A 53,619-nucleotide genomic window follows, 5' to 3' on the forward strand; every position below is an offset into this window, starting at 1 on the left:
GGGTGTGCCCTCGGAGCGGGGGAAGAACTCGTACCAGGCGCCGTACAGGGCCCGCTCGCGTTCCACCAGCAGGGGCAGCGGGTCGCTGCTGGTGACCAGGTCCCGCAGCGGATGCCGGGCCAGCACCGCGTCCACCTCCGGCGTCAACGCCGCCGCCAGACGGGTGGCACAGGGCAGGGAGTCGTCGCGCAGCGCCGCGGCCGCGGCGAGGACCACGGCCTGTCCGTCGTCGCGGGGAACACCGGCGGCCGCGCGCCGGTACAGATCGGCGCCCTCCTCCAGCACCAGCCCCGTGTCGATGCCCGCCGGCACCTTGATACGGGCGGTCCTGCGCCAGGTCGCCACCGGGTCGCCCCACGCCTCGACGCGATAGGTCCACCGGCCCGGGCCGTCCGGGACGACCTCCGCGCCCCACCGGTCGCTGCCCGGCGCCAGCTCCCGCATCGGCGTGAACGGCCCCGGACGCCCCTCCGGATCCTTCAGCACCACATTGGCGGCCACCGCGTCGTGCCCCTCACGGAACAGCGTGGCCGTCACCTCGAACGTCTCGCCCACCACGGCCTTGGCCGGCCGCCTGCCGCAGTCGACGGACGGCCGGACGTCCCGTACCGGGATACGACCGATGGTCCGGGTCGTCTTCATGGGTCTGTGCACCTCCGCCGTGCTCGAAGCCCGGGCGGTCGCCCGGGCGTGGTACCGAAGAGCGGCGGGAAGGTCATTGCCTTCCCGCCGGGGAGCGCCGCTCGACGGCCGGCGGACCGCGTCGCACCGCGGCCGTCGTACGGGGCGTGTCGTTCTGTTCCTGCAGATAGGTGACGAGGGTGGTGCGCAGATACCGATCGGCGGCGTCCGCCGCCTCCCGCGCGCAGCGCTTGCCCATCAGCACACAGAGGGTGTAGCCGGCGTCCTCGAACGTGGCCCGCACCGTGTGATCGGTCGGAGCCGCCAGCATCACGCGTTCCCAGGCCCGGTAGCGACGCAATTGCCGGGCGACTTCGGCTTTGGCGGGTAGCAGCATGGCGCCGTGCACCTTTCCGGGGCTCGATTCGAGGCGCGTTGTCCCGGCGGTCGGGCGGCGGCCGTGCGCACAGCTGCACGGACCCGTAACGGCGATCGAGGTCTTCACACATGGTGCATGGACGGTGACGCAACGTCTTGTTGGCTTTTCAACCGATGTGGCCGGCCTCCGTCGGCCCCCGGATGCCCGGACGCCGCCCCCTGGGTCGCGGAAGTGCGCTCGTGTTGCACGAACGGACCAACCCCCTCACGCTGAGGGTGACTCAGAAGCGATACCCGCTCACGTTCCGTGTTCGGGGCTCGCCCCGAGGGGGCGAGGAGGGACGAGAGCTTCGCGTGAGGAGCCAACGACCATGAAGACCGCAGTGCCCTGCTACTACCACCTCGACGTGGAAGTCAGCCCCGAGCGGGTGGGACAGGTCGGCCGCATACTGGCCGCTCACCTCCGGTTCTGGGATCTGGAGAATCTGGTGGAGCCCGTCTGCGGCGGCGCCGAGATGCTGCTGCGCGCCATCGACGAGCACGCCACCGACAAGAACGCGTCGATCGAGATGTGGTGGAACGGCCAGCACCTCATCACCGCCATCGGGGAGAACGACCGCGCCCTGCGCCCCGACCGGCAGATGCGCGGCTGTCTCGAACACCTCGCGGCGAGCAGCGACGGCTGGGGCTGCTGCGCCACCGAGAACGGCAGCAAGGTCATCTGGTTCTCGCAGCGCGCCCGCGCCGGCGAACGCGTCCCGCTGGTGCCGGCCGCCCCCGACCCGCGAGAGAGCGAGGGCCTGGACCTTCCCCGCGAGCTGAGCGTCGCCACGCTCACCGGCCGGGTCCGAACACCGGGCGGCCTCCTGGAGGAGGCCCGGTGACCCGGCGTCAGAACCGGAAAGGGGCGCCCGCCTGGAGCGGGCGCCCCTACCCGCTGGGTGCGACCTACGACGGCGAGGGCACCAACTTCGCCCTGTTCAGCGAGGTGGCCGAACGCGTCGACCTGGTCCTGGCCGACGACGACGGCCGGCACACCACCGTACGGCTCACCGAGGTCGACGGCTTCGTCTGGCACGGCTACCTCCCCGGCGTCCGCCCCGGACAGCGCTACGGCTACCGGGTGCACGGGCCCTGGGCCCCCACGGCCGGCGATCGCTGCAACCCGGCGAAACTGCTCCTCGACCCCTACGCCACCGCGGTCGACGGCCAGATCGACAACCACCCCTCGCTGTACGAGCGCAGCCCGCACGGCCCCGACCCCGCCGACAGCGCCGGACACACCATGCTCGGCGTGGTCACCGACCCCGCCTTCGACTGGGGCGACGACACCCCGCCCTGCCGCCCCTACTCCGACACCGTGATCTACGAGGCCCACGTCAAGGGCCTCACCCGCACCCACCCCGACGTCCCCGAGGAACTGAGGGGCACCTACGCCGGGCTGGCCCACCCCTCGGTGATCGCGCACCTGACCTCGCTGGGCGTCACCGCCGTGGAACTGATGCCGGTCCACCAGTTCGTCCAGGACGGCGTGCTGCAGAGCCGCGGCCTCGCCAACTACTGGGGCTACAACACCATCGGCTTCTTCGCCCCGCACAACGCCTACGCCGCCCACGGCAGCCGCGGCCGGCAGGTCACCGAGTTCAAGGAGATGGTGAGGACCCTCCACGCGGCCGGGCTCGAGGTGATCCTCGACGTCGTCTACAACCACACCGCCGAGGGCAACGAGAAGGGCCCCACCCTCTCCTTCCGGGGTATCGACAACGCCTCGTACTACCGCCTCGTGGACGGCGACTGGTCGCATTACTACGACACCACCGGCACCGGCAACAGCCTGCTGATGCGCCACCCCTACGTACTCCAGCTGATCATGGACTCGCTGCGGTACTGGGTCACCGAGATGCATGTCGACGGCTTCCGCTTCGACCTCGCGGCCACCCTGGCCCGGCAGTTCCACGAGGTCGACCGGCTGTCGGCGTTCTTCGACCTCATCCAGCAGGACCCGGTGATCAGCCGGGTCAAACTGATCGCCGAACCCTGGGACGTGGGCGAGGGCGGCTACCAGGTGGGCAACTTCCCCCCGCTGTGGTCGGAGTGGAACGGCCTCTACCGGGACGCCGTACGGGACTTCTGGCGCGGCGAGGAACACACCCTCGGCGAGTTCGCCTCCCGGCTCACCGGCTCCTCCGACCTGTACGCGCACAGCCGGCGCCGCCCCCGCGCCAGCGTCAACTTCGTCACCGCGCACGACGGTTTCACCCTGCGCGACCTCGTCTCCTACAACGACAAGCACAACGAGGCCAACGGCGAGGGCAACCGGGACGGCGAGAGCGCCAACCGGTCGTGGAACTGCGGCGCGGAGGGCACCACCCGCGACCCCGCCGTACTGGAACTGCGCGCCCGCCAGCAGCGCAACTTCCTCGCCACGCTGCTGCTGTCCCAGGGCATCCCGATGCTCTCCCACGGCGACGAACTGGGCCGCACCCAGCGCGGCAACAACAACGCCTACTGCCAGGACAACGAGACCGGCTGGGTCGACTGGCGCCTCACCGGCGAACAGCGCGACCTGCTCGACTTCACCCGCCGGCTCATCTCGCTGCGCCTCGGCCACCCCGTGCTGCGCCGCCGCCGCTTCTTCCACGGCGAGACCGTGCGCCGCGCCGGCCAGCCCCTGTCCGACCTGGTGTGGCTGCTGCCCGACGCCCGGGAGATGACCGGCGACGACTGGCGGCGCTCCGACGCCCACGCGGTCGGTGTGTTCCTCAACGGCGACGCCATCGCCGAACCCGGCCCGCGCGGCCGGCGCCTGGTCGACGACTCCTTCCTGCTGCTGTTCAACAGCCACTGGGAGCCCACCGCGTTCCGTCTGCCGCCCGTCTCCTACGGCGAGCGCTGGACCGCCCTGATCGACACCGCCGACCCCGAGGGCACCCCCGACGAGGCCGAGCACAAGGCCGGCACCACCCTCACCGTGGGCCCCCGGAGCCTGGTCCTGCTCTCCCGCCCGCCCCGCACGGAGTGACCGGCGTCAGCGTTCCCGGCGTGACGTCACGGTGAACTGGGCGCCCTCGTTGTCGCGGAGCACGGCCTCGTCGGCGCCCAGGGACAGCACACTGCCGCCGTGCCGCTCGGCGGCCCGGGCACAGGCGGCGACGTCCGTCACCGCGAAGTGCACCTGCCAGTGCGGCCGTACGGTCGGGTCGGGAGCCGACTCCGCCGCCCCCGACTCGATCCGCGCCACCACCTCCCCGTCGCTGCGCAGCACCACTTCCTCGCCCTCGTAGTGCACCTCCACACAGCCCGGCTTGTCGGACGCCCAGTCGAAGACCCCGCCGTAGAAGATCGCGGCGTCGAAGGCGTCCCGGGTGTGCAGCCGGATGAACGCCAGCTGTGCGCGGCGCCAGGTGGGCCAGTCGGAGAACAGCTCGCCCTCCCAGACCCCGAACGTCGCCCCGTCCCGGTCGGCCAGCAGCGCGCCCCGCCCGGGAGGCAGCGAGATCGGGCCGACCGCCGAGGTGCCGCCGCGCTCCTGCACCCGCGCCGCCGCCTCGTCCGCGCTGCGCACCGCGAAGTACGGCGTCCACGCCACCGAGGTCTGCCACATGCCGGCGACCGCGGCGATCCCGGCCACCGGCCGGCCCTCCGCGAGGGCGACCCGGAACCGGTCGCCCAGGCGCACCGGACGCCACTCCCAGCCCAGTACCGCCCCGTAGAACTCCTCGGTCGTCTCCACATCGCGGCTCGTCAGGCTCACCCAGCAGGGCGCACCGAACACGGAGTGCGTCGAGAAGACCTCCGTCGCACCGGCGGGGGAGGGCATGTCGTGGTTCATGGCAGTCGCGTCCTGAATCTCGTCGGCGTGGCAGCCGCCCGGCTGACCCCAGTGTCCGCCGGGTACCCCTCCGGGCGCCTGCCGAGCACCCCGGCGGGGGCACCGGAACGGTGTCCCGGCGGGGGCCGGGCCACCCCGGTGGCGCACAGGGGTCCCAGTGGCGACGATGGAGGGGTCGGACACTGGCTGAAGGCACTCAAGCACTGTGCGAAGGCACCGTGAGAGCGGCACACCGGACCCGGAGGTGACCATGCCCACGGACGGGGGCGCGGACCGCATCCTCCAGCTGGAGGAGGAGGTCCAGCAGCTGAAGGACGCGGTCGTCTCGCACGCGGTGGTGGACCAGGCGATCGGCATGGTCGTCGCGCTCGGCCGGGTCTCGCCCGACCAGGGCTGGACGGTGCTCAGGGAGGTCTCCCAGCGGACGAACATCAAACTCCGCAACGTGGCCGATCTGATCCTCGTCTGGGGCCGCACCGGCCTCCTGCCGGCGGACGTCCGCACGGTCCTGGAGGAGGTCCTCGACCGCCTCGGCCCCACCCAGATCCCGGGCACACCCCCCGACGACTAGCCCGTCTCCGCCAGCAGTTCCTCGCGCAGTTGCGCGAAACAGCTGCTGAGCAGGCGGGACACGTGCATCTGCGAGATGCCGAGCTGGTCGGCGATGGCGCTCTGTGTCATCCCCTTGAAGAACCGCAGATAGAGGATGAGCCGCTCCCGCTCCGGCAGCGCCTCCAGACAGGGCCGTACCGCCACCCGGTCGACGACGGTGTCGTAGGCCGGGTCCGGGCCGCCGATCGCGTCCCCGAGGGCGTAGCCGTCGGTGCCCGGCATCTCCGCCTCCAGCGACAGCGCGGAGAAGCACTCGAGCGCCTCCGTCCCGGTGCGCACCTCGTCCTCGGTCAGCCGGGCGTACGCGGCGATCTCGGCGGCCGTCGGCGCCCGGCCGGGGGTGGTCTGCGCCAGCTCCTTCGCCGCGTGCCGCACCCGGTTGCGCAGGTCCTGGACCCGGCGCGGCACATGCAGCGTCCACATGTGGTCGCGGAAGTGGCGTTTGATCTCACCGGTGACGGTCGGCACGGCGTACGCCTCGAAGGCGCTGCCGCGCGCCGGGTCGTAGTGGTCGACGGCCTTGACCAGGCCGAGGGCCGCCACCTGGTACAGATCCTCCAGGGCTTCGCCGCGGCCCCGGAACCGGACGGCGATGCGCTCGGCCATGGGCAGCCACGCCGTCACCAGTTCGTCGCGCAGCATCCTGCGTTCGGGCCCGTCGGGCAGCAGGGTCAGGCGCACGAAGTCCCCCGCCGTGTCGGGGGCGTCGTCATGGGTGTGCTGCTTCCTGGGGCTGACGGTACGCATCACGCGCACCTCCCTGAGCGGGGTGCCGGATGGACGGACCCCGTGGGAAACGGTGACCCGGACCACGACAGGCCCGCGGCCGGCGAACCGGTCCCCACGGACGTGCCTCCTGTCCGAAGCACTGAGAATTCCATTCCCCGTGTTCCGCCCGTCCAAAACGTTTACCGAAATTCCTCTGCGGAATTTCTGGAGTGTCCACGGTATGAAATCGAGGGAATTCATTGCGTGAAATTCACGCACTTCGCGTGGTGGCGCCGTGCCGCCCCGCACCCGCCGCTGCGGACGATCACCCGCGGCCCGCCGGTGATCACGGCGCCGGACGTGATGTGCGGCACGCCGCCCCGGGCCGCCGGACGGCCGGCCGGGGAATTCCTCCAGCGCAGCGCTTGATCACTGATCAGAGGGCGCGAACCGCCTGACCACAGCGCATTCTGCCCATTTGACAGTGCGCCGAGGCCACAGATAGGAAGCAGCGGACAGAAGTCGAGAGGGTGCGCTGTGTACGAGCCGAACGTGGTCGGGGACTGGCAGGAGTACGAGGAGCATGCCGGTCTGCGGGTCCGCGTCCACCGTCTGGAGGCCGGCGACCCGCCGCGCGGACGGGACGACGCCGCCGAGGGGCTGACGTACTTCCGTGTCCGCGTCACCGTCGAGAACCGCGGCGACCGGCCCTTCTGCATTCATCTCGAGGACGGCCAGATCGACGTACGCACCGGCCCCGACGGTGAAAGCGCCTTCGTCGACTGGCGCAACTCGCAGTTCATCGAGGGCTTCGACGTCTATCCGCTGCGCCGCGTCACCGCCGTCCTCTACGCGGCCGGCCCGGAGGCGGCGCTGAGCCACGTCGACGTCCAGGTGCAGTTGCGCGCCGACGAGGAATGGGCCGGCCGCCGGCTCTGGACGGGCGGCCTCGGCGTCCGCGAAGCACCCGCGGGCGCCCCGGCCGGCGCCTGCCGCGACACCCTCGCCCACCAGGTGACCGCGTTCCTGCAGGAGCAGGCGGAGGAAGGCACCGCCTGACGCGCCGCGGGTGTCAGTGGGGGATGCCGTCGATGAGGTCGCGGGCGCCCTGGCGGAGCAGGGACACGGCGACCGAGGTGCCGAGCGTGGCCGGGTCCAGGCGGCCCGCCCACTCGTGGGCGTTCAGACGGGTCTTGCCGTCGGGCGTGAAGACGCACGCCCGCAGGGACAGTTCACCGCCGCGGTCCACCCGCGCGCAGCCGGCGATCGGGCTGTTGCAGTGCCCCTGCAGCACATGCAGGAACATGCGCTCCGCGGTGGCCTCGCGGTGGGTGTCCGGGTGGCCGAGGGCGCTCACCGCGTCGATGAGGCCGTCGTCGCCCTCGCGGCACTGCAGCGCGAGGATGCCCGCGCCGATGGGCGGCATCATCGCGTCCACGGACAGCACCTCGCTGATCACGTCGGCGCGGCCGATCCGCTCCAGTCCGGACACCGCCAGCATCAGGGCGTCCGCCTCCCCGGCCGCGAGCTTCTCCAGCCGCCGGTTGGCGTTGCCGCGGAACGGCACGCACCTCAAGTGCGGGTGAGTGGCGGCCAACTGGGCGACCCGGCGGACCGACGAGGTACCGATCCGGGTGCCGGGCGGGAGCTCGTCCAGGGTGAGCCCCTCCGGGTGCACCAGGGCGTCGCGGACGTCGTCCCGCTTCAGGAACGCGGCGAACACCGTCCCCGCCGGGAGCGGCCGGTCGGCGGGCACGTCCTTGACGCAGTGCACGGCGACATCCGCCGCACCGGCGAGCAGCGCGGCGTCCACCTCCTTGGTGAACGCGCCCTTGCCCTCCACCTGCGACAGCTCGCCGAGCCACTTGTCCCCGGTGGTCTTCACCGGTACGACCTCGGTGCGCACGCCGGGACGGGCGGCGGCCAGTTCGGCCCGGACGCGCTCCACCTGGGCGAGTGCCATGGGCGAGTCGCGGGAGACGATACGGATCAGTTCGGGGACCGGCATGGCCGACACGATAGACCCTCCAGGGGGCCGGCCGACGCCGGGACACCGAACGGCGCCCCGGCGTCAACCGGCCGTGTACGGTCAGGCGTTCGGGTCGAACGGGATGCCTGCGGGCTTGGCCGAGGCGAGGTGGGAGGCGAAGCTCCCGTCCTTCAGGCCGAAGTGGGCGCTGCCGAAGTCGTACGCGCCGAGCTTCTCGCGCAGTCCCGCCGGATAGCCGTTCCAGCCGACCAGCGGCGGATACTGCCAGGTGCCCCGGTGATTCTCCGGCGGCTCGTCGCCCGGGCCCGCGAGACGGAAGCAGTGCGTGCTGATGCCGTCCTTGTGGTAGACGACCTTCGCGTGCGTGCCGTCGAAGCGGACCGCCGAGCGGGCGTGCACCGTGAACGAGCCGTGGTTGGACGTCGAGACGTACTGGACGGCGTCGTTCTGCACCCACACCACGACGTGCTCCCAGTCGTGGCGGTGGCCGCCGAGGCTGATGCCCGGCAGGGCCTGGTCCTTCTCGAAGTACAGGCCGTACAGGATGGCGCACCAGCCGTTGTTGCACTTCGAGCGGGAGTAGGCGTTCGTGGTGTCCAGGTCCGAGGCGTCACGGCAGTTGCCGTTGAGGGCTCCGGTCGGGTTGAGGCCGGGGTTGACGGTGCCGTCCGGGCCGATCGCGGCCGTCGAGTAGCAGCCGTCGGTGTCGTAGTCGAAGGCCGGCTGGAACGTCCGGTCCAGGGCGTCCGCGTTGACCGGCAGGGCCGGCGGGGGTGCGGCGAAGGCGGTGGCGGGGAAGGCGATGACGAACGCGGCCGCGGCGGCCAGGCCGGTCAGCCATCTCCTGCGGTGGGTTCGGGACGTGCTCGACGACACTGCGTCCTCCTCTTGATCCGGGCGCAGCCCAACAGATGTGGGGGGCTGGGGAGTTCAGCATCCCGGCCGGACGTATACATGCCAAGAGGGTGCAGGCGTATCACCGGTGAAGCGCGCCCCAACACTCGCGGTGCCGGGCGGGCGGATCACACCAGGTCGTCGGGAATGTCGGCCGCCGACTGCTCGGGCGCCAGGTCCGGCCGCAGCCGCAGCCAGGACGGCTGGCGCAGCAGACCCTCCCGGGTGCGGGTGCTGTAGCGGACCTCGCCGACCAGCCGGGGCACCACCCAGTGCGCGCCCGGCGCGGCCGGCGCCGGGTCGAAGGGGCAGACGTCGGTGGCCGCCGCCCGCAACAGCGCGGCCAGCTCCGTGCGTTCGGCCTCGCTCCAGCCGGTGCCGACACCGCCGACGTACCGCAGCCGGCCCGCCGCCCGCTGTCCCACCAGGACGGCACCCGGCAGCCCCGTCAGCCGCCCCCTGCCGGGCAGCCAGCCGCCGACCAGGACGTCCTCACTGCGCATATTGCGGATCTTGATCCAGGAGCGGGAGCGCGCCCCCGGCTCGTACACCGAGTCCAGCCGCTTGCAGACCAGCCCCTCCAGCCCGTGCTCCCGCGTGGCCCGCAGCGCCTCGGGGCCGTGGCCGACGAGCGCGGCCGGGGTGGACCAGGCGGGGCCGTCGAGGGCGAGTCCCCGCAGTGCCTCGCGGCGGGCGGTGTAGGGCAGGCGCAGGAGGGACCGGCCGTCGAGATGCATCACGTCGAACAGCACCAGGTGGACGGGGACGGCGGCCGCGCGGCGGGCCGCCCTGGCGGGCGCGTGCGCCAGGCCCATGCGGGACTGGAGCAACTGGAAGCTCGCCCGGCCCTGTTCGTCGAGGGCGAGGATCTCGCCGTCCAGGATCGCGGGGCGGGTGCCGAGGGCGGTGGCCAGTGGTGTGAGTTCCGGGTACGCGCCGGTGATCTCCTGTCCCGAGCGGGCCCGGAGTACGGCGGTGCCGTCGCCGGGGAGGTAGACCACCGCCCGCTGGCCGTCCTGTTTGGTCTCGTAGGCCCAGCGGGCGTCCGCCGCCGGGGGTGGCAGGGGGCCGGGCGTGGCGAGCATGGGCGGGATCAGGGGGAGGGTCACGGGGGAGGTGTGGACGGGCCCGGGGGTCGCCACGCGGGCGCGTGCCCGGATTCGCCCGAACGGGTCCGGGGAGGGGTGGGCGATTGATTGAGTTACGCAATGAGATGGTAAAGTGCCCTGCATGTCCGCATCCCCGCTCCCCGACGTCCCCCCCTCCGCGGAAGTGGCCGAGATCGAACGCGCGCTCCACCGCATCACGTATCTGAGCAGGAGCGCCCGGCAGCACGAGCGGCTGATGGCCCTGGCGGGTGTGCCACTGGACCGGGCCGCCGTCGCGCTGCTGCGGCAGATGGCCGACACCGAGCCGATGCGGCCGGGGGAGCTGGCGGCTCGGCTGGGGGTCGAGGCGTCGCATGTCACGCGTACGGTGCAGCAGTTGCAGAAGTCGGGGCATGTGAGCCGGGTTCCGGACCCGGACGACCGGCGGGCTCAGCGGATCGAGCTGACGGATGCGGGGCGGGAGGCCATCCGGCGGGTCCGGGAGACGGGGATCCGGGGGATGCAGGTGGCGTTGGCGGACTGGTCGGCGGAGGACCTGCGGCAGCTGGCGGCGCTGTTCCACCGCATGGTCGACGACTTTCTCGCCCACGCGGCCGACGACGAGACGGAGCCCGCGGGAACCGCGTGAGCCGTTCCGCTGTATCGCAGCGTGCGAGACATGCCACCCTCCCGGCCCACCCGTGCCGCTGGGTCGCATCGTGCGGGGACGCGGGAGTGGGGTGGGGCTACTGTGCGGTAATGTCGCGCGGCAGGCTATTCGGAGGAGGAACCGTGTCACGGTCCGAACGTTCGCCCCTGGTGCTTGCCGGGTTGTTGGCCGTCGCGGGGAGCGCGCATTTCGCCGTGCCCCGGCAGTTCGATCACATCGTGCCGCGCTCCCTGCCCGGGTCGCCCCGCGCCTGGACCTATGCGAGCGGTGCCGTCGAACTCGCGCTCGCCGCCGGGCTCACGCTGCCCCGGACCCGCAGGGCCGCCGCGCTCGCCTCGGCTGCCTTCTTCGTCGGCGTGTTCCCCGCCAACGTGAAGATGGCCGCCGACTGGCGCCACCGCCCCGCCCCGCAGAAGGCCGCCGCCCTCGGCCGGCTGCCGCTGCAGATACCGCTGGTGCTGTGGGCGCGCGGCATCGCCAAGGGCGCGGAGGGCCGGTCGTGAGCGGGCGCGTGGAGAAGGGCGACACGGTCGAGGACTTCGCCCTCCCGGACGAGACCGGCACCGTGCGCCGGCTGTCGGAGCTGCTCACCGAGGGCACCGTGGTGCTGTTCTTCTACCCGGCCGCCCTGACCGCCGGCTGCACCGCGCAGGCCTGCCACTTCCGCGACCTCGCCGCCGAGTTCGCCGCCGTCGGCGCCCGGCCGGTCGGCATCAGCGGCGACGCCGTCGAACGGCAGGCGGAGTTCGCCGGCCGGCACACCCTCGGCATGCCCCTGCTGTCCGACCCCGACGGCACGGTCCGCGAGCGGTTCGGGGTGAAGCGCGGGATCACCCTGGCGCCGACGAAACGGGCCACGTTCGTCATCGGCCAGGACCGCACCGTCCTGGAGGTCGTCCGCAGCGAGCTGAGGATGAACGCCCACGCCGACCGGGCGCTGGCGGCGCTGCGCGCGTAGGACACCCGGGCGGACCGGCGTGCTTGATACAAGCCCGTAATGGGACGATATTGGATAAATGGATGAGGCCTCCGTCGCGGTCATCGTCGATGCTCGCGGCATCGTGACGGGGTGGAGCAGTGGCGCCCGGCTGTTGACCGGTTACCCGGCCGAGGAGGCCGTAGGCCGGGCCGTACGGTCGTTCCTTGCCGAAGAGACGCCGTCCGGTGCCGTGCCCGTGCCGTCCGGGCCCGTCATGCTGAGTCACCGCGACGGCCACCACGTGCCGGCCCGGCTGACGGTCCGTATCCTGCTGGGCGCCGGGGGCACCCCGACCGGACACCTGATCACCGCCGAGTCGCCCGACGAGGCGCGGATCTCGCTGGCCGCGCGGGCGTTCGAGCAGGCATCCCTGGCGATCTCGGTCGTCGACACCGACCAGCGCTACCTCCTGCTCAACGACACAGCCGGCCGGCTGCTGGGTGAGCCGAAGGAGGACCTCGTCGGACGGTCCTGCCTGGAACCCGTGGACGACGACGAGTACAACCGCGGCCTGGGCCGTCAGCTGCGTCGGGTCGCCGAGACAGGCGAGTCCCTGCACTACGAGATCCACAACCGGGCACCCTCCCAGTCCCGCGCGCACGCCTGGAACATGGAGATGTGGCCGGTCACCGCCCCTTCCGGAGAGTTCGTGGGCACCGCTCTCGCGGCGTACGACAGCACCGCATCGCACCGGGCCCGACGGCGGCTGGCGCTGCTGAACGAAGCCGCGACCGCCATCGGCACCACCCTGGACGTCGTCCGCACCGCTGAAGAACTCGTGCGGGTCCTGGTGCCGGCGGTCTCCGACTTCGCCGCCGTCGACCTGCTCGACTGGGTCCTCGACGCCGACGAGCCCTTGCCCCGGGCAGACTCCGGGGTCATGTTGCGCCGGGTGGCGCACGCCTCCACCACCGGGGGCGGTCCCGAGGCAGTCGTGCGCCTCGGTCAGACGGACTTCTACCCGCCCTACTCCCCGCCCGCGAGGGCACTGCGGGAGCGCAGGGCCGTGCTCGCCCACGTCGGTGAGCCGGATTTCGACCGCTGGATGGTCGAACGCGGTGCTGTCGCCCTGGCCACGCGTATCCACTCCCTGCTGGCCGTGCCGCTGCGCGCCCGCGGCACCACGCTCGGCGTCGCGGTCGCCGTGCGCAACGTCCACCCCGAGGGATACGCCGACGACGACGCCGCACTCGCCGAGGAACTCGCCAGCCGCGCCGCCGTCTGTGTCGACAACGCCCGCCGCTTCGCCCGCGAACGCGCCACCGCACTGGCCCTCCAGCACAGCCTGCTGCCCCAGGACCTGCCCGGACAGGCCGCCGTCGAGGTGGCCCACCGCTATCTGCCCTCCGCGTCCGCGGCAGGCATCGGCGGCGACTGGTTCGACGTCATCCCGCTGGCCGGCAGCCGGGTCGCCCTGGTCGTCGGGGACGTCGTGGGCCACGGCATCCCCTCCACGGCCACCATGGGCCGGCTCTGCACGGCCGTGCGCACCCTCGCCGACGTGGACCTCCCGCCCGACGAACTCCTCACCCACCTCGACGACCTGGTCACCCATCTCGCCGCCGGCGACCGCGTGGACGTCGCGGAACTCGGTTCCACCTGCCAGTACGCCGTCTACGACCCGGTCTCCCGCATGCTGACCGTCGCCTCCGCGGGCCATCCCGCGCCGGCCCTCGTGCTGCCCGACGGGACGTGCCGGCTCATCCGGGTGAACGCGGGGCCGCCGCTGGGCGTCGGAGGGCTGCCGTTCGAGGCGACGGAGATCCGGCTGCCCGAGGGCTCCGTCGTCGCCCTCTACACCGACGGACTGATCGGGGACCGCGACCGCGACATCGACCAGGCCACCGACGAGCTGTGCCGCGCCCTGTCGGTGCGCGCCGACTCCCTGGAGTCGCTGTGCGACGGCGTGCTGAAGGACGTACTGCCGTCGGAGCCGGGTGACGATGTGGCGCTGCTGCTGGCCCGCACGCGGGCGCTGGGCGCGGGCCAGGTCGTCACCACGGACGTGCCGCCCGACCCGGAGGAGGTGGCGGCCGCCCGGGTGTGGGCCGGGGAGCGGCTGGCCGCGTGGGGGCTGGACGAGATCGCCTTCATCACCGAACTCGTCGTGAGCGAGCTCGTCACCAACGCGATCCGCTACGGAGTGCCCCCGATCGAGCTGCGCCTGATCCGCGACCGCACCCTGATCTGCGAGGTCTCCGACGCCAGCTCCACCTCACCGCATCTGCGCCGCGCCCACGCCTTCGACGAGGGCGGCCGCGGCCTGCTCCTGGTGGCCCAGCTCACCCAGCGCTGGGGCAGCCGCCAGACCGACCGGGGCAAGACGATCTGGGCGGAGCAGCCCCTGCCGGCCTGACGCCCGCCTCCTGCGCCGCCCCTCCCGGCCGCCCGGGGCGCGGACCGAGCGGACCCCATGGATCCGCGCGACGGAGCGGGGCTCCGCGCCCCGCCGCCCCGGGGCTTACCGGTCCGTTCGAAGCCCCGCTCGCCGTGGTGGTCCCGCGACCGCTCCCGTCCGCCCGCCGTCCCGCTCCCTCCGTGCGCGGGGCACCGGGGACCCGGCGGGGCGGTCAGAACTCCTCGTGGACCTCCGGGTCCCCGCCGATGCGCCGGTGTGCCCGGTCGGCGATGGTGCGCATCTGCGCGGCGTCCAGTTCGAAGCCGAAGACGTCGAGGTTCGACCGCTGCCGGCCCGGATCGGACGACTTCGGCACCGGGAGCGCGCCCAGCTGGATGTGCCAGCGCAGTACCGCCTGGGCCGGGGTCACCCCGTGCGCCTCCGCGACGGCGGCCACCGCCAGGTCGTCCAGCAGCGTCGAGCCGCGGCCGAGCGGGCTCCAGCTCTCGATGAGCACCCCCTTGTCCTCGTGGTGGGCGCGCAGCTCCTCCTGCGGGAAGAACGGGTGCAGCTCGACCTGGTTGACCGAGGGCAGCACCCCGGTCTCCTTCTCCAGCCGCTCGATGTGCGCGGGCGTGAAGTTGGAGACGCCGATGGACCGTACGAGACCGTCCTCCCGCAGTTTGATCATGGCCTTCCAGGAGTCGGCGTACTTGCCGACGCGGGGCAGCGGCCAGTGGATGAGATACAGGTCGACGTAGTCCAGGCCGAGCCGGGCGCGGGACTCCTCGAAGGAGGCGAGGGTCTCCTCGTAGCCGTGGTGCCGGCCCGGGAGCTTCGTCGTCACGACGATCTCCTCGCGCGGGACACCGGTCCTGGCCACGGCACGGCCGACACCGGTCTCGTTGCGGTAGTTGGCCGCCGTGTCGACGAGCCGGTAGCCCATCTCCAGGGCCTCGGCCACCGAGCGCTCCGCCTCGGCGTCGTCCATCGGCCAGGTGCCCAGGCCCAGGGCGGGGATCGTGGTGCCGTCGTTGAGGGTGTGGCTCGGGATGCCGCTCACCGGAATGCCTTCCCGTCGGGGGGTGTCGTCCTCCCAGAGTCGGTGACGAGGGGGTCAATGATCAACCGGGCGGGTACGGAAGCGGGGGGACCGACCGACCAATTGGGGAGCGCATGCCGACGGACAGGAACAGCACGACACCGGACGTACGCCCGGTCGCCGGGCACATAGGCGCCGAGATCCACGGGGTCGACCTCGCCGGTGACCTCGACGAGACGGTGATCGCCCGGATCCGGGCGGCGGTACTGCGCTGGAAGGTGGTGTTCTTCCGCGGTCAGCGCCTCGACCACGCCGGCCATGTCGCGCTGGCCCGCCGGTTCGGCGAACCCGTCGTACTGCCCCGGCGCGGAAAGGCCTCCCCGCCGGACTTCCCCGAGATCGAGACCACGGCCGACCGGCTGGAACTCGGCGGACGGTTCGGCATGGAGCACGACGAGTGGCTGCGGCGCCGCCGCCACACCCTGCTGCGCGGCTGGCACTGCGACCACGGCGCCCGCGTCGACCCGCCCGCCGCGACAATCCTGCGCGCCGAGACCGTCCCGCCGTACGGCGGCGACACCACCTGGGCCAATCTGGCCGCCGCGTACGCCGGACTGTCCGCCCCGGTGCGGGCGTTCGCCGACGGGCTGCGTGCCGAGCACCGGCTCGGTGTCGGCTACCAGCCGCGCTCCGGCGACGACGCCTATGTGCGCCATCTGCTGGACCACCAGACCGCCTCCGAGCACCCCCTGGTCCGCGTCCACCCGGAGACGGGGGAGAGGGTGCTGTTCGTCAACGGCTACTACGTCGAGCAGATCAGCGGCCTGTCCCGCCCCGAGAGCGCGGCCGTCCTGGAGATGCTCCTCGAGCAGGCCACCCGGCCCGAGTACACCGTGCGGTTCCGCTGGGAGCCGGGCAGTGTCGCCTTCTGGGACAACCGGGCCACCATCCACCTGGCCCCCGGCGACACCGCGCACCTCGACCACCCGCGCACCATGCACCGGGTGATGCTCGCCGGGGACGTCCCGGCCGGTGTGGACGGCCGGCCGTCCACACCGCTCACCGGCACCGCGCCGGGCCGCTGGTAGCTCACCTCAGGGGGATGGTCACCTCGTCCTCGACCGGCGGGTCGATCTCCTGCGCGCGCAGACCGGTGGCCGCGTGGCAGCGCAGCCGGACCGCGTCCGGGCTCACGTCCAGCCGCAGGAAGCACTTGAAGAACGGCGGGCTGTAGGTGGCCGAACCCGGCGAGAACAGCGACGCGTACGCCTTGCGCACCGGCAGCCGCAGCCGCCTGCCCCGGTCGGGCCGGCGGCCGGTGCCGAGCAGCCCGGCGACCAGCCGCATCCGGCGGGTGACCCGGGGCGGCGCGCCCGGCGTGCGGGTGGGTCCGATGCCGAGGCGTTCGGCGATCACGGCCATCGCCTCGGCCTCGGTGAGGGAGAAGAAGCGGCGCAGCCGCAGCCGGCGCCCGTAGAGCGCGCTGTAGAAGGCCAGGGAGTCGCCGCGCAGCGGATAGCAGCGGAAGTCCCGCTCCGTGACGCCGGCGACGTCCACCCGGGGGATGGTGTGCGTGGCGTGCGTGAACGCCCCGCCGCCGCCCGCCACCACGTACTGCAGGATGCGCCCGTCGTCGAGGCGCACCGGGTAGCGCTGGTAGTTGTGGATGTCGCCGCCGATCGCCGCCACGTAGTGGTGCGCGGGGTCGCGGACGATGTCGTCGACGGTGCCGCCGCCCTCGATCGGGCACGGGTGGTGCGCGCCGTCCACGTACAGGGGCGAGCCCGTGACGAGGATCTTCGGGCGCGGCCCACGGGAGACCTCCCGCAGCCACGCGCCCTGTTCGGCGTCGAGCGTGCCCAGCAGCCCCGTGTCGATGCCGACGATCCGTACCGGCCCGGCGTCGACGGCCCAGTACGGCCCCGGCTGCACGGCCTGCTGCCCGGGCGCGGACCGCAGCTTGCGTGCCTCGTCCAGGCGCCCGCCGTCCCCGGCGCGCGGCCGGTGCCACAGCAGGGAGCGCAGCCAGGCGCGGGTGAGGGGGCGCGGCCGGGGCGCGGGCGGCAGCGGCGGGGCGTCGTCGCAGAAGACCCGCATGAAGGCGCCGAGGTCCTCGTACCAGTCGTGGTTGCCCGGTATCGCGTAGATCGGGGCCGGGTAGTCCCGGTACGGGCGGAAGAACTTGGCGTCGTAGTCGTCGGCGCCGCCCACCGGGTAGATCACGTCGCTGGCCAGCACGGCGAAGGCGGTGTCCCGACCCGCCTCCAGCAGCCCCGGCACCACCGCGTACTGCGGCTCGCCGCCCTCGCCCGTGTCACCGATCACCAGGAACGAGAACCGGTCGGGATCGTCGCGCCGGATCACCTTGTCCGCGGGCGCTCCGGCCGCCTCCCGCCGGGCCACCCAGCGGCTGCGGGTGCCGCCCGTGGGGTCGCCGAACCAGGAGGCCAGCACCCCGTTGCGGGCGGCCCACAGCATGCGCGGGTCGAGCCAGGAGATCTTCTCGACGTCGTTCGGCATCAGCCGCCGGTACGCACCGCGTTCAGCGGCGCCCCAGCCGGCGCCTGCGGCGGTGTCACGTGAGGATTCGGGCACCGGTGCACGGTAACAACCGGGCGGCGCGCGGCCGCAGAGCGGGGTGCCGGCGAATCCCCGCCGTACGGCCTTGAGTTGGGGGTGCCGGTCAGAAGGTGCGCGCCAACAGGTCCAGCAGCGCCGCCCAGTGACGCTCGTCCGCCTCCTTGTCGTACGCGGCCGTGTCGGACTGGGTGTAGCCGTGCCCCGCCCCCGGATACACCTCGCAGCGGTGCCGTACACCCGCCTCGGTCAGCGCCCGCTCCAGCCGCTCGATCTGCTCCTGCGGCAGCGAGTGGTCCCGGTCGGCGTGGCCGAAGTACACCTCGGCGGTGATCCGTCCGGCCACCAGGTGCGGGCTGTCCGGGGTGTCCGTCGCCAGCCGGCCCCCGTGGAACCCGGCCGCGGCCGCCACCCGCTGTGGGTAGGTCCCGGCGGTGCGCAGGGAGAGGGCCGCGCCCATGCAGTAACCGGTCACGGCCACCGGCCCGTCCGCCACCGCCGGGCACGCCGCCAGCCGGCGCAGATACGCGTCGGCGTCCCGCATCGCCCGCTCCGGCGTCAGCTGCCGCATGACCGGCCGCAGCCGCTCGAAGATCTCCGGCCGCGACCCCGGGTCGATGAACGCGGGCAGTTCGACCACCGGGGCGCGCCCGTGCCGGTAGAACAGGTTCGGCACCAGGACCGCGTAACCGGCCCCGGCCAGCCGGTCCGCCATCTCCCGAAGCCGCGGCCGCAGTCCGAAGGCGTCCATGTAGAACAGCACCCCCGGCCGGGGACCCCCGTCGGCGGGATGCGCCAGATACGCGTCGGCGGTGCCCTCCCCGGTGGGGATGTCGACGGTCGTTCCCTGTACGGCGGTCATGGCGGCGCTGCCTCTCGACGGGGTGGGGATCATCCCCATCCTCACACGGCCGCCGGTGCCCTCATTCGAACCGGGTGACGTCCCCGGCGCCCCTGCGCACGATCTCCGCCTCGCCGTCCGAGAAGTCGATCACCGTGGTCGGTTCGGTGCCGCAGTCGCCGGAGTCGAGCACCGCGTCGACCTGGTGGTCGAGCAGATCCTTGATCTCCCAGCCCTGCGTCATCGGTTCCTCCTCGCCGGGCAGCAGCAGCGTGCTGGACAGCAGCGGCTCACCCAGCTCCGCCAGCAGCGCCTGGGTGACCACGTGGTCCGGGATGCGCACGCCGACCGTCTTCTTCTTCGGGTGCAGCAGCATGCGCGGCACCTCCTTCGTCGCCGGCAGGATGAACGTGTAGCTGCCCGGGGTCGACGCCTTCACCGCCCGGAACACGTCGTTGTCGATCCGTACGAACTGGCCGAGCTGCGCGAAGTCCCGGCACACCAGGGTGAAGTGATGCCGGTCGTCCAGCTTGCGGATCGTACGGATCCGGTCGATGCCGGACCGGCTGCCCAGACGGCAGCCGAGCGCGTAGCAGGAGTCCGTCGGATACGCGATCAGGGCGTCGGAGCGGATGCTCTCGGCGACCTGCGTGATGGTGCGCGGCTGGGGGTTGTCGGGGTGCACATCGAAGTACTTCGCCATTCACCGAGCTTATGCCGCCCGCGGACGGGCACCGCGCACGCCGGTCCGGCGGCCGGGTGCGCGGACGTGCCGGGATGAGCCGCGCGCACGGGTGGGGTAACGTCCCCGGCCTGGGCCGGGACGACGGACGGACGACGAGCGGACGACGAGCGGACGAGGGGAAGGCCGAGGTGGCAGGCCGTAGCGACGGAATCCGGCGGACACCGGAGACGGCCGGGGAGCATCCGGCGTGGGCGCGGGAACTGCTGGAGCATCTGCGTCCGGCGGGCCGTGACGTCCGCCGGGTCGTCGACTGGCTCGCCGCCACCGTACGCGCGGAGGTCTCCCTCCAGGACGCCGCCGGCACCCTGCTCGCCGGCACGCGGCTGCCGCTGCAGGAGTCCCTGGCCGCCGGGCTCCGTTCCGGCCGGATCGCCTCCGCCGCCTGGGAGGGGGAGGGGCGCCATCTGCGCCTGGTGAGGATCGGGCACCTCGCGCCGGCCCGCGTGCTGGCCGTCTCCCGCGAGGACCCCTTCGACCGGCACACCTCCGACGTCGTCACGCACACCGCCCAGGTGATCGAACTCCTGCTGACCGCAGACGAGACCGTGGCCGCCGGACAGCGGCTCCGCCGCGCCACCGCCGACCTGCGCCTGGCGATCCTCCAGCTGCTGATGGTGGAGGACACCGTCGCCGCCCGCCGGGTCGCCGCCGGGCTCTGGCCCGGACTGCTCGACGCCGACACGGCCTGCGTTTACGTCATCGAGTCCGCGCCCGCCCTGCGCGACCGGCTCGCGGCCGAGTGCCTGGGCACCACCCGCGAGGAGGCGCTCGTCGTGCGCTGCCCCGCGATGGACGGGCACGTGATCGTCGTCAGCCCCCGCGAGGCCACCGCGGGCGAACTGCGGTCCCTGGTCGAACGGCACCCGGACACCTTCCTCGGCGGCAGCGTGTGGCAGAGCCTCGCCCGCACCGCCACCGCGTACGGGCAGGCCGTCAGCGCCCTGGCGGTGGCCCGCTTCCGCGCCGACAAGACGGCCGTGTACGCCGAACGCACCCACCCCGAACGGCTGATGGACCCCGTCGCGCTGCGCGGCTGGGCGGGCCGGGTACTGCGCCCGCTGGACGCGCTGCCGCACCACACCCGCGCCGAACTCCTCGCCACCACCCGGCTCGGCCTGGAGTTCACCGCCGTCAACACCGCCAAGATCCTCGGCGTCAGCCGCAACACCGTGCGCGCCCGCATGGAACGCGTCGAGACCATGCTCGGCGTCGACTTCGACGACGTCACCGCCCGCGCCGTCGTCCACCTGGCACTGCACACCCAGATCAACCTCCTCGACGGGCAGACGGCCGGTGACCCCGGCGCCCCCTCCCCGGGCCTCACCAAACTGCTGGCCGGCCCCGCCGTCGGCGGCTGGGCGCGGGAGCTGCTGGGCCGCCTCGACCGGGACACCCGCGACGTACGCCGCACCCTGCGCACCTGGATCGCCGCGGGCGGCAACGCCGAACGGGCCGCGCAGACCCTGGGCGTGCACGCCCAGACCGTGCGCGAGCACGTACGCAGCGCCGAACCGGTCCTGGAACGCCAGCTGCTGGCCACCGGGACCGACCTGTACGAGGTCGCGCTCGCCCATCTCGCGGCCGGTGACCTGGAACAGCCGGTGATCGCGGGCGGGTAAACCGGGTGTTTCGGACTCGGTTGTGCACGGATGAGCCCTCCGGCGGCCGCAGCGGGCATCGGTGCGGTACACAGGCCGCCGCCACTGCGAATAGTTTCGGACCACGCGGGGGCACGACCGGAACGGGGGACCGGTCGGGGCCCCCGCGCCTTCGCGCCGCGCTGTACCGCTTCCGCCCCGTCCGGCCGTCCCAGGTCGCCGCCCGCGCCGACGCGCGGCAGCATGACGATCGTACGGACGCCACCGGCGGGACGCCGAGCAGCGCAAGGAGCCCACGATCATGACGGACGTTTCGAGCCGGGGCCCCGCTCCGGGTGACGACCGCGAGGTACTCACCAACCGGCAGGGCCATCCGGTCTACGACAACCAGAACCAGCGGACCGTCGGCTCCCGGGGCCCGGCCACGCTGGAGAACTATCAGTTCCTGGAGAAGATCAGCCACTTCGACCGGGAACGCATCCCCGAACGGGTCGTGCACGCGCGCGGGGTCACCGCCTACGGCTACTTCGAGGCGTACGGGAAGTGGGGCGACGAGCCCGTCTCCCGCTACACGCGGGCCAGACTCTTCCAGGAGCGGGGCCACCGCACGGACCTGGCCGTCCGCTTCTCCACCGTCATCGGCGGACGCGACTCCTCCGAGGCCGCCCGCGACCCCCGCGGCTTCGCGGTGAAGTTCTACACCGAGGACGGCAACTGGGACCTCGTCGGCAACAACCTGGCCGTGTTCTTCATCCGGGACGCCATCAAGTTCCCCGACGTCATCCACGCCCTCAAGCCGGACCCGGTCACCTTCGAGCAACAGCCGCGCCGCATCTTCGACTTCATGTCGCAGACACCGGAGTCGCTGCACATGCTGGTCAACCTGTTCAGCCCGCGCGGCATCCCGGCGGACTACCGCCACATGCAGGGCTTCGGCGTGAACACGTACAAGTGGATCAACGCCGAGGGCGAGACCAAGCTGGTCAAGTACCACTGGATGCCCAAGCAGGGCGTGCGCAGCATGACCGAGGAGGACGCGGCCAACATCCAGGCCGACGGACTCGGCCACGCCACCAAGGACCTGTACGAGGCGGTGGCACGCGGCGACCACCCGGAGTGGGAACTGCTGGTCCAGATGATGGACGACCACGACCACCCGGAGCTGGACTTCGACCCGCTGGACGACACCAAGGTCTGGCCCGAGCAGGACTTCCCGCCGAAGGCGGTGGGCCGCATGGTGCTGGACCGGATGCCGGACAACTACTTCGCCGAGAACGAGCAGATCTCCTTCGGCACCGGTGTCCTCGTCGACGGACTCGACTTCTCCGACGACAAGATGCTCGTCGGCCGGACCTTCTCCTACAGCGACACCCAGCGCCACCGGGTCGGCCCCAACTACCTTCAGCTGCCCGTCAACCACGCCAAGCACGCCCGGGTGCGCACCAACCAGCGCGACGGGCAGATGACCTACCACGTCGACGGCGCGGGCGAGAACCCGATCGTGAACTACGAGCCCTCGATCACCGGCGGTCTGCGCGAGGCCCAGTACCCGACGCACGACGAGCAGGGCCCGGAGATCAAGGGCCGGCTCACCCGGATGCGCATCGCGCGCACCAACGACTACCAGCAGGCGGGCCAGCGCTATCTCCTCCTGGAGGAGTGGGAGCGCGACGACCTGGTGAAGAACTTCACCGATCTGATCTCCCAGTGCGACCGGGCGGTCCAGGAGCGCATGGTCTGGCACTTCCTGCTGGCCGAGAACGACCTCGGCCGCCGTGTCGGCGAGGGCCTCGGCATCATGCCGGAGGACGTCGCCCATCTCGACGTCCTGCCCGGCCAGACCCTCACGGACGACGACCGCAAGCGGCTCGCGACCCTCGGCGACAACCCGCCGCGCGACGTCGGAGGGCTCACCATGACCCACTGCGTCCCCGACGAACGGCATGTGGTGACCCGCTGAGTCAGCGGGCCGACCGCGCCACCGCCAGCGCCTGCTCGGCGTAACCGCGGCCGAACAGCACGGCGTGCACCAGCAGCGGGAACAGCTGGTGCACGCCGACGCGTGTCCGCCACCCGCCGGCGAGTGGCGCCGCCTCCTGATAGCCGTCCAGGACCGCGTCCAGTTCCGGGCAGCCGAACAGGGCGAGCATCGCGAGGTCGGTCTCCCGGTGCCCGCCGTGGGCCGCCGGGTCGATCAGCCGGACGTGCCCGTCGGCGCCCCACAGCACATTGCCGTTCCACAGATCGCCGTGCAGCCGCGCGGGCGGCTCGGCCGGCCCGGCGAGCTCCGGCAGCCGCTCGCAGACCCGCTCGACCACACCCGCCTCACCGGCGGTGACGGTGCCGTCGTCGACCGCCGTCCGCAGATACGGCAGCACCCGGTGCTCGGCGTACCAGCCGGGCCAGTCGTCGCCGGTGACGTTGCGCATCGGGGCGAGCCCGATGTACGCCTCCACCGGCCCACCGGGCGGCGGAGCCCCGAACGCCGGCGCGCCGGCCGCGTGCAGGGCGGCCAGCTCCCGGCCGAACCGCAGCGCCGCCCGCCGCCCGGGGCGGCCCTCCATGACGCGGTCGACGACCATGCGGTGCGCGTCGTGGCCGTGCACCACCGGGATCCGTACCGCGTCCGCCGAGGCCAGCCAGCGCAGTCCGGCCGCCTCCGCGCGTACGGCGTCCGGGCCGTCGGCGCGCTTGACGACGACGACCCGGCCGTCGTCGAGCCGGACCTCGGTGAGCGCGCCGGACAGCGCCCGCACACCGCTGACCGTCCGTCCGGTGAAGCGGGCGGCCACCTCACCGTCGCGGGCGGCCGGACCGGGGGAGAGGCTCATGGGAGGACTCCTCATGTGCGTGGGCGCGGCCGGTCGCGCGGGACGGGTGAAATACCGGGGCCCGCCGATGCGAGGGAGCCGCGCCGGGGGACCAGTGGAAGCATGACGAGTTCATCGTTCCAGCGCACCCTCACCCTGCCCGCCACCCTGTGCGAACAGGCCGCCCAGCACCTGGAACAGGCCGCCCGGCGGACCGTGGACGGCGCCGGGATCCCGCTGAAGGCGTTCCGCGCGGCCGCCGACAGCGACTACACCCTGCCGGTGTCCGTGGTGGAGCAGGCGGCCGGCTGCCTCCTGGTCCTCGCCACCGAGACCGCCCAGACCGTACGGCCCTCGGCCCTGCGCACCGTCATCGGCGTCGCCCTGTGCCTGCGGGACGCCGTCCAGGCCGTGCGCCGTCCCGCGCTCACCACCCGTTTCTGGTGAGGATTCGCCGAATGGCCCCCGCGCCGAGGGGAACCCGGCGCACCGCCACCACCCACACCCCCAGGAGAAGCCCATGAGTCTGTTGCGTGTCCTCGGCCGCCCGATGCTGGCGTCGATGTTCGTCGCGGGCGGGCTGGATTCGGTCCGCCACCCGGAGAACGTGTCCCCGCTCGCCGAGCCCGTCGTACGGCCCATCACGGACCGCGTGCCGGTGCTGCCGGACCGCACCGAGGACTGCGTACGGCTCAGCGGTGCCGTCCAGGTCGTGGGCGGGCTGCTGCTGGCGACCGGGCGTATGTCGCGGCCGGCCGCGCTCGCGATCGCCGTCACGCTGGTGCCGACCACGCTGGCCGCGCATCGGTTCTGGGAGCTGGAGGATCCCGGTGAGCGGGCTCAGCAGCGCATCCACTTTCTGAAGAATCTGTCCATGCTGGGCGGGTTGCTGATCGCCGCGGACGACACGGGGGCGGCGCCGTCCGTGGTGTGGCGGAGCCGGCATGCCGCGCATGATCTGCGGCGGGACGCCCGTCTTGTGCGGCGGTCCGTGCGGGCCGGGGCGGGGCCCGCGGCGGTGGCCGGGCGGGTGCGGGCGAAGTTGTCCTGCTGACGGAGGTTTTCGGCCCCCGCCGCCCCTTCCCGTTCCCGTCTCCGGGGGGTTCCACCCCCGGGTCCCCCTTCGCGCGGTTCCGCGCGCCCCTTCGGACCCCGCCCCCTCAGACGTTGGCCCGGAACCAGTCGATCGTGCGGCGCAGGCCTTCCTCGGTGGCGACGTGGGGTTCCCAGCCGAGTTTGTCCCGGGCCAGTGTGATGTCGGGGCGGCGTACGGCGGGGTCGTCCACCGGGCGGTCGATGTAACGGATCTCCGAGCGGGAACCGGCCAGCGCGATGACGAGGCGGGCCAGGCCCAGCATGGTGATCTCGCTCGCGCCGCCGATGTTGACGGGGCCGCGCATGCCGTGCGCGGCCGCCGCGAGGACGGCGGAGACCGTGTCGTCGATGTAGCACAGCGAGCGGGTCTGCAGGCCGTCACCGGTCACGGTGAGGGGTTCGCCGGCCAGGGCCTGCCGGACGAACGTCGAAACGGCGCGGCCGTCGTCGCCGCGCATCCCGGGGCCGTAGGTGTTGAACAGCCGTACGACGCAGGTGTCCGTGCCGAGGGTCTCCGCGTGGGCCGTGGTCAGTGCCTCGGCGAAGCGCTTGGCCTCGTCGTGGGCACTGCGCGGGCCGACCGGGTCGACATCGCCCCGGTACCGCTCGTCCTGCGGGCTGTGCCGCGGGGCGCCGTAGACGCCCGAGGCCGAGGCGAGCACGAAGCGGGCGTCGGCGCGGTGGGCCAGCCGCAGGGCGTTGCGCGTGCCGAGACTGCCCGTGTCCAGGGTGTGCAGCGGCAGCCGCAGACAGTCCGCGGGGGACGAGGGGGAGGCGAAGTGCAGCACCAGGTCGGCCGGCCGGTCGACGGGCAACTCCTCGGCCACATCGGCCCGTACGAACGTGAACCCGGGACGCCCACGCAGCGCCGCGACATTCTCCGCCCGTCCGGTGCTGAGATCGTCGACACAGGTCACGTCGGCACCGGCGTCCAGCAGCACGGCACACAACCGGGACCCGACGAAGCCGCCCCCGCCGGTGACGACGACATGCCCCCACTTCCGAGATATGACCCTGCTCATACCCTCACCCTGCCCCGCTCCCCGCCTCCCGGCACGACCGTGTACTGCATCCCGGTGAACCGTTCCGCGCCTTCCGCGCTCCGCGCCCACCCGCAGGTTGAAGAAGTGACCAAATCAAGTACGGGAAAAGTGGCGTGAATTGTCCGTTATGGGTGAGTCTGAAGGGGACGGAAAAACCACCACGTCTCTGGGAGATGGTGTCATGCGTCCCGACGAGAACGTCATCGAGGAACTCACCGCGCTCCGCAGCACCGACCTCGACGCCGCACTCGACCCGGCGGAAACCGAAGGCGTCTACCGTGACAGCCGCGAATGCGCGGCCCTCGCGGCCGTCGCCGGCGGCGGAGCCGCCCTGCTGTCGCCCCCCACCCCGCGTCCGAAGAAGGGCTGACCGGAGCGACAGGAGCAAGTGACATGGAGCAGTCAGGCACTTCGACCCGATTGCAGGCCGCGGTGCAGGACCTCGCTTCCGGTGTGGTCTCCGTCCTCCGGGACGGGGACCACACCCGTGCGGTCCTCCCGGCGGGGACCGCGGAAGCGGGAGACCTCGCACTCGCCGCCGTACGGGTGCTCGGCGCGGACGCGGTGCTGCCGGGCCTGCTGTCCGGCGCCACCTCCGACCCGGCCGAAGTGGCCGTCTTCCGCAAGGCGGTCGAGGCGTACCCGCCCCGCTCGGACGCGGCGCCCACCGTCCGCTGGAGCCACTGGGGCATGGCACGTGCCCTGCGACGGCTCGACCCCAACTCCTCCTCCGGCCCGCCGGACGAGCCGGACACCCGCTGGCTCGACGACGCGAGCTGGCAGACCCTCACCCATCAGCTCGCCGTCCTCGCCCCGCTCGCCCTGCCCGGCGAGAGCTGCGCGGTGTCCCGCCTGGCCGCGCGCCGCCCGGTCGACGTGGCCCGCGGTTTCGTCCGGGCCGTGCGCCGAAGGGACTGGCGGCAGGCGGCCGGCGCCGGCCGCTGGCTGACCCTGCTGCCCGGTGTCCCGGACACCCTCGGCCTGGAATCCGGCCTGGACTTCGTGGAGTTGATGGGCGGCCAGGACCCCATGGTCACGCTCCAGGTACGGGCGGCCCGGCTCACCCGGACCGGGACGCTCGTGTGAGCGCCCCCGGCACCGGGGACGTCCGGCGGATCGCCGAGGACGCCCTCGCCTGGGTGAGCGCCCACCGGGGCGGCTTCGCCCTCGGCGAGGACGCGCTGGCGGTCGACGGCCGGGTCGACGGCACCTGGAAACCCCTCGGCGAACTGGCCCGCGTCTGCGCGACGGTGAGACACCGCACCGACCCCGCGGACCCCCTGCACGACCGCGCGGGCGCGCTCTTGGACTTCGCCTGGCAACAGACGGACGGGGGCGAGCTGTTCGCGCAGCTGCAACGGCTGGAGCCCTTCGCCACCTACCCGTTGGAGATCTACGCGGCCCTCGCCTCTGCCGGCCACCGCCACACCGGCTTCGAGCAGGCCGCCGCCGTGGTCGCCCGCACCCGCGGCTGGCGGCTCACCGAGCAGCACCCGACCCGGCGGCTCGGCGTCCTGATGGCCGAGGAGAGCACCGGTGTCCACCGCCCCGGCCAGGCGCCGCCCGTGCTGCCGCGCACCTGGCTCGGCGGACTGCCCGAACCCTGGACCTTCGAACGCCCCGCCGGATACGCCCTCACGCACGTCGTCTTCCACCTCACCGACTGGGGACGCTCCGACGGCGCCCTCCCGGCGGACCTCGCCGGCTATCTCGCCGACTGGCTGCCGCCCTGGCTGGACACCTGCCTGGACGCCGGCATGTGGGACCTGAGCGCCGAGTTGCTGGCCGTCGCCGCCACCCTGCCCCGCCCCCTCGACGGCATCGTCCCGCCCGACGCCTGGCAGCGGCTGAGAACGGAACAGGCGCCCTCCGGCGCGATCCGGGAAGAAGGCCGCGACGACGAAGGCGCTGAAGTCGCCGACCCCGAGCGGCACTTCGCCCATCACTACCACTCCACCCTGCTGGCCGCCTTCGCGGCCGTCCTCACCCTCGCGCGCCCGGCGGGCGCACCCGCCGGCACCGGACCGCGGCACGGCCGACAAGGAGCGCCGGCATGACCGACACCCGCCTGATCCACCAAGTCGGAGCCGGTGCCCTGGAATGGCTCTGGGCCCACCGCGAAGGCTTCCGGCTGGAACCCGACGCGGACCCGGAGACCGGCTTCCTGGAACGCTTCAAACCCGTCGGTGAACTCGCCCTGATCTGCTCCGTGCTGTTCCGCGAGGGCGTCGCCGGGTCCCGCCAGGCCGAACTGGCCCGCCGGCTGATCGACCACGCGTGGCGCGACGCCCTGGATGGCGGCAGCATGCTGGTGCGCGGACAGCGGACGGAGCCGCTCTCACCCATACCGTTCGAGGTGTATCTGCCGTTCCGCGAACTCGGTTACAGCCAGCCCGAGATGGAGCGCGCCGTCGTCCTCAACCACCGCCTCGACAGCTGGCGGGCGTTCGAGACGTCCCCCACCCGCCGGCTCGCGCTCTCCGCGTTCCAGCGCCGCTTCGGACTCACCCCCCGGCCCTCCGAGGCCGAGGCCCTGCGCCCGACCTGGCTGGCCCGCACCCCCGAACCCTGGACCGTCGAGGGGCATATCGCCTACGACATCACCCACTGCGTGTTCCATCTGACCGACTGGGGCGAGAACCCCGGCGGACTGCCCCCCGGCCTCGCCGACTACGTCGCCACCTGGCTGCCGGCCTGGATCGACGACTGGCTCGACCTCGAACGCTGGGACCTGCTCGGCGAACTCCTCGTCGTCGACGCCTGCCTGCCCCGCCCCACCCTGGACGAGCCGGCCTGGCGGGCCTTCGCCGCCGTACAGCGGCCGGACGGTGCCGTGCCCGCGATCCGGGCCATGCCGGAGGGCGACGAGCAGGAGGTGTTCGACATCGTCTACCACTCGACCCTGGTCGCCGCCTTCGCCTCCGTCCTGGCCACCTCCCGCGCCCTCACCGAACTGGCCCGCGCCTCATGACGACGACCTACCGCGCCCCCTGGCCCGGCCTGCCGCCCGACGCGGAGCCGCCCGCACACCGCCCGGAGCCGCACGCCGACGAGCGCCTCCACGAGCGGCTCGGTGACGCCGTCGCCGCGGTGGACGCGCCCGACACCGTCTTCGCCGTGTCCCGGCACGGCCGGCGCACCGTACGCACCGGCGGCACCGCCCCGCCCCCGCCGTACCCTCGCGAGACCCTGCGCTACGAGATCGGCTCGGCCGGCAAGACGTTCACCGGACTGCTGCTCGCCCGGCTGATGGACGAGGGCCTGCTCACCGGCGGGGAGCCGGCCCGCGCCCTCCTGGACGGCGGCCGGCCCACCGGACCGGAGCCGGTGACCCTCGTCCATCTGATCACCCACACCTCCGGACTGCCCCGCCTCCCGCCCGACTTCTACGCCCGCGCCCTGCCCGCCCGGCGCACCAACCCCTACGCCCGCTACCCCGGGGCGCGCGTCGTCGACGCGTTCCTGCGCCACCGCCCCCGGCGCCGGCCCGGCACCCGCTGGCGCTACTCCAACTTCGGTGTCGCCGTGCTCGGGCACGCCCTGGCCGCCGCGACCGGCACCCCATGGCCCGACCTGATCACCGGCGAGCTGCTCGGCCCCCTCGGACTGGGCGACACCGCCCTGCGGGCCGAGCGGGGGCGCGACGCCACCGGGCACACCAGGGACGGCCGTACCGCCGTCCCCGCCTTCGACGCGGGCGGATTCCCGGCGGCCGGCGCCCTGCGCGCCACCCCGCACGACCTGCTCACCTTCCTCGAGGCCCATCTCGACCCCGGGCGGTGCCCGCCGCTGGCCGGCGCACTGCACGCCGTACGCACCCCCGTGCTCCGCCGCGGACTCGGGCACCGGCACGTCCACACCGCCGCCTGGTTCCGGCACCCCATGGACGGCGGCCCCCTGTACTTCCACAGCGGGGCCACCCCCGGGCAGCAGGCCTTCCTCGGCTTCCGGCCCGACACCGGCACCGCCCTGGCCGCCGTGTGCGGCCGCCGCTACCGCGCCCACGACCCGTTCGTGACCACGGCGTACAACCTCCTCGCCGAGGAGTGACGGCCCGCGCACGCGAGAACGGCGCCGGCCCCCTCGGGACCGGCGCCGTAACCGTCAGGCCGTCACATCCGCTGCCACAGCGCCGGGGTGCTCGCGGGCGCCCACGCACCCTGGGCCTGGTGCGTCTGCAGGCACTGGTACCGCACCCCGTCCCGGGTCACCGTGGTACCCGCCTCGTAGACCTGGCCGGCGGTCCACGCCTGCGCGCCGTCCTCCTGCTGCTCGTCCGGAGTGGTCTGCGCGGCGGCGGCGGTCGTCAGGGTCAGCCCGAATTCACCGAGCATCGCGTTGACCGGCTGGTAGAACGTCGTACCGCCGCTCGTGCAGTTGCCGGACCCGCCCGAGGTGACACCCTGCGCCTGCGCGCCCGCCACGTACGGACCGCCGGAGTCGCCCGGCTCCGCGCACACCGTCGTCCGGGTCAGCCCGTCGACCCTGCCCTCGGGGTAGCTGACGCTGGCGTCGTGCTGCTCGATGGTCCCGCAGTGCCAGCCGGTGGTCGAGCCGGACCGGCACACCGACGCCCCGACCAGCGCCTCCGCCGAGCCGGTCACCTGAACCTCCTGGCCGTTCTGCGCCTTGACGTCCGGCGTCGGCGTCCACTGCTCGTCGGTGCCCACCCACGCCATGTCCACACCGGGGAACGTGGACGCCTGGAAGGTGCCCTGCGCGGTGCGGTCGTACCCGGTCGTGGTCGCCCCGGCCCTGCCGCAGTGACCGGCGGTCACGAAGCCGCCCTGCGCGCCCTTGGTGACGGAGAACCCGACGGAGCAGCGCGCCGCGTCGTCGATGTAGAAGGCGTCGCCGCCGGTGATGTCCTGCAGCAGCCGCGGCCGTACCGTCGTGATCCGGATGCCGACGTCCTCGCCCTCCAGGCCCGCGGCCTTCACGAACGCGGCCCCGGCCTCCTGGCTGGTCGCCTGCACCATGATCCGGTTCTTCGGCACGTCGACGTACCAGACGGGCGTTTCGGAGGTCTTGCCCCGCGCGGCCGCCGCGTCCAGTTCGGCTTTGGCCGCCTTGAGACCGGTCAGCGTCCGGGTCACCACCTTGGCCGTGGCGCCCTGCGCCTCGATGGCGGCCGTGTCGCCGGCGTCGGTGGTCGCGACCGTCAGTTCTCCGGAGGTCTTTCCCCGCACCCAGGCGCCGGCGAACCGCTCGCCGAGCGCGTTGCGCAGCCGGCCCGCCCTGCTGCCCGCCTCCGCCTCGTTCACCAGCCGTTCCGAGGCCTGGCCCTCGTCCAGTTCCAGGTCGCGCTCCATGGCGGCGAGCAGCTGGGGTGACGGCCGGTCGGCGCCGAGCGTCTGGGCGGCGCTCGGCGCCGGCCCCGCCGCGGGCGTGGGATCGGCCACCGCGGCGTGGGGGAGCCCGGCGAGGACGAGGGCGCCGAGCACGGTGAGGGCCGACCGGCGCGCGGTCCGGGCGTGTCTGAAGACCATGCGGTACGTCTCCTTGGTTCGTGGTGCGAAGCTGCGGAGGAGACTTAGGCCTTGCCCGGGACACCTGGCACGATGTCAGGACACGCCGGAATTACCGCTTTGGTGAAGCGAAGCGACCCGAGTGCAGTAGGCGCCGACCCGCCGGACCACCCGTACGGGTCACACCGGGGTCAGCCCCGGCGCGCCCACCTCGGTGACGAAGGACGCGGCAGTGGAGACGGACGCGCCGGGCGTCGTCACGAACGGGACGATCCGGTAGTCGGCCCGGGCGCTCAGCCGGCCCAGCTCCAGCCGCAGATAGCCGCGCCGGCCGTCGTAGAACCTCAGGTGCGGGTTGGCGCGCGTGTACGTGTCCCAGTTGGCGGGCCGCTGCGCGCCGTTGCGCCCGCTGGCCACCGAGGTGCAGGTCAGCTCCGTGCCCAGGGTCGCCGAGCCGGGGTCGTCGAAGTCGTCCTTGATGTCGAAGGCGTACGCGACGTGGACGTCACCGGTCAGCACCATCCAGTTGTCGACACCGGCGGCCTTCGCGCCCGCGACCAGCCGGCCGCGACTCGCGCGGTAGCCGTCCCAGGCGTCCATGGAGAGCTTCGCCTCGGCGTTCAGGTCCAGCCGGCGCTGCGAGAAGCACACCTGCTGCGGCAGCACGTTCCACAGCGCCGTCGAGGCGCCCCACCCGTCGAGCAGCCAGCGCTCCTGCGCGTCCCCGGTGAGGGTGCGGGCCGGGTCGTCCGACTCGGGTCCCGGCACATGCGGGACGTCGTCGTAGGCCTGGTCCGAGCGGTACTGGCGGGTGTCGAGGATGTCGAACTGGGCGAGTGTGCCCCAGTGCAGCCGGCGGAACAGCCGGGCGTCGGGGCCGTCGGGGAGCTGGCCGGCGCGCAGCGGCTGGTTCTCCCAGTAGGCGCGGTAGGCGGCGGCGCGGCGGGGCAGGAAACGCGCCGGGTCGCTGCCGTTCTCGTCGGCCGCGCCCGCGTAGTTGTTCTCGGTCTCGTGGTCGTCCCAGGTGACGACGAACGGGTGGGCGGCGTGGGCGGCCCGCAGATCGGGGTCGCTCTTGTAGAGCGCGTAGCGCGTCCGGTAGTCCGCCAGGGTCGTCGTCTCGCGGTTGAACACGTCCGGCAGGACGACGTCGGTGTAGGCGCGGGCGCCGCCCGCCGAGTCGACGGCGTACTCGTACAGGTAGTCGCCGAGGTGGAACACCACGTCGACGTCCTCCCGGGCGAGGTGCCGATGGGCCGTGTAGTAGCCGTCGTGGTACGCCTGGCAGGCGACCGCCGCCAGCCGCAGGCTCGCGACGTCCGTGCCGGCCGCCGGAGCGGTGCGGGTGCGGCCGGCGGGGCTGATCCAGGTGCCCGTGCGGAAGCGGTAGTGGTAATGGCTGCCGGGATCCAGGCCCCGCACGTCGACGCGCACGCTGTGCCCGTACTCGGGGTGGGCGAGCACGGTGCCCCGCTGTACGACCCCGATGAACGCCTCGTCGAGCGCGACCTCCCAGTCCACCTCCACCTGCTGCTGTCCGAGCCCTCCGTCGGGCTCGAAGGGGGACGGGGCGAGCCGGGTCCAGATGAGTACCGAGTCGGGCAGCGGGTCCCCGGACGCGACCCCGAGCGTGAACGGGTCCTCGGTGATCCGGGCCGCCTCCAGCCGGGGCGCGGCGAAGGCGCCGCGCGCGGGCAGGCCGGTGGTGAAGGCGAGGGAGGCGGCCGCCGCGGTGAGGGTCAGGAACCGGCGGCGGGCCGGATGCCGCGCTGCGGCGCGCAGTTCGGCGTCCTGCGGGGTGAAGGCGAGCCCGGACAGCGGTCCGGTACGGCCCGACGGCGCCATCGGGTGTCCTCTCGTGCGGGTCGGTCTGCGGAGCGGAGTGGATCATGAGCCACGACGTCAGCATGCTAAGCGGACAAAATGCTCAAAACGTGCGTGCCTTGCGGGGAGTTCACACGGGAGGCCGTACGCGGGCGCGGGCCGGTCCCGCGCGGGTGCGGGCCGGGGTTCTCGCCGTCGCGGGCGTACAAGAAGGGCGCTTCGTGCGTTCACGGCCGAATATGGGGCGAAAGGCCGAGAGGTCTGTGAACGCCCCCTGCGGGGCCGTGCGCGTGGAGGTCGACATGGAGCAGGACACGACTCGTCCGCCGGATCGTCCGGGGCCCCTGCGGGCCGTGGCCTCGGGCCTGCGGCAGCTGCCGGGCGCCGAGCGGGTGGGCAAGGCGGCCGAAGGCGCCCTGGACGCCATCGGCGCGGTGTCCCCGCGCGGACGCCGGATGGCCGTCTACGCCGGAGCCGGGGTCCTCGGTGTGGCCGGTGTCGTCGAGTGGCCGGTGGCACTGACCGGCGCGGCCGTCGCCTGGCTCACCCGGCCGCGTCCCGCGCGGGGACGTACCGCCGAACCGCTCCCCGGGGCCCCGGCCCGCGCGGACGGGCCCCGGGAGACGGCCGATCAGGAACCCCCCGTCGAGCCCACCGGCCCCGGCGACCGGCTCGCCCTCTCCCGCCGCCGCGAGGGCCGTACGGAACGGCCCGTGCGTGAACAGCCCGCCAAGGTCGGCGACACCGCCACCGCCTCGGCCCTCAAGCAGGTCGCCGAGGCCGCCAGGAACCACGGCCCGCACACGGAACGGGACACCCCGGCCGAACAGCCCCGTGACGCCCGGCACTCCGGCTGAGCCACGAGCACAGGACCCCCACAGATGCTCACACGCTTCGACGTCGCCCCCCTCGCGGGGGCCGTGGCGGGAGTCGCCGCCGGCGCCGCCCGCGGCACCGCACAGGGCATGACGTCCGTCCACGACACGACCCGCCGCCTCGGCCACGTAGCCCGCAACGCCCTCGGCGGCGGCCGGCACTGGCGGGCCGGACACCGCGTCCACCTGGCCCTGCGGCACCCGGACGGCCCCGCCGCCCCGCTCGCCCGCAAGGCCGCCGCCGAACTCCTCGACCACCCCGACGTCCTGACCGCGTACTGGGACGAGGGGCTGGCCCGGCTCGTCGTGACCGCCGTGACGGACACCGCCGGCGACCGGGTGACCGAGCACGCCGTCGAACTCGCCGGCCGGCTCGGACTCACCGAGGACGCCGGCCCCGAGGAGGAGGACGAGGACGACGCGGCCCACCCCGGCGACCCCCGCGAGGTACGGATCGCCGCCGCCGCGCTGCTGCTGGACGCCGCCGGTGTGACCGGCGCCCTCGTCGGCCGGTCGCTGCGCCTGCCCGCCGGGCCCAAAACGCTCACCGCCGCCGTCACCCTGCTCCGCGAGAACCCGCGCTTCCGCGCCCTGCTGAGGCGGCGCTTCGGCCGCAGTGGCATGGAACTCCTTCTCGCCGCCGCCAACGCCGCCGCGCACGGCGCCGGACAGTCGCCCGTCTCCCTCGTGCTCGACGGGCTGCTGCGCACCGGCCAGCTGACCGAGGCGACCGCCCGAGCCGCCGCCTTCGAGGCCCTGCACGACGACGTCTGCGACGAAGCGCGCACCAGCCTGCCCTGCCCCGCCGGCACCCGCCCGCCGCTGCGCGTGACCCCCGCCCAGGCGTACGCCGCCCACGCCGGCACCGGCAGCGTCGCGGGCGCCGCCGCCACCCTCCTCGTCACCCGCGACACCACGGAGGCGGCCGAGGCGGTACTCGCCGGATCCCCCAAGGCCGCCCGCTACGGTCCCGCCGCCTTCGAGACGGTCCTCGGCACCCACCTCGCCCTGACCGGCGTCCTCGTCCGCAGCGGCGAACGGCTGCGACAGCTGGAGATCGCCGACTCCCTGGTCCTGCACGCCGACGCCCTGCGCGGGCACGCCCCGCCGACCGGCCCGGAGCCCGCCCCCTTCGAGGACCCCGTCCACCCCTGCGCCGAGGCCGTCCTCGACGCGGCCCGCCGGGCGGGACTGCACGTCGTGGTCTGCGGCGGCGCCGACCTGAAGGACATCACCCGCCTCGCCGACGAGGTCGCCCCCGCCGGCCTGCCGTTCGGCGACGTCGTACGGGCCCTGCAGAACGACGGGCACATCGTCGTGAGCGTCGCCCGCGTGTCCGCGCACGGCGACGACGACGTGGCCGAGGGCCTGCCCGCGGGCGATGTGGCGATCGCCCTCACCGACACCCGCACGGCGATCGCCTGGGGCGCCGACGCCCTCGCCCCCGGCGGACCGGGCGACGTGTGGCGCCTGCTGACCGCCATCCCCGCCGCCCGCCGGGTCGGCCGCCGCTCGCAGACCCTCGCCCGCGCGGGCGCCGCCCTGTCCGGCCTCATGGTGGCCCGCGGCGGCACCCCCGGCGGCCGGCTCTGGCAGCGGCTCACCCGGCACGGCCCCGTGAACATCGCCGCGGTGGGCGCCCTGCTCACCGGCTGGACCGAGGCCGTACGCGTCGCCCGTGCCACGCCCCCCGAACCCCGGCTCCACGTGCCCTGGCACGCCCTCGAACCGCACGAGGCCCGCCATCTGCTGCGCGACGTCCGCACCGACGTTGAACCCGAGGGGCTCGCCCTGCTCGCCGGCCGCGCCCGGCAGCGGGCCGCACGCCTCGCCCGTACGCCCCTGACGGCCCCCGCCCGCTGGACCTGGCAGGCGGCCGGCGCCGTACGCCGCGAACTCGACGACCCGCTCACCCCCGTCCTGGCCACCGGGGCGGTCGCCTCGGCGCTGCTCGGCTCCGTCGTCGACGCGCTGCTCGTCGTCGGCGCCATGGACATCAACGCGGTCGCGGGCGGACTCCAGCGGCTGCGCGCCGAACGGGCGCTCGCCCGCCTCGCCGCCCGGCAGCAGCCCCAGGCACGCCGCCGGGTCACCCGGCACCGCACGGTCACCGTCGACGCCGCCCGGCTGCGGCCGGGGGACCGGATCGGCCTGGGCGCCGGCGACGTCGTACCGGCGGACGCCCGGCTGCTGGAGGCGGACGGGCTGGAGGTCGACGAATCCGCGCTCACCGGCGAGTCCCTGCCGGTCACCAAGTCCGTGGACCCCACACCGGGCGCGCCGGTCGCCCGGCGGACCTGCATAGTCTTCGAGGGCACCACCGTCGTGGCCGGGCGGGCCGAGGCGCTCGTCGTGGACACCGGCGACCGCACCGAGGCAGGCCGCGCCGTCGCCCTGGCCGCCCGCACCCCGCCGCCCGCCGGCGTCCAGGCCCGCCTCCAGGAACTGACCCGCAAAACCCTCCCTGTCACCCTCACCGGCGGCGCGCTGGTCACCGGGCTGTCCCTGCTGCGCGGCAGCCCGGTACGGCGTGCCGTCAGCGGCGGGGTCGCCGTGGCCGTCGCCGCGGTACCCGAAGGGCTGCCGCTCGTCGCGACCGTCGCCCAGATGGCCGCCGCCCGCCGGCTCTCCCGGCGCGGTGTCCTGGTCCGCACCCCGCGCACCCTGGAGGCGCTCGGCCGGGTCGACACCGTCTGCTTCGACAAGACCGGCACCCTCACCGAGAACCGGCTCCGCCTGGTCCGGGTGGCCACCGCCGACGGCACCGTCCTCGCCCCGGACGCCGCCGACGCCGTACCGGTCGTACGGCTCGCCGCGCGGGCCTGCCCGCAGGAGGAGACCGACGAGGGCCGCCGGGTCGTCCACGCCACCGACGAGGCCGTCCTCGACGTCGCCCCGCCCGACACCGGCTGGAGCGCCGACGGCGAACTGGCCTTCGAGGCCAGCCGCGGCTACGCCGCCGCCGTCGGCCGGGACGGCGACACCGGGCTCCTCGTCGTCAAGGGCGCCCCCGAGACGGTCCTCCCCGCCTGCCGGGACCTTCCCGAGGAGGCGGCGGGCACCGCCCACACGCTCGCCGGGCAGGGACTGCGCGTCCTCGCCGTCGCCCACCGCCCGCTGAAGGGTCCCGACGCGGACGCCGAACTCGACGCCGGCCTCGCCGACCTGGAGTTCGCCGGACTCATCGCCCTCGCGGACGTACCGCGCGACACCTCGCGGGAACTCCTCACCGAACTGCGCCGGGCCGGCATCCTGCCCGTCATGCTCACCGGCGACCACCCGGAGACCGCCCGCGCCATCGCCCTGCAACTGGGCTGGCCCGAGGGGACCGAGGTGGTCACCGGGGACGAACTGGTCGCCATGGGCCGCTCCGACAGGGTGCGCGCGCTGCACGGCGCCGGAGTCGTCGCCCGGGTCGCCCCGGAACAGAAACTGCACGTCGTGGAAGCCCTGCAGCAGGCCGGGCGGGTGGTCGCCATGGCGGGCGACGGTGCCAACGACGCCGCCGCCATCCGCGCCGCCGACGTGGGCGTCGGCATCGAGGCCCGCGGCTCCGCCGCCGCCCGCAACGCCGCCGACCTGGTGCTCACCACCGGCGACCTGTCCGTCCTGGTGGACGCCGTCGGCGAGGGCCGCGCCCTGTGGCGCAGCGTCGCCGACGCGGTCAGCATCCTGATCGGCGGGAACGCGGGCGAGGTCGGCTTCAGCGTCCTCGGCACCCTGCTCGCCGGGTCCTCACCGCTGTCGACGCGGCAACTGCTCCTGGTCAACCTGCTCACCGACATGTTCCCCGCCATGGCGGTCGCGGTCACCCCGAGCGACGACCCCTCGACGGCCGCACACGCCGCGACGGGACCGATGAGCCTCGACGTCCTCGGCACACCGTTGCTCCGCTCCATCCGCCGCCGGGGCATCACCACCTGCCTCGGCGCGGTCACCGCCTATCTGATCGGCCGCCTCACCCCCGGCACCGAACGCCGCTCCACCACGATGGCGCTGTGCGGAGTGGTCGGCGCCCAACTGGTCCAGACCCTCTCCGGCCGCCGCCGCAGCCCCCTGGTCTGGACGACGGCCCTGGGCTCCGCCCTGGTCCTCGCGGCCCTGGTCCAGACCCCGGGCGTCAGCCACTTCTTCGGCTGCACCCCCCTCGGCCCGGTCGCCTGGACGGGCGTCGCCCTGGCCATCACCCTGTCCGCCCTGACCCCCCGCCTGGAACACCTCGCGATCCTCCAGCCCCTCTACGCCCTGATCTCCCACCTGACCCACCGCCTGGCCACCTCCACCACCCGAACCCGCCACCTCCTGACCACGGGCATCGCCCGCCCGGTGGCCTGAAAGGGGCGCGGGGAACTGCGCGAAGGGGGTCTGGGGGCAAAGCCCCCAGGGACGGGACGGGAAGGGGCGGCGGGGGCGAAAAAAGGGCTGAACCCCACCCCCCCCACCCCCCCCCGAGCGAATCCACCCCCCTGCATCCAAACTGGAACCACAGGGCACCCCGAGACCCCCGGCCCCGCCCCCGACACACCCGCCGCGAGAAGGGTGAGGACATGAAGGGCTACGTCTTCCACGCCCCCGGTCAGTCCACCTGGCAGGAGCTCCCCGACCCCGCCATCGAAGACCCCACCGACGTCATAGTCCGCGTCGACGCGGTCACCATCTGCGGAACAGACCTCCACATCCTCAAGGGCGACGTCCCCGAGGTCCGCCCCGGCACGGTCCTCGGCCACGAAGCGGTGGGCGAGATCGTGGAAACCGGCACGGACGTCCGCACCGTCCGCCCCGGCGACCGCGTCCTGGTCTCCTGCATCTCCGCCTGCGGCCGCTGCGGCTACTGCCGCGAGGGCATGTACGGCCAGTGCCGCGGCGGCGGAGGCTGGATCCTCGGCCACCTGATCGACGGCACGCAGGCCGAGTACGTACGCGTCCCCCACGCCGACCTGTCCGTCCATCCGCTCCCCGGCACGGTGGCGAACGAGGACGCCGTCCTGCTGGCCGACATCTTCCCCACCGCCTACGAGGTGGGCGTGCTCAACGGACGGGTACGTCCCGGCGACACCGTCGTCGTGGTCGGCGCGGGCCCCGTCGGCCTCGCCGCGATCGCCACCGCCCGGCTGTTCGGGCCCGAGCGTGTCGTCGCCGTGGACCGGGCCGCCTCCCGGCTGCAGGCGGCCAAGGAGTTCGGGGCCGAGGCCGTGGCCGACGCGGGCGAGGACCCGGAGCAGCTGATCGCGGACCTCACGGGAGGACTCGGCGCCGACGTGGTCATCGAGGCCGTGGGTCTCCCCGAGACCTTCGAACTGTGCACCCGTGTCGTACGGCCCGGCGGACACCTGGCCAACGTGGGCGTGCACGGAGCTTCCGCCACGCTCCACCTCGAGGACCTGTGGATCAGGAACGTCACCATCACCACCGGACTGGTCGACACCCACTCCACCCCCACCCTGCTGCGGATGGCGGCCGCCGGCCGGCTGCCCACCCGGCAGTTCGTCACCCACACGTTCCCGCTCGACCACATGCAGGAGGCCTACGACGTCTTCGGCAACGCCGCCGAGACCGGGGCGCTCAAGGTCGTCCTCGGCGTTCCGCAGCACGAGGTGGTCCCCGTGCATCCCACGGTCTGACGGGCACACGGAAGGATCGGGCCGTTCGGCCCATGCGGGACCGGGGCGGCCGGGTCCACCCTGGAGAAGGACGCCGTTCGGTACCCGCGCGAGGAGGTGACCTCCCATGGCCATGACGCATGGTGCGAGGGTCCGCAGGGTGCGGCTGTGGCGATGGCGGCGCAACCCGCTGCGCCGCCGCAGCGATCTGGTCGAGGCGTGGCTGCTGGCCGCCACGGTCGTCCTCGCCGTACTGCTCGGGGCGCTCTCCGGCCTGGCGGCGGCGGCGGTCGTGGACGGGTCCCTCGCCGAGCGCCGGGAGCGCACCACACCCGTGCCGGCCGTACTGGCCGAGGACGCCGCGTCCCTGTCCGCCCCGGTGACGGAGAACGGCGACGGCGGCGTATGGGCCAAGGTGCGGTGGACGGCCGCCGACGGCACCACCCACACCGGCAGGGCGGAGGTCGACCCGGGCAGCTCGGAGGGCAGCGAGGTCACCGTGTGGACGGACACCACGGGCCGCCTGGTCTCCGCACCGCCCGAGGGCGCGGAGGCCCGCTTCCAGACCGTGATGTCAGGGGCCACGGTCGCCGTCGCCGCCGGAGGCCTGGTCGTCCTCGCCGGCTGGATCACCCGCTCCCGCATGCAACTGCGCCGTATGACCGCATGGGAAGCGGAATGGCGCCAGGTGGAACCGGCCTGGCGCAAACGCATGACAGGCTGACCCGCCACCCCGCCAGGTCAGTCGGCGGCCTCCGCGTCCCCCCGCCCGCAGTGCAGGAACAGCTGGGGTTCCGGGCCGGCGTCGGGGTGGGTCGGGGTGAACATCACGTTCTGCTGCCACTTCACGGTCAGGCCCGCCCCCCGTACCAGGGCCACGACGTCCTCGGTCGCGAAACTGGTGACCCGTACGTCCTGGCCCATGAAGACGCCGTCGAACTCCTCGACGTCCAGCGGCACCGTGGCCAGCACCAGCAGGCCGCCCGGCCGCAGCGCCCGCGCCAGCCGGCGTACCAGCTCCCTCTGTTCCGCGCGGGTCATCTGCAACAGCGCGAAGTACACGCACACCGCGTCGTACGAACCGTCCTCGAGCGGCATCCGCCGAATGTCCGCGCACCGGAATCCGGCGTCCGGCACCTGCCGGGAAGCGATCTCCACCATCACCGGGGACACGTCGACGCCCAGCACCCGATGGCCCGCCCCGGCGAGCACGGCGGCCGTGGGACGGCCCGTCCCGCTGCCCACGTCCAGCACACTGCTGCCGGGCGCCAGCTCCCCGAGCAGCCGGTCCAGCGAGCGACGGTGCGCGGGGGAGGAGGCGAACGCCTTCTCGTACTCTCCGCCCAGCGCGTCGAACACCGCGGCCGCCGGTGACCCGTGATCCTCGTCGAACAAGACGCACCCCGTCCGTCGCGTACCGATGCGGGGCATCGTGCCATCCCCGTCCCGCCGTCACAACGGGACGGGGACACCGCCCGTGGCGGCTTGCGGGCCCCCGGACCGGCACGGCAGGGTCGGAGTGTGCCGACACTGCTGATCGTCCACCACACGCCCTCGCCCAACTGCCAGGCGATGTTCGAGGCCGTCCTGTCCGGGGCCACCGACCCGGAGATCGAGAACGTACGGGTGGTACGGCGCGCGGCGCTGGCCGCCACCCCCGCCGACGTCCTGGAGGCCGACGGCTACCTCCTCGGCACCCCGGCCAACCTGGGCTACATGTCCGGGGCGCTCAAGCACTTCTTCGACCAGGTCTACTACCCGTGCCTGGACACCACCCGCGGCCGGCCCTTCGGTTACTACGTGCACGGCGGGAACGACGTCACGGGCGCCGTCCGGGGCATCGAGACGGTCACGACCGGCCTCGGCTGGCGCCGCGCCGCCGACGCCGTGACCGTCACCGGCGAGCCCGACAAGGCCGCCGTCGAGCGGTGCTGGGAACTGGGTGCCACGCTCGCCGCCGGCCTGATGGACTGAGCCCCGGCCCACGTCCCGTCAGGTCTTGTCCAGACGCCTTCGGTCCTGCTCGTCCCAGGCCCGGGTGTCACGCGGCTGCGTGTACGGCTCCGCCTCGGGCGGATGGCCCCCGGCGATGGCCCGCTGCCGGGCGATCTCCGCGTCGAACTCGAGCCCCAGCAGAATGGCCAGATTGGTGATCCACAGCCAGATCAGGAACACGATGACGCCCGCCATCGTGCCGTAGGTCTTGTTGTACGAGCCGAAGTTGGCCACATAGAGGGCGAACCCGGCGGAGGCGAGCAGCCAGATCAGCAGTGCCAGGAAACTCCCCGGAGTGATCCACCGGAACCCCTTCACCTTGGCGTTCGGGGCCGCCCAGTACAACAGCGCGATCATGACCACGACCAGCAGCACCAGCACCGGCCACTTGGCGATCGACCACACGGTCAGCGCGGTGTCGCCCAGCCCGAGCAGATCGCCCGCCTGACGGGCCAGCCCGCCCGTGAAGACCACGATCAGCGCACTGATCACGGCCATGATCATGAGCGCGACCGTCACCCCGAGCCTGACCGGCAGCACCTTCCACACCGGGCGTCCCTCCGGCATGTCGTACACCGCGTTCGCCGCGCGCATGAACGCCGCCACATAGCCCGACGCCGACCAGATGGCCAGCACCAGACCGATGATCGCCACGAGCGACCCGACGCCCGCGTTGCCCTGCAACTGCTCCACCGCCCGGGTGATGATGTCGCGGGCCGCGCCGGGGGCGGTGAGCTCACGGAGGTTCTCCAGCACCTTGTCCGTCGTGGATTTGCCGGTCAGTCCCAGGATCGACACCAGGGCCAGCAGCGCGGGGAACAGCGCCAGCACGCCGTAGTACGTCAGGGCGGCGGCCCGGTCGGTGAGCTCGTCGTCCTTGAACTCGCGCAGACTGCCCTTGAGTGCCGCGCCCCACGCCCCCTTCGGCAGCTTGGCCGGTGAGTCCGGCGCCGCCCGCTCCACCTCGTCACCGGGCCCGGGTTCGCCCTCCGCCGCCGCGTCGGTCCCGTGTCCCGCGGCGGGCTCCCGCGTCGCGCCGGGCGGACGGGGCTCGTCCGTCGCGCTCCGCCGGTCGTTCCGCCCAGGGATATGCAGCTTCATACGCGCCGGGTAACCAGACAGCGACGGGCCAATCCCGGGGCCCACGCCCCGAATCGGCCGCAAAGGGGTTGTGGGAGCGCTCCCAAGAATGCAGGATCGGGACATGACCGAGTCCCCCAGGATCCGCCCGTACCGCCGCGAGGACCGGCCGGCCCTCGACGACATCTGCGTCCGCACCGCGCACAACGGCCAGGACAGCCGCCCCCATTACACCGACCCCACGGTCTTCCCCGACACCTTCGCGGCCCCCTACGTCCATCTGGAGCCGGAGCTGGCCTTCGTGCTGGACGACGGCACGGGCCGGGCGGTCGGGTACATCGTGGGCGCCGCCGACACCGTCCGCTTCGCCAAGGAGTTCCGCGCCGCTTGGCTGCCCCTCGTCGCCGACCGGCACCCCGAGCCGTCCGGCCCGCCGGCCACCCCCGACGAGGCCATCGCCTGGCTGCTGCACCACCCCGAGCGGATGATCGTCCCGGAACTGGCCGAATGGCCCGCCCATCTGCATATCGACCTGCTGCCCGACTGGCAGGGGCGCGGTCACGGCCGCCGGCTGATGCGGACCCTCCTCGAAGCCCTCCGGGACGGGGGAGTGCCGGCCGTCCACCTGGTCATGGCGACGGCCAACAAGCCCGCCCGGGGCTTCTACGACCGTATGGGCTTCACGGAGATCGAGGTGCCGATGGACGACTCGGTGGTCTGCCTCGGCCGTACGACCCACGATCTCGACGGACTCTGAGGAGCCGGCGCCCGCCGCTGTCGAAACGCGTCGAACACGCCACGAGCCATCCGGAAGTGGCGCGAATCCGTGTTGCCGCTGCGCCCCGAGGGGCGCAGCCTGTGGACTGGGAGCGCTCCCATGAACGTCGTGGGAGCGCGCGCCCGCATCCCCACAACCCCCACAACAGCGGAAAGAAGGCACCATGACTTGGCATGGTCATGACGCATTACCGTTGCGGTCCCGGCTGTCGCTCGCGCTGACCGCCGTCGCCGCCCTGCTGCTCTGTCTGATCCCGTGGAGCGGCACCGCCGTCGCCCACGGCTCGGTGATCGACCCCGCGTCCCGCAACTACGGCTGCTGGCAGCGCTGGGGGAGCGACTTCCAGAACCCGGCGATGGCGCAGGAAGACCCGATGTGCTGGCAGGCGTGGCAGGACAACCCCAACGCCATGTGGAACTGGAACGGCCTCTACCGCAACGGCTCCGCCGGCAACTTCCAGGCCGTCATCCCCAACGGCCAGCTGTGCAGCGGCGGGCACACCGAGGGCGGACGCTACAACTCCCTGGACACGGTGGGCGCCTGGAAGACCACGAACCTGAACGACAGTTTCACGGTCCAGCTGTACGACCAGGCCAGCCACGGCGCGGACTACTTCCTCGTCTACGTCACCCGGCAGGGCTTCGACCCCACCACCGAGCAGCTGGGCTGGGACGACCTCCAGCAGGTGGCCCGCACCGGCTCGTACGCGCCCAGCCAGAACTACTCGATCCCGGTGAGCACTTCCGGCCTCAGCGGCCGCCACATCGTCTACACGATCTGGCAGGCCTCGCACATGGACCAGACGTACTTCCTCTGCAGTGACGTGAACTTCGGTTAGATCCACGGCACTTCACCGCCCTCGTCCCCAAGTCCCCGCCGGACCACCCGAGTCCGGCGGGGACTGCGTGTGTGGGGCCCGGGATTTCTGAGATTCGGAAAAGAATCCGTGAGGTGTTTGAACACGCGGCGGCCCCCCTGCGTATGGGGCGTGGGAATCCCCTGCCCACCCCCCGCAACAGAAGCGTAGGAGTACTGCCTTGGCACGCAACACACGCAGACGCCCGAAACAGCGCGCGACTCTCGCCGCATTCGCCCTGATCCTGGGCGGCGGCGGGATGATGGCGGCCAACGTCTACGCTTCCGCCACGGAGGAGAGCGGTCAGGGCGACGGCCAGGCGCAGGTCTTCTCGGGTGCCACGATCGACTGTCCGGACGTCGCCACCGAGCTGACGGCGGTCCCCGACGAGGCGCGGGCGGAGGTGGACAAGGAACTCGCCGGTCTGGACGCGCAGATCGCGGAGGCCTACAAGAAGCTCGGCGAGTCGGCCGACGTTCTCCGCCAGGACCCGGCCTTCGCGGAGAACGCGATCGCCAAGCCTCTCGAGGAGAAGCGTTCCGCGACCCTCGCCCGGATCGGGACCGCCATCGACCGGGTCGGCGACCGGCCCGAGGGCCTGGAGGAACTCGCCGACTGCGCGGTGCGCGAGTCCGGCAACGCCCCCGCACCGCAGGAGGGCGAGGGCGAGCAGGCCGGCGAGGGCGAGCAGGCCGGCGACGGCCAGGAGCAGCAGGGTCAGGACCAGCAGGAACAGGACCAGGGCCAGCAGGAGCAGGGCCAGGACCAGGGCGGGAACGGCGGGGCGGCCGGCAACGGGCCCGTCGCCGGTGACTACGTCGACATCGAGAGCGTCCAGCCCAACGTCGCCAAGCCCGAGCTGTCGGACAAGGCCTCGCGCGGCACCTTCGTCAGCGAGTGCGGTGTCAACGCGAACGGCATCTTCAACTCCGACAACGTGATCGCCGCTCCGGGTGTCGGCAACGGCGCCCACCACTTCCACGACTACATCGGCAACCAGGTCACCAACGCCTTCTCCAGCGACGACGACCTGGCGGCGGCCGACACCAGCTGCGAGGACCAGGGCGACAAGTCGTCGTACTACTGGCCCGTGCTGCGACTGCAGAACGGCACCGAGGAGAAGGACGCCCAGTCCCCGGGCGGCGGCATCGAGGGCAACGTCGGTGAGATCGTCACGCCCAAGGACGTCACGCTGACCTTCGTGGGCAACCCGCAGGGCGAGGTCACGGCCATGCCGCGGCTGCTGCGCATCATCACCGGCGACGCCAAGTCGTTCGTCAACGGCCCGGCCAACGCCAACGCCTCCTGGAGCTGCACCGGGTTCGAGGACCGGCAGCTGACGGACAAGTACCCGCTGTGCCCGCAGGGCAGTGACGTGGTCCGCAGCTTCGACTTCCAGAGCTGCTGGGACGGCCGCAACATCGACAGCGCCAACCACCGTACGCACATGGCGTTCGCCGACGCGGCCGGCAACTGCCCGTCCGGCTTCAAGCCGGTGCCGCAGCTGGTGCAGCGCATCGTCTACGACGTCGACGCGCCGAGCCTGAACGACGGCGGCAAGACCACCGCGCTGTTCGCGGTGGACGCCTTCCCGGAGCAGCTGCACAAGCCGATCACGGACCACGGCGACTTCATCAACGTCTTCGACGAGGACCTGATGAACGAGATGGTCGACTGCATCAACGAGGGCCGTGAGTGCGGCGCCGGCGTCGGCAACGGTGGTGGCGACAACGGCGGCGACAACGGCAACGGCGGCGGCGACAACGGCGGCGACAACGGCAACGGTGGTGACAACGGCGGCGACCAGGGCGAGGAGCCCCAGCAGCCGGAGGAGCCGGGCCAGGGCGGCGACGACAACCAGGACGACGGCGACCAGGGCAATGGCGGCGGCGACCAGGGCAACGGCGGCGACGACCAGAACAACGGCGGCGACGACCAGAACAACGGCGGCGACGACCAGAACAACGGCGGCGACCAGGGCGACGACGGCGCGCAGGAAGAGCCGTCGCAGGACCCCGCCGCCGAGCAGCCGGACGTCAAGGCCTCGACCCCGGCCGGGAACGGCGGCGACGCCGGCAACCAGGACGACGGCGACAAGGGCGGCAAGAACGACGGCGGTCAGGCGGCCGGGGCCGCCGAGGTGCCCGGCAGCCTCCCCGAGCTCGAGGCCGAGAACCAGGCCGAGGCCCAGGGCGGCAGCGGCAGCCTCGCCGAGACCGGCGCCCAGCTCTGGCCGGCCGCGATCGGCGGAGTGCTGGTGATCTTCGGCTTCTTCGTCCTGCGCAGCGTGCGGCGCGGCGCGGCCTGATCCCCCGCGGCGGGGGCAGGATCCCCCGCGACACGTGAACGGCGGCAGGTTCCCTCACGGGGCCTGCCGCCTCGCGTTTCCCTCCCCCTCCGCGTCGATGTGCGGCAGGATCCGGTCCAGCCACCGCGGCGTCCACCAGGCGTGCCGCCCCAGCAGGGTCATCACGGCGGGCACCAGCAGCAGCCGTACGACGGTGGCGTCGATGAGGACGCTGACCGCCAGCCCGAGGCCCAGCATCTTGACCACGACGTTGTCGCTGACGACGAACGCCGCGAACACGCTCACCATGATCAGCGCGGCACAGGTGATGACCCGCGCCGTGATCTCCAGCGCATGGGCCACGGACGCCCGCGCGTCCCCCGTGCGCAGCCATGCCTCGTGGACGCGGGAGAGCAGGAAGATCTCGTAGTCCATGCTGAGGCCGAAGATGATGGCGAACATCATCATCGGCACATAGCTCTCGATCGGCACCGTGCCGGAGACCCCGAGCGCCGGCCCGCCCCAGCCCCACTGGAAGACGGCGACGACGACGCCGTACGAGGCCGTGATGGACAGGACGTTGAGGACGGCCGCCTTGACGGCGACGAGCAGGCCGCGGAACACGGCGAGGATGATCAGGAAGGCCAGGGCGACCACCACGGCGATGATCAGCGGCAGCCGTTCGGCGACGATGTCCCGGAAGTCGACCTGTGCCGCCGTCGTCCCGGTGACATAGGTCGAGGCGTCCGTGCCCCGTACGGCGTCCGGAAGGGTGTCGTCGGTGAGGCGGTTGGCCAGGTCGGTGGTCGTCGCGCTCTGTGGGGACTCCTTCGAGTACACCGTGCCGACCAGGACGTCCCCGTCCTGCGTGGCCGTCAGCGGGGTGACGGCGGCCGCCCCCTGGACGCCGTCCAGCGTCTTCTGCGCCTGCGAGGCCAGGTCGGAGCGCTGGTCGTCCGGCACGGAGGACTGGTCGACGACGACGGTGAGCGGGCCGTTGGACCCGGGACCGAACGCGTCGGTCATCAGATCGTAGGCCCGGCGGTCGGTGAAGGAGGTGGGGTCCGCGCCGTCGCCGATATGGCCGAGCTGGATGGAGAACACCGGGACCGCGAGGACGGCGATGGTGGCGACGCCCGCCGCCAGGAACGACCATGGCCGGCGCTCCACCCGCTGGGCGTACCGGTGCCAGGTGCCCCGCGGTTCGGCGCCGGGCTCCGCGTCGGTCTCGGCCACCGGCCGGCGCACCCGGTAGCGGTCGATGCGTCTGCCGATCAGACCCAGCAGCGCGGGTACGAGGGTGAGCGCGCCGGCGACCGCGGAGACGACGGTGACGGCGGCGGCCAGCCCCAGCTTGGAGATGAACGAGACGCCCGACACGGACAGACCGGCCAGTGCGATGATCACCGTGCAGCCGGAGACGAGCACGGACCGCCCGCTGGTCGCGGTGGCGTGCCCGGCGGCCCCCACCGGATCCCCGCCGTCCATCACGTCCTGCCGGTAACGGGTGATCAGGAACAGCGCGTAGTCGATGCCGACACCGAGGCCGATCATGGTGGCCAGCGTCGGCGAGACCGTCGCGAAGGTGAACGCGGCGGCCAGCAGCCCCAGTACGGCGAGTCCGCCCACCACGCCGATCAGCGCCGTCAGCAGCGGGATCCCGGCGGCGAGGACACTGCCGAAGCCGATCAGCAGGACGACGATCGCGACCGCGAAGCCGATCAGCTCGCTCACCCGGTCGTCCGGGGCGGGCCGGGCCAGTTCGCCGAGCGGACCGCCGTACTCGACCTCGGCGCCGGCGTCCCGCAGCGGCTGTACGGCGTCGTCCACGCCGTGGAGGTAGCCGTCACCGAGGGTGGAGGGCTGGACGTCGAAGCGGACGGTGATGTAGGCGGTCTTCTTGTCGGAGGAGAGCGGGCCGACGTTCGGCTGGGACTGGGGCTGGTCCGTGGAGAGCGGGTTCTGTGCGGACAGGACGTGCGGGAGCTTTTCCAGGTCGGTGATGGTGGTCGACATCTGGTCTTCCAGCGCGGTGAGTTGCCGCTGGTCGTCGTGGAGGACGATCTGGCTGCTGTAGCCGCCGGCCTGGGGGTCGTGCTGCTGGAGGACCTCGATGCCCTTCTGGGACTGGGAGTCCGAGAGGGTGAAGTTGTCGGAGTACGTGCCGCCGGTGGTGCGGCTGAGGATCTGCAGGGCGAGGAGGGCGACCAGCCAGGTGATGATCACGATCACGAAGTGGCGGGCGCACCATTCGCCCAGGCGGCGCAGGACACCAGGTGGCATGGGCGCGTCTCCTCTGCCCGGCCGGGCGGATCCCGGCACCCCTTCATTACAGATGCGCGTCGTTTACCCGGCACCTCGGCCTCGTACAGGGGGATGCTTCTTTCGCCCCCGCCGCCCCCTTCCCCTCCCGTCCCCGGGGGCGCTGGCCCCGGACCCCCGCTCCTCGAACGCCAAAGGGGCTGAAGGGAACTCATCGCCAGGCGTACGCCGTCAGGAGCAGGGCCACGTCGTCCGGGCGGTCCTCCGTGCGGCGGGCCGTCTTGATCAATCGGTCCGCGAGGGAATCGACCGAGTCCGCCGGCCCGCGCGCCAGACAGCGCCGGATCACCTCGATCCCCGTCCCGATCTCCGCCCCCGGCGTCTCCACCAGCCCGTCCGTGTACAACGCGATGACACTCCCCGGCGCCAGCGTCAGGGCCGTGACCGGATACTCCGCCTCCGCCTGCACCCCCAACAGCACCCCGCCCTCCAGCTCCAGACTCTCCGTATGCCCGTCCGGATGCCGCAGCAACGGCGGCGGATGCCCCGCCCGCACCGCCAGCGCACGCCCGCTGGACGGATCGAGCTCGATGTAGCAGCAGGTGGCGAAGAGATCCGTCTCCAGCTCCGTCAGCAGCCGGTTGGTGTGGGTGATGACCTCCTGCGGCGGCCGCCCGCTCGCGGCGAAGGCCTGCACCGCGCTGCGCAGCTGCCCCATGACGGCCGCCGCACCCACGCTGTGCCCCTCGACGTCACCGATGACCAGCGCCACCCCGCGCCCCGTCCTGATCACGTCGTACCAGTCGCCTCCGATGGCCATGCCCTGGGTGCCGGGCAGATAGCGGCCGGTGGTCAGGATGCGGTCGATGACGGGCAGCCGGCGCGGCAGCAGCCCCTCCTGCAGTCCGCGCGCCACGGCCGACTCGGCGTCGTAGAGCCGCGCGCGCTCCATCGCCTGCGCGGTCAGCCCGCCCAGCGCGGTCAGCGCGGTGCGCTCCTCCGGAGTGAACCGGTGGGGCGCGTTCCAGCCGAGGATGCAGGAGCCGATCGGATGGCCGGAGGCGATCAGCGGCAGGAACGCCCAGGCGCTCATCGGGTCCAGGAGAAGCTGCGGATAGGCGTTGACGAGCGCTTCCGGCGACTCGAAGAAGAGCGGGAGCCGGGTGGTCAGGGCGTGCACGCCGGGCAGGTTCGCGTTGAGCGGGACCCCTTCGAAACTGTCGAGGAAGTGCTCCTGGTAGCCGGACTCCCACAGCAGGTACATCCGGTCGTCACGGATCGTGTAGAGGGCGATCTCCTGCGCGCCGAACGCGGGCAGCAACTGCTCCGCGACGGCCGTGCACACATCCCTGACGGTGACGGCCTCGGTCAGCACGCTGGCCATCTGCACCACGTGGTACAGGGCTCCCGCGCGTGCCGTCGCGACCACGTCCGAGGGCGGCGCCGCGCTCTCCCCGCCGGGCGGCGCCAGGGGCCGGCCCCGCTCGGCCCCGACGGGGGCGCTGGTCCGGAACACCCTGCCGGTCAGCCCGTGCACCCCGGGATAGAGCACGAACCCCAGCCAGACGTCCTCCGGGTCCTGCACCAGGTACGACACCGGCTCCTGCGACAGCATCGCCGCCCGGTAGCGGTCCTCGTACGCCGGATCACGCAGCCAGGGGAGCACCTCCCACGGATAGTGACCCAGCATGCGTTCCAGTTCGCAGCCCAGCAGCTGCTGGCAGCGGCGGTTGGCGTAGACGACCCGGCCGTCCTGGTCGAGGGAGAACACACCGTCCGGCAGCCGCTCGGCGGCCTCCGCCGCGACGATCCCGCCGGCCGCGTCGACGAGGGCGCCCACCAGCAGCCGGGTGGCCCCCTCCGCGCGTACGACATGTCCCCACAGTTCGACCGGACGGTAGCGGACCCGTCCGTCGTCCTGGGGCTCCTCCAGCACCCTGAAGTGCCGGGATCTGACCTGCCCGGTGTCCGCCGCCTCCCGCCGGGTCGCCCGCAGTTCGTACAGGTCGTCGGGGCAGACCCGCTCCTCGACCTCCGCCATCGTGCCGCCGAACTCCTCCCGGCTCACGCCCAGGAGGGACAGCGCGTCGTCGTCCCCGGACCAGCGGTCGGTGTCCAGGTCCCACTCGACCATGCCGACCGCCACGGCCCGTGCGGGCGGTGTGGGCAGCCGTACGCTGACCGGCTGGTCGTCGTAGTCGATGCCGTACACCACCGCGTCCGCGCCCTCCCCGCCGGGCATCCGGCGGGCGAATCCGGTGAGCCGCGCCTCCAGGTCCCGCCCCGCGTCGTGCAGCGCCGCCCGCGCCACCCGCTCGTCCACCGGCTCCCGGGCGGCCGAACGCAGCACGCACAGGACACCCACGGGCTCCCCGTCGACACGCACCGGGTGGAAGGCGGAGCCGAACGAGTACGGCAGCGCCGCCGTGAACTGCGGGAAGCGCAGCATCATGGCCCGCTGGTCCGGCAGCCACAGACTCTCGCTCCTGCGGTACGCCTCCGACATGGGCAGCGCGCCGCCCACCGGCACCCGCCACCACGGCATCAGCAGCGACCGGGGGACCCCGGCCACCACGCACAGCACCAGCGAGCGCCGGTCCGGGGAGCGCAGATACACCAGCCCGCCGTAGCCGCCGATGTCCCGGACCGCCGCCACCACCGGCTCCGCGATGACGTCCTCGATACGGGCGGCCGGGTTCACGGTCCCGCGCTCGTCCGGGCCCGTGCCGGCGCCGGGCACGCCTGCCGGCCGCTCCCGGCGCGGTTCGGCGGCTGCATCATCCATGTCGCGCCCTTCCGGTGCGGACGCACGGGACGTTCGTTCGCCCACCACCAGGATGTGCCATGCCGGGCGGTCCGGCGACGTGGGGCCGCAACCTTGAGGGCATCCCGGTCGTCTCACCCCATAGCAGAAGGATGCGAGCCCAGGGGGCTGAAAATGCTACAAAAGCGAATGATCTGCGCGACTCTCGTACTCGTGGGCGCCACGCTGACCACGGCGGCCGTCCCGGCGGTCGCCGCCCCGGTGGCGGCGGCCGGGGCCACGGCCTGTTCCACCGGCTGGGGCAGCCTGCCCAGGACGGACTCCGACAGTACGACCTCGCCGGTACGGGACATCAGGACCGGGCGGCACGACTGCTACGACCGCATGGTCGTCGACCTGCCCGGCGCCGAGCGCGGCGCGATCGGCTACTCCGTCCAGTACGTCGACCGGCTCCACCAGGACGGATCGGGCCGGCACATCCCCGTCGCGGGCGGCGCCGTCCTCGAGGTCCGGGTGGCCGCGCCCGCGTACGCCCCCGAGAGCGGCGAGCCCACCTACCCGGCACGCGCCGGGGGCACCCTGCCCGGTGTGAACCTCACCGGGTACCGCACGTTCCGGGACGCGCGGTTCGCGGGCAGCTTCGAGGGCGCCACCCAGATCGGGCTCGGGGTACGCGCGCGGCTGCCGTTCCGGGTGCTGCAGCTCGACGGCCATCTCGTGATCGACGTCGCCCACGACTGGACCGGCGGCCGCTGACCGTCCGCCGGCGCGCGGTCACTCCTTCAGGGTGCCCGTGTCGCGGACCCGGCGCGCCACCTCGCGCAGCTTGGTGTTGGAACGCTGGGAGTGGGTGCGCAGCAGGTCGAAGGCCTGGTCCTCCGTCAGATGGTGGCGGCCCATCAGGATGCCCATCGCCTCGCCGATGAGATGCCGCGTGGCGATGGCCTCCTGCAGCTGTTCGTCGGTGCGGGCGCTGGAGAAGGCGACCGCCGCGTGGGAGGCCAGCAGCCAGCCGGCCGTCTCGCTGTCCTCGGTGAACATCCCGGGCTTGCGGGAGTACACGTTGAGGGCGCCCAACTCCTCCTCCCGCGTGTACAGCAGGAAGCCCATCATGCTGCCCACACCGAGTTCCCGGCACTGGGGCACGAAGGAGGGCCAGCGTTCGGCGTGCTCGGTGAAGTCGGGAATGCGGAACACGCGTTCGGCGCGGTCGGGCCGGGCCGCGTCGAAGCAGGGGCCTTCGCGCAGGCGCTCCTGGAGACGGTCGCTGTCGTTCACCAGTTGTTCGGTGGGCGCCAGCGAACTCACCCGGTCCCCCCGCAGTACGAGGATTCCGGCGGCGTCACAGCCGTCGACGAGCTCCACCGTCGATTCCGTGATCTGTTCCAGGGTGGAGTCGAGGGTGTGCTCGGCCAGCAGGTCACGGGCCATGGAGGCCATCTGCTGCGCGAAGTACCGCCAGTCCACGCTCCGCCTCCCGGTGCACCTGCCGGCCGTCACCCACCATCGTGGCACGCCTGCCCATGCGGCACCCTTCCATGCCGTCGTTGTCAGTGGGGGATGTCACCCTGCCGGTATGGACGAACTGGAGTTCATGCGCGGCAGGGTCTACGGCGCGGACCACGACGACCCGTCCCCGCGCGACGACCGCACGTATGTGGAGCTGTCGGGCGGCCCCCTCGACGGCCTCCTCCTGGACATCACGGACCTTCCCGAACGGGACCTCCGCCACGGCGTGACGCTCCCCACGGAAATAGGCCGCTACGGCCCGGGCGCCCACACCCACTACACCCCCCGCACCCCAACCTCCCGCACCTACGACTGGCACGGCGACCTCCCCTAACCCCTCCTCCCCCCGGGGCTCCGCCCCCATCCCCCGCCTTCCCGCACGGTTCCGCCCAGCCCCCGCCACCCCGCGGTACTCCGCGCGCCGCCCCGCCGTCCCCACGTCCCCGCGCCGCCCCCGCCG

The 53,619-nt window shown here is 73.1% G+C and carries 49 protein-coding genes; 29 read left to right on the forward strand and 20 right to left on the reverse strand.

Going from position 1 to position 53,619, the window contains the following annotated elements:
* Together IF28_RS0134500 and IF28_RS0134505 are read right to left on the reverse strand one after the other, a co-directional pair.
* Positions 1-642, reverse strand: a 642-nt coding sequence (locus tag IF28_RS0134500; protein ID WP_030229080.1) for a maltotransferase domain-containing protein, incomplete at its 3' end; no start/stop codon positions are given.
* 73 nt (positions 643-715) lie between these two features.
* A complete protein-coding gene (locus tag IF28_RS0134505) occupies positions 716-1,018 on the reverse strand; it encodes a DUF5133 domain-containing protein (RefSeq protein ID WP_030229082.1) in 303 nt (100 codons plus the stop codon).
* A 352-nt stretch (positions 1,019-1,370) separates the two neighbouring features.
* On the opposite strand from IF28_RS0134505, the gene IF28_RS0134510 reads away from it, so the two are divergent.
* Complete coding sequence (locus tag IF28_RS0134510; RefSeq protein WP_030229083.1) at positions 1,371-1,883, forward strand: hypothetical protein; 513 nt, start codon at positions 1,371-1,373, stop codon at positions 1,881-1,883.
* Positions 1,880-4,021, forward strand: a complete 2,142-nt coding sequence (gene glgX, locus IF28_RS0134515; RefSeq protein ID WP_030229086.1) for a glycogen debranching protein GlgX — start codon at positions 1,880-1,882, stop codon at positions 4,019-4,021. Before IF28_RS0134510 ends, glgX begins: the two co-directional genes overlap by 4 nt.
* Positions 4,022-4,027: 6 nt before the next feature.
* Here the strand turns inward: glgX and IF28_RS0134520 are convergent, their stop codons facing one another.
* Complete coding sequence (locus IF28_RS0134520; RefSeq protein ID WP_030229089.1) at positions 4,028-4,831, reverse strand: VOC family protein; 804 nt, start codon at positions 4,829-4,831, stop codon at positions 4,028-4,030.
* Positions 4,832-5,075: 244 nt separating this feature from the next.
* Here IF28_RS0134520 and IF28_RS0134525 point away from each other — a divergent pair, with 244 nt between their 5' ends.
* Positions 5,076-5,402, forward strand: coding sequence for an ANTAR domain-containing protein (locus IF28_RS0134525; RefSeq protein ID WP_030229092.1), 327 nt, complete (start codon positions 5,076-5,078; stop codon positions 5,400-5,402).
* On the opposite strand, the gene IF28_RS0134530 is transcribed toward IF28_RS0134525, so the two are convergent.
* On the reverse strand, positions 5,399-6,190 hold the full coding sequence (locus tag IF28_RS0134530) for an RNA polymerase sigma factor SigF (RefSeq protein ID WP_030229094.1): 792 nt from the start codon (positions 6,188-6,190) through the stop codon (positions 5,399-5,401). The genes IF28_RS0134525 and IF28_RS0134530 overlap by 4 nt on opposite strands.
* Before the next feature lie 225 nt (positions 6,191-6,415).
* On the opposite strand from IF28_RS0134530, the gene IF28_RS39340 reads away from it, so the two are divergent.
* Both IF28_RS39340 and IF28_RS0134540 read left to right on the forward strand, forming a co-directional pair.
* Positions 6,416-6,580: a hypothetical protein gene (locus IF28_RS39340; protein WP_158713740.1), complete on the forward strand. Its 165-nt coding sequence runs from the start codon at positions 6,416-6,418 to the stop codon at positions 6,578-6,580.
* A 108-nt stretch (positions 6,581-6,688) separates the two neighbouring features.
* A complete protein-coding gene (locus IF28_RS0134540; protein ID WP_030229095.1) occupies positions 6,689-7,210 on the forward strand; it encodes a hypothetical protein in 522 nt (173 codons plus the stop codon).
* Between the two features lie 13 nt (positions 7,211-7,223).
* Here the strand turns inward: IF28_RS0134540 and hemC are convergent, their stop codons facing one another.
* The 3 genes from hemC to ligD all read right to left on the reverse strand — a co-directional run bounded on the left by hemC (position 7,224) and on the right by ligD (position 10,144).
* On the reverse strand, positions 7,224-8,159 hold the full coding sequence (hemC, locus tag IF28_RS0134545) for a hydroxymethylbilane synthase (RefSeq protein ID WP_030229096.1): 936 nt from the start codon (positions 8,157-8,159) through the stop codon (positions 7,224-7,226).
* An 81-nt stretch (positions 8,160-8,240) separates the two neighbouring features.
* Positions 8,241-9,017, reverse strand: a complete 777-nt coding sequence (locus tag IF28_RS0134550) for an NPP1 family protein (RefSeq protein ID WP_030229098.1) — start codon at positions 9,015-9,017, stop codon at positions 8,241-8,243.
* 146 nt (positions 9,018-9,163) lie between these two features.
* Complete coding sequence (gene ligD / locus IF28_RS0134555; RefSeq protein ID WP_030229100.1) at positions 9,164-10,144, reverse strand: non-homologous end-joining DNA ligase; 981 nt, start codon at positions 10,142-10,144, stop codon at positions 9,164-9,166.
* Between the two features lie 121 nt (positions 10,145-10,265).
* Here ligD and IF28_RS0134560 point away from each other — a divergent pair, with 121 nt between their 5' ends.
* The 4 genes from IF28_RS0134560 (at position 10,266) to IF28_RS0134575 (ending at position 14,128) form a co-directional block, all read left to right on the forward strand.
* On the forward strand, positions 10,266-10,772 hold the full coding sequence (locus tag IF28_RS0134560) for a MarR family winged helix-turn-helix transcriptional regulator (RefSeq protein ID WP_030229102.1): 507 nt from the start codon (positions 10,266-10,268) through the stop codon (positions 10,770-10,772).
* A gap of 143 nt (positions 10,773-10,915) precedes the next feature.
* On the forward strand, positions 10,916-11,296 hold the full coding sequence (locus IF28_RS0134565) for a DoxX family protein (RefSeq protein WP_030229104.1): 381 nt from the start codon (positions 10,916-10,918) through the stop codon (positions 11,294-11,296).
* Complete coding sequence (locus tag IF28_RS0134570; RefSeq protein ID WP_030229106.1) at positions 11,293-11,751, forward strand: peroxiredoxin; 459 nt, start codon at positions 11,293-11,295, stop codon at positions 11,749-11,751. Before IF28_RS0134565 ends, IF28_RS0134570 begins: the two co-directional genes overlap by 4 nt.
* 58 nt (positions 11,752-11,809) lie before the next feature.
* Positions 11,810-14,128, forward strand: a complete 2,319-nt coding sequence (locus IF28_RS0134575; RefSeq protein WP_030229108.1) for a SpoIIE family protein phosphatase — start codon at positions 11,810-11,812, stop codon at positions 14,126-14,128.
* 214 nt (positions 14,129-14,342) lie between these two features.
* Here IF28_RS0134575 and IF28_RS0134580 read toward each other — a convergent pair whose 3' ends face one another.
* The gene (locus tag IF28_RS0134580) at positions 14,343-15,173 is read right to left on the reverse strand and encodes an aldo/keto reductase (protein WP_030229109.1); all 831 of its coding nucleotides are present in this window, start codon (positions 15,171-15,173) and stop codon (positions 14,343-14,345) included.
* Positions 15,174-15,286: 113 nt separating this feature from the next.
* Between IF28_RS0134580 and IF28_RS0134585 the strand changes: the two genes are divergently transcribed.
* On the forward strand, positions 15,287-16,240 hold the full coding sequence (locus tag IF28_RS0134585; RefSeq protein ID WP_030229111.1) for a TauD/TfdA dioxygenase family protein: 954 nt from the start codon (positions 15,287-15,289) through the stop codon (positions 16,238-16,240).
* 1 nt (position 16,241) lies between these two features.
* Here the strand turns inward: IF28_RS0134585 and IF28_RS0134590 are convergent, their stop codons facing one another.
* From IF28_RS0134590 to IF28_RS0134600, 3 genes are all read right to left on the reverse strand, one after another.
* Positions 16,242-17,747 carry a metallophosphoesterase family protein gene (locus IF28_RS0134590; protein ID WP_030229112.1) on the reverse strand — a complete coding sequence of 502 codons (1,506 nt, stop codon included), beginning with the start codon at positions 17,745-17,747 and terminating at the stop codon, positions 16,242-16,244.
* 88 nt (positions 17,748-17,835) lie between these two features.
* Positions 17,836-18,591 carry a dienelactone hydrolase family protein gene (locus IF28_RS0134595; RefSeq protein ID WP_030229114.1) on the reverse strand — a complete coding sequence of 252 codons (756 nt, stop codon included), beginning with the start codon at positions 18,589-18,591 and terminating at the stop codon, positions 17,836-17,838.
* 61 nt (positions 18,592-18,652) lie between these two features.
* A complete protein-coding gene (locus tag IF28_RS0134600; RefSeq protein WP_030229117.1) occupies positions 18,653-19,273 on the reverse strand; it encodes an L-threonylcarbamoyladenylate synthase in 621 nt (206 codons plus the stop codon).
* 170 nt (positions 19,274-19,443) lie between these two features.
* Here IF28_RS0134600 and IF28_RS0134605 point away from each other — a divergent pair, with 170 nt between their 5' ends.
* Positions 19,444-20,934 (forward strand): helix-turn-helix domain-containing protein, encoded by a 1,491-nt coding sequence (locus IF28_RS0134605; protein ID WP_030229119.1) that lies wholly within the window; start codon positions 19,444-19,446, stop codon positions 20,932-20,934.
* A 280-nt stretch (positions 20,935-21,214) separates the two neighbouring features.
* On the forward strand, positions 21,215-22,873 hold the full coding sequence (locus IF28_RS0134610; protein WP_030229121.1) for a catalase: 1,659 nt from the start codon (positions 21,215-21,217) through the stop codon (positions 22,871-22,873).
* A 1-nt stretch (position 22,874) separates the two neighbouring features.
* Here the strand turns inward: IF28_RS0134610 and IF28_RS0134615 are convergent, their stop codons facing one another.
* Positions 22,875-23,744 carry a fructosamine kinase family protein gene (locus IF28_RS0134615; protein WP_030229124.1) on the reverse strand — a complete coding sequence of 290 codons (870 nt, stop codon included), beginning with the start codon at positions 23,742-23,744 and terminating at the stop codon, positions 22,875-22,877.
* Positions 23,745-23,846: 102 nt separating this feature from the next.
* Between IF28_RS0134615 and IF28_RS0134620 the strand changes: the two genes are divergently transcribed.
* Together IF28_RS0134620 and IF28_RS0134625 are read left to right on the forward strand one after the other, a co-directional pair.
* Positions 23,847-24,170 (forward strand): hypothetical protein, encoded by a 324-nt coding sequence (locus IF28_RS0134620; RefSeq protein ID WP_030229127.1) that lies wholly within the window; start codon positions 23,847-23,849, stop codon positions 24,168-24,170.
* Between the two features lie 73 nt (positions 24,171-24,243).
* Positions 24,244-24,777 (forward strand): DoxX family protein, encoded by a 534-nt coding sequence (locus IF28_RS0134625; RefSeq protein WP_030229129.1) that lies wholly within the window; start codon positions 24,244-24,246, stop codon positions 24,775-24,777.
* A 106-nt stretch (positions 24,778-24,883) separates the two neighbouring features.
* On the opposite strand, the gene IF28_RS0134630 is transcribed toward IF28_RS0134625, so the two are convergent.
* Positions 24,884-25,840: an NAD-dependent epimerase/dehydratase family protein gene (locus IF28_RS0134630; protein WP_030229131.1), complete on the reverse strand. Its 957-nt coding sequence runs from the start codon at positions 25,838-25,840 to the stop codon at positions 24,884-24,886.
* 202 nt (positions 25,841-26,042) lie between these two features.
* On the opposite strand from IF28_RS0134630, the gene IF28_RS0134635 reads away from it, so the two are divergent.
* From IF28_RS0134635 to IF28_RS0134655, 5 genes are read left to right on the forward strand one after another with little or no spacing between them, the layout of a single operon-like run.
* Positions 26,043-26,231 (forward strand): hypothetical protein, encoded by a 189-nt coding sequence (locus IF28_RS0134635; protein WP_030229134.1) that lies wholly within the window; start codon positions 26,043-26,045, stop codon positions 26,229-26,231.
* Positions 26,232-26,254: 23 nt separating this feature from the next.
* The gene (locus tag IF28_RS0134640) at positions 26,255-26,947 is read left to right on the forward strand and encodes a hypothetical protein (protein WP_030229136.1); all 693 of its coding nucleotides are present in this window, start codon (positions 26,255-26,257) and stop codon (positions 26,945-26,947) included.
* A complete protein-coding gene (locus IF28_RS0134645) occupies positions 26,944-27,918 on the forward strand; it encodes a DUF6895 family protein (RefSeq protein WP_030229138.1) in 975 nt (324 codons plus the stop codon). The genes IF28_RS0134640 and IF28_RS0134645 overlap by 4 nt, the downstream gene beginning before the upstream one ends.
* Positions 27,915-28,832, forward strand: coding sequence for a DUF6895 family protein (locus IF28_RS0134650; RefSeq protein ID WP_030229140.1), 918 nt, complete (start codon positions 27,915-27,917; stop codon positions 28,830-28,832). The genes IF28_RS0134645 and IF28_RS0134650 overlap by 4 nt, the downstream gene beginning before the upstream one ends.
* Positions 28,829-29,911, forward strand: coding sequence for a serine hydrolase domain-containing protein (locus IF28_RS0134655; RefSeq protein WP_030229143.1), 1,083 nt, complete (start codon positions 28,829-28,831; stop codon positions 29,909-29,911). Before IF28_RS0134650 ends, IF28_RS0134655 begins: the two co-directional genes overlap by 4 nt.
* A gap of 62 nt (positions 29,912-29,973) precedes the next feature.
* On the opposite strand, the gene IF28_RS0134660 is transcribed toward IF28_RS0134655, so the two are convergent.
* Together IF28_RS0134660 and IF28_RS0134665 are read right to left on the reverse strand one after the other, a co-directional pair.
* Positions 29,974-31,350, reverse strand: a complete 1,377-nt coding sequence (locus tag IF28_RS0134660; protein ID WP_030229146.1) for a trypsin-like serine protease — start codon at positions 31,348-31,350, stop codon at positions 29,974-29,976.
* 159 nt (positions 31,351-31,509) lie between these two features.
* On the reverse strand, positions 31,510-33,174 hold the full coding sequence (locus IF28_RS0134665; protein ID WP_030229148.1) for an alkaline phosphatase D family protein: 1,665 nt from the start codon (positions 33,172-33,174) through the stop codon (positions 31,510-31,512).
* A 281-nt stretch (positions 33,175-33,455) separates the two neighbouring features.
* Here IF28_RS0134665 and IF28_RS39345 point away from each other — a divergent pair, with 281 nt between their 5' ends.
* The 4 genes from IF28_RS39345 to IF28_RS0134685 all read left to right on the forward strand — a co-directional run bounded on the left by IF28_RS39345 (position 33,456) and on the right by IF28_RS0134685 (position 40,352).
* On the forward strand, positions 33,456-34,010 hold the full coding sequence (locus IF28_RS39345; RefSeq protein ID WP_051713981.1) for a lipase chaperone: 555 nt from the start codon (positions 33,456-33,458) through the stop codon (positions 34,008-34,010).
* A 24-nt stretch (positions 34,011-34,034) separates the two neighbouring features.
* Positions 34,035-38,363 (forward strand): cation-translocating P-type ATPase, encoded by a 4,329-nt coding sequence (locus IF28_RS0134675; RefSeq protein WP_030229152.1) that lies wholly within the window; start codon positions 34,035-34,037, stop codon positions 38,361-38,363.
* 212 nt (positions 38,364-38,575) lie between these two features.
* Positions 38,576-39,649: a zinc-dependent alcohol dehydrogenase family protein gene (locus IF28_RS0134680; RefSeq protein WP_030229154.1), complete on the forward strand. Its 1,074-nt coding sequence runs from the start codon at positions 38,576-38,578 to the stop codon at positions 39,647-39,649.
* A 106-nt stretch (positions 39,650-39,755) separates the two neighbouring features.
* Complete coding sequence (locus IF28_RS0134685; RefSeq protein ID WP_030229156.1) at positions 39,756-40,352, forward strand: hypothetical protein; 597 nt, start codon at positions 39,756-39,758, stop codon at positions 40,350-40,352.
* A gap of 17 nt (positions 40,353-40,369) precedes the next feature.
* On the opposite strand, the gene IF28_RS0134690 is transcribed toward IF28_RS0134685, so the two are convergent.
* A complete protein-coding gene (locus IF28_RS0134690; RefSeq protein WP_037894680.1) occupies positions 40,370-41,059 on the reverse strand; it encodes a class I SAM-dependent methyltransferase in 690 nt (229 codons plus the stop codon).
* A 90-nt stretch (positions 41,060-41,149) separates the two neighbouring features.
* On the opposite strand from IF28_RS0134690, the gene IF28_RS0134695 reads away from it, so the two are divergent.
* Positions 41,150-41,602, forward strand: a complete 453-nt coding sequence (locus tag IF28_RS0134695) for a flavodoxin family protein (RefSeq protein WP_030229161.1) — start codon at positions 41,150-41,152, stop codon at positions 41,600-41,602.
* A gap of 18 nt (positions 41,603-41,620) precedes the next feature.
* On the opposite strand, the gene IF28_RS0134700 is transcribed toward IF28_RS0134695, so the two are convergent.
* Positions 41,621-42,724, reverse strand: a complete 1,104-nt coding sequence (locus tag IF28_RS0134700) for a YihY/virulence factor BrkB family protein (protein WP_030229163.1) — start codon at positions 42,722-42,724, stop codon at positions 41,621-41,623.
* Positions 42,725-42,827: 103 nt separating this feature from the next.
* On the opposite strand from IF28_RS0134700, the gene IF28_RS0134705 reads away from it, so the two are divergent.
* From IF28_RS0134705 to IF28_RS0134715, 3 genes are all read left to right on the forward strand, one after another.
* Positions 42,828-43,460, forward strand: coding sequence for a GNAT family N-acetyltransferase (locus IF28_RS0134705; RefSeq protein ID WP_030229165.1), 633 nt, complete (start codon positions 42,828-42,830; stop codon positions 43,458-43,460).
* Between the two features lie 184 nt (positions 43,461-43,644).
* Positions 43,645-44,319 carry a lytic polysaccharide monooxygenase auxiliary activity family 9 protein gene (locus tag IF28_RS0134710; RefSeq protein ID WP_030229167.1) on the forward strand — a complete coding sequence of 225 codons (675 nt, stop codon included), beginning with the start codon at positions 43,645-43,647 and terminating at the stop codon, positions 44,317-44,319.
* Positions 44,320-44,596: 277 nt separating this feature from the next.
* The gene (locus IF28_RS0134715; RefSeq protein WP_078621643.1) at positions 44,597-46,645 is read left to right on the forward strand and encodes a DUF1996 domain-containing protein; all 2,049 of its coding nucleotides are present in this window, start codon (positions 44,597-44,599) and stop codon (positions 46,643-46,645) included.
* Positions 46,646-46,699: 54 nt separating this feature from the next.
* Here IF28_RS0134715 and IF28_RS0134720 read toward each other — a convergent pair whose 3' ends face one another.
* Positions 46,700-48,907 (reverse strand): MMPL family transporter, encoded by a 2,208-nt coding sequence (locus tag IF28_RS0134720; RefSeq protein ID WP_030229172.1) that lies wholly within the window; start codon positions 48,905-48,907, stop codon positions 46,700-46,702.
* Between the two features lie 190 nt (positions 48,908-49,097).
* Positions 49,098-51,671, reverse strand: coding sequence for a SpoIIE family protein phosphatase (locus tag IF28_RS0134725; protein WP_051713980.1), 2,574 nt, complete (start codon positions 51,669-51,671; stop codon positions 49,098-49,100).
* A 153-nt stretch (positions 51,672-51,824) separates the two neighbouring features.
* Between IF28_RS0134725 and IF28_RS0134730 the strand changes: the two genes are divergently transcribed.
* Positions 51,825-52,406 (forward strand): AMIN-like domain-containing (lipo)protein, encoded by a 582-nt coding sequence (locus IF28_RS0134730; protein ID WP_199809086.1) that lies wholly within the window; start codon positions 51,825-51,827, stop codon positions 52,404-52,406.
* Positions 52,407-52,424: 18 nt separating this feature from the next.
* Here the strand turns inward: IF28_RS0134730 and IF28_RS0134735 are convergent, their stop codons facing one another.
* The gene (locus tag IF28_RS0134735; protein WP_030229178.1) at positions 52,425-53,117 is read right to left on the reverse strand and encodes a GAF and ANTAR domain-containing protein; all 693 of its coding nucleotides are present in this window, start codon (positions 53,115-53,117) and stop codon (positions 52,425-52,427) included.
* Positions 53,118-53,226: 109 nt separating this feature from the next.
* On the opposite strand from IF28_RS0134735, the gene IF28_RS0134740 reads away from it, so the two are divergent.
* On the forward strand, positions 53,227-53,493 hold the full coding sequence (locus IF28_RS0134740) for a hypothetical protein (RefSeq protein ID WP_030229181.1): 267 nt from the start codon (positions 53,227-53,229) through the stop codon (positions 53,491-53,493).
* Positions 53,494-53,619 lie beyond the last annotated feature (126 nt).

Origin of the sequence: Streptomyces sp. NRRL WC-3626, from assembly GCF_000718785.1 — a bacterium.
In the GTDB taxonomy this organism is placed as follows: domain Bacteria; phylum Actinomycetota; class Actinomycetes; order Streptomycetales; family Streptomycetaceae; genus Streptomyces; species Streptomyces edwardsiae.

Excerpts from the sequence above, each read along its gene's own strand:
- IF28_RS0134615 (WP_030229124.1), bottom strand. The coding sequence starts at position 23,744 with ATGAGCCTCTCCCCCGGTCCGGCCGCCCGCGACGGTGAGGTGGCCGCC.
- IF28_RS0134520 (WP_030229089.1), bottom strand. The coding sequence starts at position 4,831 with ATGAACCACGACATGCCCTCCCCCGCCGGTGCGACGGAGGTCTTCTCG.
- IF28_RS0134740 (WP_030229181.1), top strand. The coding sequence starts at position 53,227 with ATGGACGAACTGGAGTTCATGCGCGGCAGGGTCTACGGCGCGGACCAC.
- hemC (WP_030229096.1), bottom strand. The coding sequence starts at position 8,159 with ATGCCGGTCCCCGAACTGATCCGTATCGTCTCCCGCGACTCGCCCATG.
- IF28_RS0134720 (WP_030229172.1), bottom strand. The coding sequence starts at position 48,907 with ATGCCACCTGGTGTCCTGCGCCGCCTGGGCGAATGGTGCGCCCGCCAC.
- IF28_RS0134640 (WP_030229136.1), top strand. The coding sequence starts at position 26,255 with ATGGAGCAGTCAGGCACTTCGACCCGATTGCAGGCCGCGGTGCAGGAC.
- IF28_RS0134610 (WP_030229121.1), top strand. The coding sequence starts at position 21,215 with ATGACGGACGTTTCGAGCCGGGGCCCCGCTCCGGGTGACGACCGCGAG.
- IF28_RS0134655 (WP_030229143.1), top strand. The coding sequence starts at position 28,829 with ATGACGACGACCTACCGCGCCCCCTGGCCCGGCCTGCCGCCCGACGCG.
- IF28_RS0134595 (WP_030229114.1), bottom strand. The coding sequence starts at position 18,591 with ATGACCGCCGTACAGGGAACGACCGTCGACATCCCCACCGGGGAGGGC.
- IF28_RS0134680 (WP_030229154.1), top strand. The coding sequence starts at position 38,576 with ATGAAGGGCTACGTCTTCCACGCCCCCGGTCAGTCCACCTGGCAGGAG.
- IF28_RS0134715 (WP_078621643.1), top strand. The coding sequence starts at position 44,597 with ATGATGGCGGCCAACGTCTACGCTTCCGCCACGGAGGAGAGCGGTCAG.
- IF28_RS0134665 (WP_030229148.1), bottom strand. The coding sequence starts at position 33,174 with ATGGCGCCGTCGGGCCGTACCGGACCGCTGTCCGGGCTCGCCTTCACC.
- IF28_RS39345 (WP_051713981.1), top strand. The coding sequence starts at position 33,456 with ATGGAGCAGGACACGACTCGTCCGCCGGATCGTCCGGGGCCCCTGCGG.
- IF28_RS0134650 (WP_030229140.1), top strand. The coding sequence starts at position 27,915 with ATGACCGACACCCGCCTGATCCACCAAGTCGGAGCCGGTGCCCTGGAA.
- IF28_RS0134625 (WP_030229129.1), top strand. The coding sequence starts at position 24,244 with ATGAGTCTGTTGCGTGTCCTCGGCCGCCCGATGCTGGCGTCGATGTTC.
- IF28_RS0134630 (WP_030229131.1), bottom strand. The coding sequence starts at position 25,840 with ATGAGCAGGGTCATATCTCGGAAGTGGGGGCATGTCGTCGTCACCGGC.
- IF28_RS0134725 (WP_051713980.1), bottom strand. The coding sequence starts at position 51,671 with ATGGATGATGCAGCCGCCGAACCGCGCCGGGAGCGGCCGGCAGGCGTG.
- IF28_RS0134635 (WP_030229134.1), top strand. The coding sequence starts at position 26,043 with ATGCGTCCCGACGAGAACGTCATCGAGGAACTCACCGCGCTCCGCAGC.
- IF28_RS0134660 (WP_030229146.1), bottom strand. The coding sequence starts at position 31,350 with ATGGTCTTCAGACACGCCCGGACCGCGCGCCGGTCGGCCCTCACCGTG.
- IF28_RS0134620 (WP_030229127.1), top strand. The coding sequence starts at position 23,847 with ATGACGAGTTCATCGTTCCAGCGCACCCTCACCCTGCCCGCCACCCTG.
- IF28_RS0134560 (WP_030229102.1), top strand. The coding sequence starts at position 10,266 with ATGTCCGCATCCCCGCTCCCCGACGTCCCCCCCTCCGCGGAAGTGGCC.
- IF28_RS0134575 (WP_030229108.1), top strand. The coding sequence starts at position 11,810 with ATGGATGAGGCCTCCGTCGCGGTCATCGTCGATGCTCGCGGCATCGTG.
- IF28_RS0134710 (WP_030229167.1), top strand. The coding sequence starts at position 43,645 with ATGACTTGGCATGGTCATGACGCATTACCGTTGCGGTCCCGGCTGTCG.
- IF28_RS0134690 (WP_037894680.1), bottom strand. The coding sequence starts at position 41,059 with ATGCCCCGCATCGGTACGCGACGGACGGGGTGCGTCTTGTTCGACGAG.
- IF28_RS0134730 (WP_199809086.1), top strand. The coding sequence starts at position 51,825 with ATGCTACAAAAGCGAATGATCTGCGCGACTCTCGTACTCGTGGGCGCC.
- IF28_RS0134510 (WP_030229083.1), top strand. The coding sequence starts at position 1,371 with ATGAAGACCGCAGTGCCCTGCTACTACCACCTCGACGTGGAAGTCAGC.
- IF28_RS0134530 (WP_030229094.1), bottom strand. The coding sequence starts at position 6,190 with ATGCGTACCGTCAGCCCCAGGAAGCAGCACACCCATGACGACGCCCCC.
- IF28_RS0134700 (WP_030229163.1), bottom strand. The coding sequence starts at position 42,724 with ATGAAGCTGCATATCCCTGGGCGGAACGACCGGCGGAGCGCGACGGAC.
- IF28_RS0134675 (WP_030229152.1), top strand. The coding sequence starts at position 34,035 with ATGCTCACACGCTTCGACGTCGCCCCCCTCGCGGGGGCCGTGGCGGGA.
- IF28_RS0134505 (WP_030229082.1), bottom strand. The coding sequence starts at position 1,018 with ATGCTGCTACCCGCCAAAGCCGAAGTCGCCCGGCAATTGCGTCGCTAC.
- IF28_RS0134600 (WP_030229117.1), bottom strand. The coding sequence starts at position 19,273 with ATGGCGAAGTACTTCGATGTGCACCCCGACAACCCCCAGCCGCGCACC.
- IF28_RS0134705 (WP_030229165.1), top strand. The coding sequence starts at position 42,828 with ATGACCGAGTCCCCCAGGATCCGCCCGTACCGCCGCGAGGACCGGCCG.
- IF28_RS0134685 (WP_030229156.1), top strand. The coding sequence starts at position 39,756 with ATGGCCATGACGCATGGTGCGAGGGTCCGCAGGGTGCGGCTGTGGCGA.
- IF28_RS0134585 (WP_030229111.1), top strand. The coding sequence starts at position 15,287 with ATGCCGACGGACAGGAACAGCACGACACCGGACGTACGCCCGGTCGCC.